Origin of the sequence: Vibrio sp. T11.5 (assembly GCF_027587155.1) — a bacterium.
Taxonomy (GTDB): Bacteria; Pseudomonadota; Gammaproteobacteria; order Enterobacterales; family Vibrionaceae; genus Vibrio; species Vibrio neptunius.
On the sequence record NZ_JAPPTP010000015.1, the window covers coordinates 1 to 57,671 of the forward strand.

The following is a 57,671-nucleotide window of genomic DNA, read 5'->3' on the forward strand; positions in this document are numbered from 1 at the left end:
CTATCAGCCACACATTTCTGAAGTTGAAGTGATTGAGGATATCCAAGAGCCAGTTGATCTTTATGCTGTATTGGGAGCACCGGTCATTGTTGGTGAAGAAGACTTAAGCAAGCCGTTCGAACCAATCACGTCAACCCAAAAAGTTGATGGCATTGCTTCTCAAGAAAAAGAAGCGCTTGATACGTTGATTGAGCAATCAAAGCAATCCTCGTTGGTCGATGGAGACTCTACCGAGTTAAATATCGACCTCAGCAAAGTACTTGAAGGCTTAAAAGGTTTAGGTATGCCGTTGGAGGATGAGTATCAACCATACATTTCAGAAGTTGAAGTGATTGAGGACATTCAAGAGCCAGTTGATCTATATGCTGTGTTGGGCGCACCAGTCCTTGTTGGTGAAGAAGACCTAAGCAAGCCGTTCGCACCAATCATCTCAACCCAAAAAGTTGATGGCCTTGCGTCTATAGAGTTATTAAACGAACCTCTAGAAGAACAACCGCATTCTGCTCTGTTAGACTCCCTATATTCGGTAAAAGCAAAGATTGCGAGAGATGCCGATGCTGAGCAAGGTATATTAGCGATGCAAATGGGTAATGAATTTGAGGTCATTCAAGATAAACATATGCCATGGCTATGGGCTGCAAATCGAGAGACAGGCGAAGCAGGTTGGATCAACTTTGCTGATACAGAGTATACACAAAGAAGCTTAGATCTCTTTAAACGAAGAGACTTAGCTCAGCTAAAAGCAAAACAAGCCCGCGAAGCTGCATCGTTCACAGTAAAAGCCATTGGCTATTTTGACGCTGCTGCTTTCGAGGGCACTGAAGAAATTGAACGTCTGACGAATACCAAGGTCTTCTCCTTGGAAGAAGGCGAACAGTTTTACATCACGGACTACAGCGAAGATTGGTGGGAAGCGATTGACGCTCAAGGTAACACCGGGCTCGTCCCATCCAACCTAGTGGAAATTGTTGAAAAAATGACAGGGCTTGAGCATTCTGCTCTAGAAAGACATGCCTCTATCGTATCCCCAAAACATGTTGATCAATCTATGGGCTTAACCCATGTAGAACCAGATCTGATCAAAGGTACTGAGCTAAAGGCATCTAAGTACAAACTCGCTGATGAAAAAGACTTTTACTTTAGAGCTCGACTACTCAGCGAACTTCATGCACAAAATGCACAAATATTTGGGCAGAGTGCTGGCAGTTTAGAGGGTATTTACGCAGGGGTTGATTGGCATGTAGGGGACAAAATACAGAGTGGTGCTTTTGGTGCTATCTATCCGATTACCTTTACGTTGCCAAGTGGTAGCGCAGTGCAAATGGCCCTGAAAGTGATCTCCAGCTACAAGGTAGACATCAACAGCATTAACAATGAACTTGGCATGCTCAAAAAATTCAATGGTCACCCACGTTTTGTTTCATACTACGGTTCATACCAAACCAAAGAGGGAGATTACATCATCGCAATGGAGTTGATGGAAGGGGATGTTTTCGATGAGGCTATTCCATATACCTCAACAATGTTTGCTCAAGTCGTTGATGCTTTAGCGGAACTAAGAAAAGAAGGTATCTTCCATGGTGACATAAAAGCCGAGAACGTTTTGCATAAAAATGGGCAATATTACATGGCAGACCTAGGTGGTTCAAAACAAGCCTATTTCGGTGTTGAGCACCCTAACGTGGCGTTCACGTTGTTAACTAGTGCTCCGGAAATAGAACATGTTCCACATTTCGCGCTTACTCGCCAGAACTTAGCTCAAGAGAATCCTTATTTACTTGACCCATTTGCTGCCGATGTATTTTCTGCGGGTATGACACTTATGCTTAAGAAGCACGAGAAATTTGCCGCCGAAGTATGGAAAACTATTACCGATGAACGCGATACTTACGCCAGCGAACACGAAATGGATCGTATGTACAAAATGACGTTAATTCGTGAATTTACCGCGTTAGTGCAAGCTAAAGATGGCCGTATGGATGCAGAAGATACGCTTTTAGCTCAGATGGTTAAACCTAACCCTGAAGAGCGAATTACCGTTGCGGAGCTTCAACGAGCTCTACTCAAGCAGCGCCTAATGTAATCGATATCCATTTGAAATTCCGGCTTTCTATCCGGACATAAATCTCTGAGGGAAAGGACTCCCCCATTTTCAACGTCATCGAATCAAAAAATAACGACGTTCCAGCAAATTCCTCAATTTAAACCCCTCCTCCCCCTGAGCTAAACCATAATTATTTTGACGTAAGAAACTAACACTACAGTTGTCAGCAATGTCACCTCATTTCTAAGCATAAAAAAGCCCCTTTCCGCTCAAGAAAGAGGCACACCAACATAGCGTTACACAAGGGTCTATAATTGGGTTTCTAACCTAAAAGACTAACAGGCTATTTCCAATTCGAACATCGAAACCAAACCAACTTGCTCAGATATTCATTGTACGTTGCATTTCAAGTCATTAACGGCATCATGGCCCCTCATTGCTTGGATAACATCGCATAGCGCAACTATGAATAATCCAATACTAAATCTTGAGGTTTTCGACAGAAAAAGTTTAATATATGAATCACTTTATTGTCAAAAGTGAAACTTTTTTCAACAAAAAATAATCTCATACTGTGTAACAGTTCATAAAACACTATTCGGAGAAGTATATTGAAAGATGTCAGCACTATCGGCGGGCGATTAAAGGAAATTCTTTTTGTTAAAGGCGTTTCTGCAGCTGAGCTATGTAGAAAAGTGGGTATAGAGAGAGGCTATATGAGTAAGCTTCTTAATAACAAAATTAAAAACCCGCATAAGAATATGACCCAAATAGCGAAAGCACTTAATGTATCCTACGAATGGCTGATGACAGGTGTTGAACGCAATGGTACCTATGAGCGAGATTACGATGTAGAAGGTATAGTTAATTCTAAGCTTCAAAAGATTGGTTTTTTTGAAACTGGTATGCCAATATCCAAGTTCCACAAGCTTATATATAATGATGAGTCCATCAATATAATTAGCACTAAGAAACTTGGTGCCGGAAACTATTTATTTCAAAGCGGTGAAGACATTATCGAGTTATTTAGAGTTGATAATTTTATAAATTTAACTTGGTATCCTCACGAACCTGAAAAAGATTACATCCCAATTGGCAAGGTTATCACTAAAATCAGTAAGGAACATATCAATGACAAGAAGCTTAAACTTGTTGAAGGTTGAGAATGGCTTAATATATTACACAAATGAAGATAACGACTACGTCTTGAGTTCGCCAGCTAGAGGGCTGATTAACAAAGGTCTTGTTGTATTTTTCAAAAAGGAACATCGAGACTTAATCCACGCCATGGACCCCATGACCAAGTTTGATATTAAATGGTACGGGTTCCTCACTGCGCTTTACCTTGCTTCACTATTAGTTGCAGTTCCTATGTCACCTCACAGCGTTGAAATATTCGGCACTTGGCAACCAGCGGGGATTTTAATTTTTCCGTTAACATTCTTGGTCCTCGATACTATTAATGCAACATTGAGATATGAGTATGCAAAATCTACCACCTATTTTGGTGCAGGCATGTGCGCATTGGCATCAGGATTAATAGCGCTAACTTTTTCTATTTTTGATATTCAATCTCCTTATAAAGAAGTCTTTGAACCACTTATTTATTTATACCTAATTAACAGTCTATGTATTCTATCAGCCGATCAAGCAAACAACTTTATTTTTAGAAAACTCAGTATAAAACTGCATAAAGCACCTATTTGGGCACGTTCTATTATTTCAAGCACAATTGGTCAGGCGCTGTATACGGTCATTTGGATCGGATTATTCTTTAATTCTTCCACATCGTTAAATTTACTACAGAAAATTGCTGATAATTATCTATTTAAGGTCGGTTACGCTGTCGCTCTTCTCCCTATTCTCTACGCTCTCGTGTTTACCTACAATACCCTAAAAGTAAAGAAACAGCATGACTTTGCTAAGTTAGATGAAGACTCAAAGTACGCATAATTAACACACCTCTATATAACAAAAGCTCGGCTGACCTCTCCGAGCTTTTGTTATGGTAGATAAAATCACTTACCTCTTTTCTGCCTTGCCAAAACTCGCGATCAGCCTAAAGATACAGACATCAAAAATCTCACGGCTCTGCGTGATTTCTTCTATAAAATCTTCGAGATCGACAGCGAAGGACGAAGGGAGCGGTAGTGTGTAACTTGAGGCTAAGGTATACACTTTGTATGCCCCTGACATGAAGAACTTTTTAAACTCTTCACCAGTGAAAACATACTCAAATTCTCTAGGTGTGATTGAATTTACGCTGAATCCTCTCGACTCAAACATTTCTCTGTATTCCTCTGGACTTTCCAAATGCATACAGGGCATACAAAAATTTTGGCCAAGTTGTGGATAGTAATCACGGAAAAACTCCGCCATCATATCAATGACCTGAGGACACCACTTCTGCTTATAAGGTGTTTGCAGAACAAAAATACCATTCACATTGAGCGCATCCTTAATGGTAGAAAGAGCGGAGTCATAATCTTGATACCACTGGAACGATGAATTTGATGTGATGACATCAAAGTTGAGTTCCGTAGTGAACTGACGAACATCTGCATGTTCGAACTGAACTGGACTATCGGGGTATAACTGATGTGCTTGCTCAAGCATTTCCTTCGAAGCATCTATAGCCACCATTGCCTGAGGATTCGAATGTGCCAGTATAAGGTGAGAGACTTTCCCGGAACCACAACCAATATCAAGCAAGCGCCCTACCTGTGTTGGTAAATGCTGAATTAACTCTTTCGCTGCATCAAACTGAACGATGCCATTGCTATGGTATTCTTTATTGTAATTCATAAGTGGTGGCTCTCGATTTCAAGCAGGTGATGATAATCTAAAAGTGCCTATACCGCAGCTCTAGACACCTCAAAAATTAAACAAGTTGTATATCATTTTCTTAACGAAGAACGGATTCTAGTTCTTGCGCCTATTTTAACAAGTATTTCTATTCAGCTACCAAAGTTCAGGTGAATGCAAAACTTCAACACATTTTGGTCTACCAGATGTAGACCCCTAACCTAGGCCTGTTAACGACGGTGCTAACCAGCCTTGAGGCGAGGCAACGGGTGCGGCGGCATCAAACCGGATGATGCTGCAAGATGAAATCCTACCCGTGAGTAAACTTTGAAACTAGAGACGCTTAGGCCTTCCGAGCTGACCTTCTATGTCAGCAATAGAATATGAGCCGATATCATAAACATATCATTGCGATATCAAGACCCGACCATAGTACTTCTTCAAATCGATTCTATGGCTGAAAATCAAGGCTTCAACAATTGAGGACATTCAACTAAAATAGTTATTAACAAAACTATTTATAAGAAGTTGATGAAGAAAAGTAACTTGACCACTAACACTGGTCATCGCTTTATATCTAAAGCTAAGACTGCGTTTAAAATTCATATTCATACACCTGATGATACGGTACTCCACCGCTCAGTCGGCTATGTGAGAATTGGTGATAAGAAGGGGTTAAAGAAAGCCATTAAACTTCGCAATGAACTGGGCAGTGCTATGTGGGGTAAGTTTTGGCGCAAGTTACTCAAAGACCCTTACTTAATGACCCGCCTTCCCCACTCGGTAGAACCCAAAATCATTTTCAAACCTCGTCCCACCAAAACTGATCCAAACGCCAAAGATGAGTGCTACATCGCCGCTTGGCGCAACTACGACGAAGAAGGAAAATTGATCTACAAAAGCGTGGTATGTTCAATAAAAAAACATGGACGACTTGCGGCTTACACTAAGACCAAAAAAGCACTGCTGGAGGCCAATAAAGACAATTTGGAAATCCTCGAGTTCATGGGCCGCCTCAACAGCATCGACCTGAAATAAAAAACACCCCTGACTCTCATCAGAGGTGTTCCAAAGTGCAATTCAAAAAGTCGTTATTGGGCCTGATACTCGAAGGCTGGCACCATAATTTCTACACGTCGGTTTTGCTCACGACCTTCTCTCGTTTCGTTAGAAGCAATCGGATTATTTTCTCCTTCACCACGCGCCGTAATTCTTGAGGAATCAATCCCTTGTTCTTGTAGCACTTCAGCCACCGATTGAGCACGTTTTTCAGAAAGTTTCTGGTTATATGATGCTGAACCGCTAGAGTCAGTATAACCGACAACTTCAACAGTAGACTGAGGGAATTTCGTCATAAAGGTGACCAAATCGGCCAGCATTGTTTTGCTTTGTGGTTTCAACTCTGCACTGTTTAGTGCAAAACTGCTGGAATCCACAACTTTGGTTTCAAACGTCTGGATAATTGGCTCAACGACAACGACTTCCTCAACCATCAATTCTTCTTCCACTGGTTGCTCTACTGCTTCATCACTACCACCAAATTTTGCTATAAAGCCAAGCGTCAATGCGTTGCCTTTAAAGCGATGAGTATCAACGTTAATATCTGTTAAACGTTGGTATTCAAGTTGAAAATCAATGGTTGGCATAAAGGAGTACGTGATACCCAAAGCACCAAGTAGCGAACTGTCATCTTTGTCGCCGTACTCAACATACGCACCACCTAGTTTCGCAAAAGCATCCAATCTTTCCGCTATAGGCATGGTCAATCGAGGGGCAAAAGAATAAGAGCTCAAACCCGCGTCAGTGTACCCATATCCCGTGGTTTCGCCCAAGGTATCTAGCCCTATTTCAAGGCTGATCATATCACTAAACTCATAACCAGCGAATGAACCTAAAGCCCAAGAGCTGTCATCACACGGGCCTGTAGAACAAGAGTCATTGAGCCAAGATGCCCCGGCTTTTGCACCTAAGTAGAACTGAGCGTTCGCCGATGCGGATGCAAGAAGAAGTGTAGTAGAAATGACCGCTGCTAATTTTTTCATTATGTTGTCCTTATTACTCTCAACGCGTAAACGCCGCAACTAACATTCCACACTATAACAATCAATAAGTTACAGTATGGCCACACTAACAGTACACCTTGGTACATAAAATGTACAAATAGGTTTGTAGACTGATTTCACTTTTTGGGGGTTAACGAGTAACATTCTCATAAATATGACAAAGCCCTGTTGATTCAGGGCTTTGAATAACTCTTTTTGTGCGCCGTGCAGTTAAGGCTGAACTTGATACTCAAACTCATTCATTGTGACTTCCGCCCGGCGATTCTTGATACGTCCTTCACGAGTTTGATTGGATGCGACTGGATTCGCTTCACCTGCACCTTCTACATGTATGCGTGAGTGGTTTACACCATAGTTTTCAATGATATCCGCGACAGACTGAGCACGCAGCTCAGACAGTTTTTGATTGTATGCAGCGGGGCCACTGGTGTCCGTGTAGCCAACCACATCAACGGTCGCTTGTGGATAATCACTCATGAATGAAGCAACTTCTTGCAATGCGATTTCACTTTCCGGTGTTAGTTCTGAGCTATCGAATTTAAAGCTAACCGAATATACCACTTCGGACTCATAGGTTTGGAGCAATGGCTTAACTATGACCGTTTCTTCTACCACTTCTTCTACCAGCATTTCTTCTTGTGCTGGCGTCTCCGCACGCTGACCGCTACTGCCAAATTTTGTAGTGAAACCCAATGTAAACGCATTACCAGCAATACTATGCGTGTCAATATCAATATCCGTTAAGCGCTGATACTCTAACTGAATATCAATGTTGGGCAGCAAACTGTAACTCAGACCGACACCCGCAACAAAAGAACTGTCGCTCTTGTCACCATATTCCACATATGCACCACCAGCTTTGGCAAATGCATCAATATTCTCAGTTAAAGGTAAGCTGAAACGAGGCGCCAAAGAATACGACACCAAGCCTGCGTCTTGATAGCCTGACCCCGTCGTTTCACCGAGCGTATCTAGGCCTGCTTCAAGCGCTAAGTAGTCGTTAAACTCATAGCCGAAAAATGAACCCAGAGCCCAAGAGTTATCATCACATTCACCTGTTGTGCACAAATCATCTACCCAGCTACCCCCTGCTTTGGCACCCAGATAAAACTGCGCATTAACCGACGCCGATGCGAGAAGAAGTGTGCCAGAAACTACCGCTGCTATTTTTTTCATTTTTGATACCTTATTGATAGATGCTAGATTCGCCACGCTATAGGCAATCCGCTGACAAACAAATAGATACACGTATTACCGTACAGATGGTCGGACACTACACCCCAAAAAGATAAATAACAAATAACTTTGTTAATTTTTATTTAAATTCATATATTTAGATAATCACCTCTCGTATCAGAGTATTGTAGACGGGTAAATGGAACGGCAGTCACAACCTGGTTAAGGAGTTATATCGACGTTTAAAGTTTTTAAACAATATGAAGACATAAAAAAACCGTAGCCTTAAGCTACGGTTTATATTCTTGATTGTGTTTTTTATTATGCGTTAGCTTCACGCTCTGCAATAAACGCAATCGCCATCTTGATACGAGCAATAACGCGCTCTTTACCTACAAGCTCCATGACAGCATCAACAGAAGGAGACTGGCCGCCACCTGTTACTGAAACACGCAGTGGCATACCAATTTTACCCATACCGATGTCTAGCTCTTCACAAACGGCTGCGATGACGCCATCTTTGATGTTCGCTGTTGTCCACTCTTCTAGCGCTTCAACTTTTGCTAAAGCCAACTCTAGCGGGCCTTTGGCGACACCACGCAGATGCTTCTTAGCGGCGCCAGCTTCAAACTCAGAGAAATCTTCGTAGAAATAGCGGATTTGCTCTGCAAGCTCTACAAGTGTGTTACAACGCTCACCCACAAGCTTGATCACTTCTGTGATTGCAGGGCCATTTTCAATGTTTAGATTCTGGTTATCTAGGTGCCATTGTAGGTGCTCAGCCACGTACTCAGGAGCCGAAGTCTTGATGTAGTGATTATTCAACCAAAGTAGCTTTTCAGTGTTAAACGCTGACGCTGACTTAGAGATAGCATCTAGAGTGAATAGGTTGATCATCTCTTCTTGAGAGAAGATCTCTTGATCACCATGAGACCAGCCAAGACGCACTAGGTAATTGTTTAGTGCATTTGGTAGATAACCTTCATCGCGGTATTGCATCACTGATACTGCGCCGTGACGCTTAGACAGTTTTGCGCCATCATCGCCTAGGATCATTGCACAGTGCGCGAATGTAGGGACAGGCGCACCTAACGCTTCATAAATGTTGATTTGACGAGGCGTATTGTTGATGTGGTCTTCACCGCGAACAACATGTGTAATACCCATATCCCAATCATCCACAACCACAACGAAGTTGTAAGTTGGAGCACCATCAGTACGGCGAATGATAAGATCATCTAGCTGGCTGTTTGCGATTTCAATGCGACCACGGATCTGATCATCGAATACCACACTACCTTCTTTCGGGTTACGGAAACGGATAACAAACGAATCGCCTTCTTTCGCTTCTGCATTGGCAGCCAAAACTTTCGGGTGTTCAGCATCGTAACGCGGCATCTCTTTTGCTGCTTCTTGTTCAGCACGGATTTCGTCTAGTAGCTCTTTTGAAGCATAACATTTGTAGGCTTTGTCTTCTTCGAGTAGTTTGTCAACCATCTCGTTGTAACGATCGAAACGCTTAGATTGGAAGTAAGGGCCTTCATTCCACTCAAGCCCCATCCACTGCATCCCTTCAAGAATCGCATCGACTGCCTCCTGAGAGTTACGTTCTAAGTCAGTATCTTCAATACGCAGAACGAATTCGCCGCCTTGGTTTTTAGCAAAAAGCCAAGAGTAAAGTGCAGTACGCGCACCACCAACGTGAAGGTAGCCAGTAGGGCTAGGAGCAAAACGAGTTTTAACCGTCATGTAAAATACCTTGATTTGTCTAGATGACTACACCAATCATTAGAATCTATGAATGGTGCCAAAATTGCGCGTATTTTAGCACCGATGTACAAATCTACAATCCGTCTTATACAGAATTCACGGTTGATTGAGATGTTTTCTGGCCGTGAAATAAACCTTTGCCTTGATTGCCACTTTATGGATAGAAACACGCGTTGCACAAACTGTACTCTACGTCGCATCTGCGACCAGTAGTCGTCGATAGCAGGAAGGATAACGTCCGTTAAGAGCAATATAATTATAGATAAACAATAGAAATACATCGTAAGCGAAACCATAGCGAACTCGGCTATCTCGTCAGTTTTGACATTTTGGTAGTTCTTCATTGACAGTGCTTGACCTTCCCCTTGAGGTAAGGTTTATTCTCAGCAACAGTTCATCGTTGAGGGTTATGTTATGCGTCAGTTCGATATTCCACTATCAGGTTTAAGTTGCATGGGTTGCGCGCGAAAAGTTGAGCGAGAGCTTACCTCTCAGCATCAAGTCAACATCCATGATTTAACGCCACAACGTGTCACACTGGATAGCGACAGCCGCTTTGCAGATTTAGAACTGTCGATTCAATCTCTGGGGTATCAGGCGGGTCATCAGTATCAGTTCGACCTATCAGGACTAAGCTGCGGTAAATGTGTGGTCAAACTTGAGTCCGCTTTAAAAGAAAGTAACGATATTGGCCAATTTGATGTATCGAAAATCAGGCTTTCTCTTTCGACGTTACTCACACAGCAACAAGTGAAAGATCTTGTCGCCTCTCTCGGTTATCAGGCCAGAGAGCCTGAGGCAGAAATAAAAGAGCCAACGGCTCAACCACAAAAAATCACTCAACCAAAATCGCACCTTCCCTCTTCCAATCACAAAGAAACACTTCATTTTTTGATTTCAGGGATGACTTGTGCCAGTTGTGTGGCGTCTGTTGAACGAGCACTGACCCAGGTAGAAGGCATAGCCAAAGCTCAAGTTAATCTCGCGGAACAAAGTGCCTTAGTTTTCAGTACCTATAAAGACAACAAAACCATTAGCGCTATAACCAATGCAGTAAAAGAAGCAGGCTATCAGGCTGAAATTGTTGACGATCCAGCAACACAACAAGAGAAGCAACAGGCCCATCAAATGGCCGTGCAAGCTCATCATCAGAAAAGTGCGTGGGCAGGTATTGCCATCGGCGTACCACTCATGCTTTGGGGTGTGTTGGGTGGCAATATGATGATCCGTACCAGTCAGGATCAGTTAATTTGGGGCGTCGTTGGGATTATTTGTTTCTGGCTTCTTGCTACCGCGGGAAAAAGCTTCTTCTCCAACGCTTGGCAAGCTCTTACTCACAAGCGTGCAACCATGGACACTCTCGTTGCGTTGGGTACGGGTGCAGCTTGGCTGTTCTCAATGTTAGTTGTGACGTTCCCAGATTGGTTTCCACCAGCATCACGTCATGTTTACTTTGAAGCCAGCGCGATGATTGTCGGTCTGATTTCTTTAGGCCACTACATTGAGGCAAGAGCGAAGGCCAAAACCACTCGTTCCTTGCAGGCTTTGATCAACCTTCAGCCCAATGAAGCTGTGTTGATTACCGAATCTGGCGACCAAGTGATTGCCATTGACCAAATAATAGAAGGCATGCAACTGCGAATCAAACCCGGTGAAAAAGCCCCTATCGATGGACACGTCGTTTCAGGTGAGTCTTACCTAGATGAATCTATGCTTACTGGCGAACCTGTCCCCGTCTATAAACAATGTGGCGATATGATTTCTGCAGGTACGTTAAATCAGGATGGCAGCTTAGTCATTAAAGCAACAGGAGTGGGTAGCAATACCATGCTGTCGCGCATTATTACCATGGTACGGGAAGCGCAAAGCAGCAAACCCGCCATCGCCAAACTGGCGGATCAAATTTCGGCTGTCTTTGTCCCTGTCGTTGTCGCCATTGCACTGTTCTCTGCCCTAATGTGGTTTATGGTTGGCCCTGACCCGAAAGCAAGCTACATGTTGGTCGTTACCACCACTGTACTGATCATTGCTTGTCCGTGTGCGCTAGGCTTAGCAACCCCACTGTCGGTGACTGTTGGTATTGGTAAAGCCGCTGAAATGGGGATCTTAATCAAAGATGCAGATGTGCTTCAATCTGCAAGCAATATCGATACGGTTGTATTTGATAAGACAGGCACATTAACCCAGGGAAAGCCTGACGTTCAGCATATCTTCGCTCTTAATCAGGACGATAAACGACTGCTAACCGCAGCGGCTAGCGTGGAGCAATATTCAGAGCATCCTCTAGCAAAAGCCATCGTCACGCATGCTCAAGAGCATCAGCTTAGTTTGGGCGAAGTTCGCGATTTCAATAACATGCGCGGCATGGGAGTGACTGGTGTTTTAGAAAATGAAAGTATCGCGGTGGTTTCTTTACCTTATGCTCAAAAACAAGAGCTCGAGCTTGAAGGACTTGAACAAGAACTGCAGCGCTGCGCAAATAATGCTTGGACCCCAGTGATTGTCGTTCAGCAAAATCAGGTATCAGGTTTAATCGCCATCGCCGACCCGATTAAACAAGATGCGAAGCAAGCGGTGGCTGCCCTACGCTCTATGCAAATTACTCCGGTCATGTTAACTGGTGACAACCAGCATGTTGCTAATGCGATAGCTCAACAACTTGGGATCGAACAAGTGATATCTCAAGTACTGCCAGATGAAAAAGCGGGTCATGTGGCTCAAATTCAGGCAAACGGCAAGCGGGTTGCAATGATTGGTGATGGAGTCAACGATGCTCCCGCTCTCGCGCTGGCAGATATTGGTATCGCTATGGGTAGTGGTAGCGACGTCGCAATTGAAAGCGCGCAAATGACCTTACTTAACTCATCACCGCTGGCCGTTGTTAAAGCCATCGAACTTTCCAAAGCAACGATTAAAAACATGAAGCAGAATTTATTCGGTGCGTTCATTTATAACTCTTTAGGTATTCCAATCGCAGCTGGCGTACTGTACCCAGCATTCGGATTTTTGCTCAGCCCAGTCGTCGCTGGCGCAGCAATGGCACTCTCATCAATCACAGTCGTGAGCAATGCCAACCGATTAAGACTTTTTAAATCTTCGATTCGTTCATAGAGGTGTGTATGAAAACTCAAGTTATTTCCTTTACGTCCCTTCTTTTACTGTCCGGTCACGCACTGGCGGCAGACGTGCTCAACCACAAATCACCCTACTGTGGATGCTGTACAGAATGGACTAAACACATGCAGGAAGCTGGATTCACGGTTGAAGAAAAATTGCACGATGATATGAATCCAATAAAACAAAAGCTGGGCATAAAGCCACAATTGGCCTCATGCCACACTGCTGAGATTAACGGCTTTGTCTTTGAGGGGCACGTTCCGGCACAGGATATCAAAGCATTTTTAGAGAACCGGCCTAAAAATGCTAAAGGTTTAGCCGTTCCTGGCATGCCGATGGGCTCACCTGGTATGGAATACGGCAATGAAAAAGACGCCTATTCTGTTTATGCGTTTAACGAACAAGGTCAGGTATTCGAATACCGCTCTTACCCTGGAAATTAGTAATAACCATTTCTGTTGATGCTTTTATATTTTTAAGCGCCTGACTTTTTCAGGCGCCTCCACTTTTCACACCCCAAAACAAACCTTAATTATCAAACAGTTAGATGAAAAATGTATTTCTATTCAACTATTTGTAAATTTATTTTTCGCCTCTTTCAACATCCTCAGTTAACTTCCCTCCGGCGAAAAAGCGAGCATACGTGACGCATTTCTAATATTGCGGCTAATTGATGGTAACCACTGTTCCTCATCAAATCGGCCCAAGCAATCACAACTCAATACAAACCATTATTTGAGCGTAAAACGATGAAAAAAACTCTACTTGTTGCAGCATCAGCTGCACTAATTTCAATGCCTTCACTTGCTAATGAAAACTATATTGCAGTTGAACTAGGCCTTGGCTCTTACACCACGTCTGGCCAAGATGCCAACTCAGATGTTATCAATGACGATACGGGTTTTTTAAGCCTTAAAGCTGGCCATTATTTTAGCGATAACATCCGTGCTTATGGGTACCTTCAAGCTGGTGCAGAATCTACCATCGAGTACCAAAACATCTTTGGCTATACCTATGCTAAGTCTAGTATTACCACTCATGAGTTTGGTGCAGGTGCTGATTATCTTCACAACCTAACAGACAAGTTCTACCTTCTAGCTGGTGGTAACCTAGGTATTTATAACAGTACCTATGAAGTCTCTGAGTTTGGTCTTTCAAAAGACAGTACCAACACGGGTTTAGCAGCTGGCGTAAACTTAGGTATGGGTTACAACTTTACGGATAACTTTAGTATGGAACTCGGCTACCGACACAGCCGTTTCTTCGGAAACGATCACGAGGTTGGTGTCATTAAGCTGAGTGTGGATGCTTCAAACACTGGTTACCTAAACGCTAGCTACTCTTTCTAAGCTAACGCTATCAGGTGTGGTTGTACTCTCCACACCTGAATTTCCTGCCTCTATCACTTAAAATTAAACAATCTCGGTTCAAGTTCTCACTTTTGAGACGCCCAACATCACGTTCAGCACTTATAAGCAACCTTGGTATTGCGGTAGAATTCGCGTCCTCTGTTCAATCACGACGTACTTCGATAGCACTGCATGAATCTACTTGAAAAAGCCAAATCAGAACAATGTAATATTGCTATTGCAGATCTTACCTATAATCCAGTGGATAAAACTCTCCATTCGAAACAAGGAGAAATATCACTTGAACCAAGAAACTTGGCGTTACTGGAAATTTTACTCACAAACGTTGGAAACCCAACGTCAATTGAAGAATTTATAGAGTCGGTCTGGGAAAGTCAGTACATTTCCAAAAATGTAGTCACCAACAGAATTAGCCTATTACGTAACCTCTTCCGTGAACACTCTGAAGAAGCCGATCCATCTAAGATCATCATCACTTACCCAAAACGGGGCTATTACATTCCAGAAAGCGGCGTTCAGCTTGTGGCAAAAACATCGGACTCGAACAAAGCACCTCAAACAGCCAACAAAATCGTTGAAAAAAAACAAACAGCGCTACGCTATTTTTCTTGGAGTTTAAACTTGATATTGAGTGTTATCGCAGTAGTGTTCGCGATCCACACTTGGTCTCACTTTGAAGAAGACAAGAAAAGTAATACTCTGCATATCCCTCAGGTTAGGCTGCTTCTCGATAGTATCAACCATGAAGAGCAGAGCTTGAACCGGATAGTACTCAAATTAAAAGCGCTAATCTTGCATTCTCAAAGTTGCTCTCCGTATATTCACCTATCGAATATGAGTTCGCCAACCTACTACCTGCACAGTCTAAGCGAACATGACAATTTCCCCGGTTCAGAAGCCTTCTATGACGCAGACTACACGCTGAACTTTAACTTGTGGGAAGAGGCCAACGGAGTATTGAACTTGGAGAGCCTTCTTCATCACTCTGCGTCAGGCCGTGTCGCATGGCGCAAAATATATCAACTGAATCCACCCTATTTGGCTGCCACGATTAACCAGCTTAATGTGGATTTGAGTGAGTACTTCAAGCTCCCGCAGCCAATAAAGCCGTTAGCCTCAAAGTTGTCTAGCCAAATTGAGCCTGTATCAGAACTGCCCCTTGAACAACTGCTCTCACGCCAGCTCTCTGGGGTTGAAGTCCTGTTTTATACTCGAGAATTACTTTTTACTCACCAATCTAGCGATGGATTAAAGCGTTGGATAAAAAAGGTGAGGAAGCAAACTCCCACTCCCCCACCCGATCTGCATATGCTATTAGCACTCCTAACTTATCGTTCGGGTGAAGTTGAACGCAGTTTACGAATGCTTCAAAGAGAGTATGTGACCGAGATACCAGAAAATGCACTGGTTTTGCTATTGCAAGCCAACATCAACAGAAAGATAGGCAACAAACAAATGTATGTCGCCCACTATCTCAAAGCTATTTCTGCACTCACCAGTACCATTGAAGCCGATCATATCCTTCAACATTACTCTAATTCCGACAGGCAACAGTCATGCCTTAACCTATGGGGTAAGGCGCTAAAGGGCGTCAAATATATTCAGGAACCACAATCTGTTTTATGGAAGGGGGTTGAACGATTCTGCCAACCCTACGATTGATCATTGAAAAAATCCACCTCATAAGGTAGATTTTTTATCAATCTCGTCAGCTTAACGACCTATCAACTCACGCATCATCTGAATGTGAAGGTCATCATCGTTTAAGCAAGGTATAAAATTAAAGTTCTCTCCACCATGATCAATAAAAATTTCCTGACATTGCTCAGAGATTTCTTCCAGAGTTTCAAGACAATCGGCCGAAAATGCTGGCGTGAGAATATCCAGATTCTTAATGCCTTTTGCAGGTAGCTGCTCCAGCGTTTTATCAGTATATGGCTTCAGCCACTCTTCACGACCAAAACGAGATTGATAAGTCATGCCCATCTGGTCTTCGCTCAAACCTAATTCCAGTCGTAACAATTCTGTGGTCGCTTCACAGTGCTTGGGATAGATATCCCCGCTATCTGCGTATCGCTGAGGAATGCCATGGTATGAACACAGCAAGTATTCACCACGTCCTTTTTCTGCCCAAGAGCGCCTTACACTCTCTGCCAAGGCTTTAATGTAAGTTGGATGGTCATGATAGTCGCGGAGTAGTTTATACCCAGGCATCACTGGAATATTTTTAAATGCTTTCGTTAAACCATCTGATACGGCTGCAGTGGTTGTGCCCGAGTATTGTGGGTACAGTGGCAGTACAATGACCTCTTCCACGCCTTTTGCTATTAAGGACTCAATCCCTAACTGGAGGCTTGGACTGCCATAAGTCATGCCGAGTTCGACTGGAATATCGATAGATTTGGCCAGTTTCTCCGCTTGGCGTTTAGAGTAAACCATGAGAGGCGAGCCCTCATCCATCCAAACACTTTCGTACAACTTGGCAACTTTTGGTGAGCGAATAGGCAAAATGACGCCATGTAGAATCGGACACCATAACCAACGTGTCATATCTACAACACGTTGGTCATGCAAGAACTGACTGAGAAAACGCTTTACTTCGGAAGCTGTCGGTGCTTTTGGTGTACCTAGGTTAACCAGTAGCACACCTTGTTTTTTATTGTTTTGCATAGGACCCTATCGACACTTTAAAAGAGGCTGTACGTTGAAAACTTCTAGATCGATCAATATGTAGCGATAAAAAAAGCGACCCTTCAGGGTCGCTTCTACTATATCAAACTTTTAATTTCTGCCGTTAGCAAAATTAAGCTAGTGCTTTCTCAATATCAGCGCTTACTTCTGCGACTTGTTTAGTACCATCGAACTTAAGGTACTTGGTGTTACCTGCTGCCGCTTCTTTGCCGTAATAATCGATAAGCGGTGCAGTTTGCTCATGGTAAACACCCAAGCGTGCACGAACAGTTTCTTCTTTGTCATCATCACGAACAACCAGATCTTCACCTGTCACGTCGTCTTTGCCTTCGACTTTCGGCGGGTTGTACACTACGTGGTAAGTACGGCCAGAAGGTAGGTGAGCACGACGACCAGCCATGCGTTCAACGATAACGTCATCAGCAACGTCAAATTCAATAACGTAATCGACATCAACGCCCATCTCTTTCAGACCATCAGCCTGAGGAATCGTGCGCGGGAAACCATCTAGTAGGAAACCTTTTTCACAGTCATCTTGAGCAATTCGCTCTTTGATTAGACCTAGGATAATTTCATCAGAAACTAGCTGACCAGCATCGATAACAGCTTTAGCTTGTTTACCAAGCTCTGTACCTGCTTTGATAGCAGCACGTAGCATGTCACCAGTAGAGATTTGCGGAACACCGTATTTTTCCATGATGAAATTTGCTTGTGTGCCTTTACCTGCACCTGGAGCACCTAGAAGAATGATGCGCATGTTGAGTCCTCTTAAGATAATAATGATTTATACCGAAGCTCACTATGGTGTTTATAACAAACAACAGCCTTAGCTCACGGTAAGTTTCGGTATAACTGTTCTTTCAATTGACAATAAAACAGGCGTGCACATTACACGCCTGCTCACTTTGTTTCAAGATTGCATTCTACCACACAATCTGTTCGCGTAGCGCAGCTTAAGACTAAAGAATGCTTAAACACTCACATTAAGCTGCAAACTTACGTTGTTTTATTCACGATAAGCGCAAATAAATAAAAAAGCCCGCATGATGCGAGCTTTTTATTACCGTTTGACTATTAGCCCTTAGTCAAAAGCGAGTTGATGGCGCCTACAAATTGAGACGGGTCTTCCATCGAACCACGCTCAGCTAGCATTGCCTGACCAAGAAGAACTTCGACCCAACGACCAAACGCTTCTTCATCGGCCTCATCTGCCATGCGTTTAACAAGCTGGTGTTCTGGGTTAATTTCGAAGATGTACTTCACTTCAGGTGCAGCCTGACCCGCAGCTTCAAGCAACTTCGCCATTTGTGTGCCCATTTCAAAATCATCGGTCACAACAACCGCTGGTGTTGAAGCTAGCTTGAACGTAGTACGGACTTCTTTTACACGTTCGCCTAAGTAGTCCTTGGTACGTTCAACAACAGACTTAAACTCTTCTTCAGTCTCTTTCTGCTTTTCTTTTTCTTCTTCGTTCTCAAACTTGCTCAGGTCAAGGCCTGCTTTAGTGATAGACTGGAACTGCTTACCATCAAACTCTGTTAGGTAGTTCATCAACCACTCATCGATACGATCAAACATCAAAATGACTTCGATGCCTTTTGCTTTGAACTGCTCTAAGTGGGGGCTGTTCTTCGCAGCAGCGTAGCTATCTGCTGTCAGGTAGTAAATCTTATCCTGACCTTCTTTCATACGCTCAACGTAAGAGGCTAAACCGACCGTTTGCTCCGAGGAAGCCACTTCTGTAGAAGCAAAGCGCAGCAAACCCGCAACTTTTTCTTTGTTGCTCATGTCCTCTGCTGGGCCTTCTTTTAGCACCAGACCAAACTCTTTCCAGAATGACTGATATTTCTCTTCGTCATTTTTCGCCATGCGCTCAAGCATCGTAAGAACACGCTTAGTACAAGCGTTCCGCAGAGATTGAGTCACTTTATTGTCTTGTAGAATCTCACGTGACACGTTCAATGGCAGATCGTTTGAATCAATTAAGCCACGAACGAAACGCAGGTAAGAAGGCATGAATTGCTCAGCATCATCCATGATAAATACACGCTGAACGTACAGTTTGAGACCCGATTTGTGGTCACGATTCATCATGTCCCAAGGCGCTTTCGCTGGAATATACAGTAGGCTGGTGTAATCGTTCTTACCTTCAACACGGTTGTGGCTCCACACTAGTGGATCAGCGAAGTCGTGCGAAACGTGTTTATAGAACTCTTGATACTCTTCTTCAGAGATATCAGACTTGTTGCGTGTCCAAAGTGCTTGAGCTTTGTTGATTTGCTCCCACTTCTTCTCACCTGTTTCTTTACCTTCTTCGTCGCGTTCAGCAGTCTGAATAGCAACCGGAATACCAATGTGATCCGAGTACTTGCTAATCACTTCACGCAAGCGCCACTCGTTGAGGAACTCTTTACCTTCATCACGCATATGAAGAACGATATCAGTACCACGAGACTCTTTTGAAATGGTCTCGATAGTGTATTCACCTTCACCAGCAGAGTGCCACTGAACCGCTTCATCAGCAGATAGGCCAGCAGCACGCGTGCGCACTGTCACTGCATCGGCAACAATAAATGCAGAGTAGAAACCTACACCAAACTGACCAATCAGTTGAGAATCTTTAGACTGGTCTTCTGACAGCTTTGAGAAAAATTCGGCTGTCCCAGACTTTGCAATCGTACCCAGATGTTCAATGACATCATCACGGCTCATGCCAATGCCGTTATCTGAAATAGTCAGCGTATTGGTCGCTTCATCAAATGACAGCTTCACACCTAATTCAGCATCACCTTGATATAAATCAGGGTTGGATAGCGCCTGAAAACGCAGCTTATCTGAAGCATCAGAGGCGTTCGAAATCAGTTCGCGTAAAAAAATCTCTTTATTGGAATAAAGAGAATGAATCATTAAGTGAAGTAGCTGTTTTACTTCAGATTGAAAGCCACGAGTTTCTTTGTTTTGTGTTGCTGTTTCGCTCATGCTAACTCCATAACATCTATATTTATCAGCTTTCCGCGTTGTCAGCGGAGCCAATACTGAGATAATCTGCAAGTTAACATGAGGGTGACAATTGTAAATTCAAGGTCAAAAATTATAAAAACAATGTTTTTTTGATCTTATATTGACTATTCTTACACCTCAAAAAAATCAAAAAAACTAAACGTTAGCTCCCTGAATCAGGGTTTTTTGCGCATCTGATGAAATCTATACAACTATAATGGTCATATCCAATGAGTAACATAGGCACTAAGTTTAATCTTGCTAACAGATTCTCTTTTGACCCCAATACGAACTCCCTAGTGGACAAGTTAAACGACAGTGAAGTCATTCGTCTGGGAAGTAATGAAAGTCGCATTCTGCTTTTACTGTCAGAAAAGCCCAACGAAATCGTATCTCGTAACGAGTTGCACGATTTTGTTTGGCGTGAGCAAGGCTTCGAAGTCGATGATTCAAGTCTGACTCAAGCTATTTCAACTCTGCGCAAGCAACTTCAGGATTCAACTAAATCTCCTCAATATGTCAAAACCGTGCCAAAACGCGGCTATCAGCTCATCTGTAATGTTGAGCGCACAACGCCATTGATGAGTGGTGAGACACCTTCAATAAAAGACATTCCAGAAGAATCGGAAGAACAGCTAACAGAATTGACCACCGAATCACAGTCCAGCGAATTAATGCCTGATGAGAAGGCAGCCCAGAGCGCAACCGCGCCTACCACAGGTAAATCAAAATGGGTGACGCGCATCATGCTGCTTCTCACTATATTGATGCCTTTGTGCGTCATTCTATTTACCAATCCAGCTGAATCAAAATTTCGTCAAGTTGCTGTGTATGATGGGACTCCAGTGATGACACCAGTTAATCATCCTGATCTGAGCAAATGGTACCCATCCATTGAACAATGTGTGAAGCGTTATAACGCTGCTCATTCAATGGTCGCTCCTGTAGAGGTGATTGCAACAGGAGGTCAAAACAACCAGCTCATTCTTAATTACATTCACTCTCTTGACAGTTCAGGCGAAAATATCACCGTTCGTATTTTTGCTGACCAAGAAGACCTCAGTAAAGTTTGTCAATAGGAATAAAGACATGAACCAAAAAATCGTAGCTGGATTACTTGTTCTGTCAGCGCTGTTCAGCAGTTGGCTTTACTGGGGTAGCGATCTAAAAGTGGAGCAAGTACTGACCGCGAAAGAATGGCAGTCAAAAATGGTAACTGTGATCACCGATAGCCTGCAAGAAGAGTCTGTTGGCCCGCTTCGCAAAGTGGAAGTCACTTCCAATGTAAAATACTTACCTAACGGTAGCTACATACGAGTTGCTACGGTTCGTTTGTACGCTAACAATGCGAAAAATGAGAACATCATCAGCATATCTGAAATAGGCGAATGGGATATTAGCGACAACTACTTGCTGGTTTCACCTAGCGAGTTCAAAGATGTATCTTCAGCACAAAGCAAAGACTTCACGGCTGATCAGCTTAAACTGATTACGCAGATCTTTAAGATGGACGCTCAGCAAAGTCGTCGCATTGACATTGTGAATGAAAAAACACTGCTTCTGACGAGTTTAAGCCACGGTTCTACAGTACTTTTCTCTAACTAGTTTTAAATCAAAGGGGGGCGTGATGTTCCCCTACTTTACTCTCACTAATCATGGATTGGATTTCCTCACTAGGGCTGCTGATTGGCTCGTTTTTCTCAAACACGCTTGCTTCTCTGTCCGGTGGTGGTGCCGGACTCTTACAATTCCCCTTGCTTATTTTCTTTGGCCTACCATTTTCCGTTGCCCTAGCAACTCATAAAATCGCTAGCGTTGCTCTCGGCCTAGGTGCAGCCTTCACTCACATCAAGCAAAAAACGATTCCTTTCAAAGTCGCTCTCTATCTTATTGCTGTAGGTAGTATAGGGGTCATCATTGGCGCCAATATCGTATTGAAGATTCCAGATCAACTCGCCGAAACACTGTTAGGTATGATGATTTTAGCGATAGGTGTCTACTCTCGACTAAAAAAACAATTGGGTCAAAAAGAACTTCCAACAAACCGTCATACGCTAGGTTGGACATTCGGCGGGCTGGGCCTCATTCTAATTGGGATAATTAATGGCTCTCTCACGGCAGGCTCTGGGCTATTAGTGACTATCTTCTTAGTTCGCTGGTTTGGTTATAGCTATAAGCAGGCTGTCGCGTTAACAATGATTTGCGTCGGGCTATTTTGGAACGGCATTGGCGGTGCTGCGGTGGCACAAGCAGGCGCTCCAATTTACTGGCCATGGCTACCTATCTTATTGCTCGGTTCCTTCCTTGGCGGAGGACTAGGCGCTTACTTGAGCACTCGTTATAGTAATCAGGTTATTAAGGTTTGTTTTGAATTGCTGACCTTTGCGGTCGGCATCAAGTTATTACTGTGAGTGTATATGGACAAAACAAAAATCGATATTTATTACTGTCGCCAATGCAATTGGATGTTGCGATCTACATGGCTATCTCAGGAGCTGTTACATACTTTCAGTGAAGAGATCGAAACCGTCTCCTTGCATCCCGATACAGGCGGTCGTTTTGAGATTTATTGCAATGGTCTTCTTATTTGGGAAAGAAAGCGTGATGGTGGCTTCCCAGAAGCGAAAGTACTGAAACAGAAAGTCCGAGATATCATAGATCCAGAAAGGGACCTTGGCCATTCTGATACTAAGTAAAAAATGCCCGTTTTGGCGGGCATTTTTTATAGTCGAATCGAGGCTAACACCTGATTATCGAAGGTCACCACTTTTAGCCCCCCTTCTTCATAGACACCGAAACTAGGTTCAAAACCATTTCTCGGAAACGTTACCGAACCGGGATTGAAGATGATTTGTTCTCCCTGCCACTGCGCTTCTGGAACATGAGTATGACCATGGGCAATAACGTCTCCGTGCTTTAACGGGGGACGCTTATCCTTGTTATAAAGGTGACCGTGAGTGACAAACAAGCGGTGTCCATGCGCAAGTAATACCCAAGCGTAATCCATCATCATTGGAAATGAGAGCAACATCTGATCCACTTCACTGTCACAATTACCTCTTACCGCAATAATCTGGTCGGCGTATTGATTGAGTCGTTGCGCGACTACCGGCGGGTTGTAACCTTCAGGAACAGAGTTGCGAGGCCCATGGTTCAAAATATCGCCCAGTAACACCAGATTATCGGTGCCAGAACGGTCAAACTGAGCAAGCATTTTCTCTGTCGCCGGCAAACTGCCGTGCAAGTCTGAGGCAAAAAACAATTTCATGACATTATATCCTCAATAATATTGAGGCTATTTTACGGACTCAGCAACGTTTAGTCATCTCTCGCCATGCCATTAATCACAATATTGTTATAGCTTACCATTCCAATAATACGTCCACTTTCAATGACGGGCGCTCGACTTATACCAAAACGTTCAAACAAACGCGCACAATATTTCACATTCATATCAGGATCCACCGACAGAGCAGGTTTGGTCATGATCTCATAAATATTGATCCGGTCAGGCGAACGATTCTTCGCCAATACTTTTTTCGCGATGTCATTCATCAACACTAAACCGTACTCATCGTCTTCATTGCGCTTATTCACGACCAAGGCTTTCACTTCATGACTACGTGCTAACTGAATGCCCTCCCTGACGGTCGTGAGCCCATCAATCATGACATAAGAACTAACCATCACATCACGTACTCGGATTTTTCCCTGACCACTCATAATTCATCCTCTACGACCTTTGTTAACTTCTCAACTTGGTGAGCTACACCAACCGCATCTTCGATATCAATCTGCACAGCAATACCTTGTCCAGACTCCTGATCAAATTCCCCTACCTCGCTGATCGTTTCGAGTATATGACGAGACAGGTGCTCTTCGACCACAAATAACACGACATCTTTTTGAGTTTCCAATGTCAATCCAAAAAAGGTTCGCTTTTTATTTAACCCTTCTCCCCTGGCGTGATTTATTACTGTCGCACCTGTTGCACCAGCATTGCGTGCTGCATCCACTACTTTTTCAGTTTGACTGTCTTCCACAAAAGCCAGTATCAATTTAAAGCGCATTTTAACTATCCTCCTGCGCTGTCTCTCTGTTGAGCCAGCGAGTGATCTGGGCATAACCCATAACAGAAATCATTGGAAACAAACTGGCAAAGGCAATCAGACCAAAGCCGTCGATCATAGGGTTTCTTCCAGGAACAGTAGACGCAAGCCCCAAGCCTAAAGCTGCGACCAAAGGTACGGTGACGGTAGATGTCGTAACACCTCCGGAATCGTAAGCTAGCGGAACAATTAACTTGGGGGCATAAAACGTTTGGATAACAACAATAATATAGCCCGCGATAATATAGTAATGGATAGGGTCACCAACAACGATCCTATAACTCCCCAATGAGATACCAATTGCTACTCCTAACGCGACTGCTATCCGCAAACCGTTGACACTGATTGAGCCACCCGACACTTGGTTGGCCTTAATGGCAACGGCAATCAAAGAGGGTTCAGCGATTGTTGTACTAAAGCCGATACAGAAGGCGAATAAATATACCCAGTAATAGTCCTGCCAACCAATGGTCCCTGATACGCTAGTTCTAAATTCTTCTAAAAAAGCTGGCGCCGTCAACTGAGTTGCCATAGTTTCCCCCAGAGGGAATAGCGCAAGCTCTAGACCAATCAGGAAAAGAGATAGACCAAGAATGACATACCCGAACCCAAGCAATACTTTGGGTAGATTCGTTACCGGGCGGCGTAATACTGCAAACTGAAAGCCGAAAATAATCGATGCGATAGGGATGACATCGCTAATAGTGCCAAGGAAAGTGTCAACAAAGTGCGACCATTCAATCATGCCACCACCATTCCATAAACCATCACAAACATCATAGGCAACAAGGAAGCAAAAGCGATTAATCCGAAACCATCTATCATCGGGTTACGACCTTTAATGGCCGATGCAAGCCCAACGCCGAGAGCTGTCACCAAAGGGACCGTGATGGTTGATGTGGTCACACCGCCAGAGTCGTATGCCACACCAATAATGGCGTCTGGTGCAAACATCGTCAGCACGACAACCCCAATGTACCCACCGATGATCATGTACTGGATTGACCATCCTTTTAGAATTCGAAGTACACCAAGCATAATGGCAATACCAACAGAGAGAGCTACCGTATAACGCAAGCCATTAGCGTAGTCATCCATGGCAACCTCCTCTGAGGCAATCATGCCCCCTTCTGCTGCTACTTCTGCGGCCTCATCCGCGACTGCAGTTAAAGCAGGCTCAGCAACCGTCGTTCCAAAACCCAAACAGAAGGCGAAGATCATTAGCCAAAATACGCTCCCCTTGCGAGCAAATGCCTGAGCCATGGACTCACCGATTGGAAAAAGCCCCATCTCTAAACCGAAGATAAAGAAGGTCAGCCCCATCACGACAAGCATCAATCCAAACAATATAGAGAGCATGTTAGGCAAAGGGTCTTGCAGTACCACCAATTGGAAAAAAGCAATTACAGCAACAATCGGCAGCAAATCTCGTAAGCTACCTAAAAACGCTGTGAGCAGCGCAGCAATTGCCTGCATACACACCTCTTAGTCAGTGAAGTACTTGTTTATGATGGCAAATAGAATGACCATTTGGTGTGACTCATATAGCGGGATGACCAACAAAAGTAACAAAATGTTAATTTTGTGATGGTCACTAGTTTTACATAATCAGTGATCCGAACGGTGGCTAACTCGCTATAATTACTAGAATTAGCCGAATTAGATTCGGAGTGATCTGATATTAATAGAGGAGCAAAGGAGAGCGGAATGAAAGTACTACTCACTGGTGGCACAGGTTTTATTGGCAGAGAATTGCTGAAACACTTCACAACCTATGAAGTGGTTTTGCTCACCCGTTCCCCTGAAAAAGCGAAAGCGATCGTCAATCACGCTGATTTAGGCAACATTACATACGTATCTGAGCTAGAGCAGTACCATGATCTCAATGAATTTGATGCCGTAGTCAACCTAGCCGGCGAACCTATCGCGGACAAGCGCTGGAACGAGAAACAGAAAAAAAACATCTGTAAAAGCCGTTGGAATATCACCGAAAAAATCGTTGATTTGATTCACGCTAGCACCTCTCCACCAGCAGTTTTTATCAGTGGGTCCGCTGTCGGCTATTATGGTGACCAACAAGATCACCCCTTCGATGAAGGTCTGCATGTTCACCACGAAGGCTTCCCTCATCATGTTTGTGCAAAATGGGAACAGATTGCGAATCGCGCTCGTTCGGAATCGACGCGAGTCTGTATACTCAGGACTGGGGTGGTTCTCGGTCAAGATGGCGGCGCACTGAATAAAATGTTGCTGCCTTATAAGCTAGGCTTAGGTGGACCAATCGGTAATGGTCAACAATACATGCCATGGATACATATGTTAGATATGGTCAGAGGTATCGTCTACTTGCTCGAAACGGAGCATGCGCACGGGGAATTCAATTTATGCGCGCCTCACCCCGTGACTAACGAGCAATTTAGCCAAACATTGGCGAGGTCACTCAAACGCCCTCATCTTTTGTCGACCCCAAAATGGGCGCTTCGTCTGGCAATGGGCGAAAGCTCGATTCTTTTGTTCGATAGTCTGCGAGCAAAACCCAAAAAGCTCACTGAACTAGGATTTCGTTTTAGTTACTCCCGCTTAGAGCCTGCACTAAAAAATCTGTTACAACATCGCGAGTAATCTTTTATTCTAGTTGATATCTGCCTCGCTAGAAGAAAGGAATTCATGTCTTACTCTATTCTTATCACAGGTTGTTCCACAGGGATCGGCTACGTCTGCGCGCATGCACTTCATCAAAAAGGTTATCATGTCATCGCCTCGTGTCGGCACTTTGCCGACGTAGAACGTTTACGCAGTGAAGGCCTGACATGCATTCAGCTTGATCTTTCCGACAGCGATAGTATTTCTAATGGGGTTAAGCAGGCATTGTCACTGACTAACGGGAAACTTGATGCCCTGTTTAACAATGGGGCTTACGGTCAACCAGGAGCCTTGGAAGATCTCCCTACTCAAGCCTTAAGAGAACAGTTCGAAACCAATTTTTTTGGTTGGCATCAACTCGTTCAAGAGGTTTTGCCTAGTATGCGCCAAAATGGAAAAGGGCGGATTATCCAGAATAGCTCAGTGTTAGGCTTTGCCGCCATGAAGTATCGAGGAGCATACAATGCCTCTAAATTTGCTCTGGAGGGCTGGACGGACACTTTGCGTTTGGAGTTGTTTGGGAGTGGTATACAAATCAGCTTGATCGAACCAGGCCCTATTGAGACCCAGTTCAGACAGAATGCATTGCGTGCCTTTCTGAAATGGATTGATATAAATTCAAGCGTGCATCACCAGCATTATAAAGAGCAGTTGGAAAGACTAGAAAAAGAGTCATCAAACAATGCATTTGTTTTACCAGCAGAGTCATGTATTGCTCCTTTGTTGCATGCTCTAGAGTCAGATACCCCCAAAGTTCGCTATCGTGTGACTACGCCAACCAAAGTATTTGCAGTACTAAAGCGATTACTCCCTAGCCGGCTACTAGATCGCATTCTACAAAAGGCTGCTTAAAAATAAATCACCGAGTGTCATTTTTTCGTCATAATAAGACGCTAATTTAGCCATTGAAGTTGTTCACTTCATGACCTCATCTAAGCGTTACATTCGGTAAAAACATGACATTGAACCAGCTAAACTGGCTAAGTGTAGGTGTTGCGCTAACGCTGTTTATCGTTTTATAAACACCTTCGCTTGCATTAGGCATCATTAACACCGCTATGGAGGGCGGTGTTTTTGTATCGGCTATTCCCTTGATATTGGCAGCCGCTGCCCATATGTTGGTTGTATCCAACTCTTTGCAAGGAATCACCAAATGCAATCTCCTTTTATTGTGGAATTGAACGAGCAAAACTTCCGTCAAGTACTCGAAGGCTCAATGCAAACACCGGTCCTGATTCACTTTTGGGCACCAATGAGCCAAGAAAGTACACAAGTTATCCCGGATCTGCAAAATCTCGCGCAACAATACAACGGGGCTTTTACACTCGCGCTCTTAAACTGCGAGCAAGAGCAAATGATTGCAAGCCAATTTGGTGTCCAGGCCCTGCCCACCATTGCGCTGTTTGTTAATGGTCAACCTGTCGATGGCTTAGGGGGGCCCCAGGATCTCACCGCGATTCAGGCGATGCTAGCCAACCACCTTCCAAGCCAAGATGATCTGAATCTGAAACAAGCTCTAGAACTCATTCAATCTGGTCAGCATTCTCAGGCTTTAACACTGCTACAAGCACTACCTGATGAAATCAAGCAGAAAGGTGATGTAAAGCTCGCTTTAGCAGACTGCTTGTTAGAGAATCAAAGCTATGACCAAGCCGAAGCCTTACTCGATACCATTCCTATGGAATATCAGGACAACTACTACAAAGGCTTAGTGGCAAAGATGGAGCTGCACGCCCAAGCAGCAAACAGCCCTGAAATCCAATCTCTTGAACAGGCGCTAAGCGATAGGCCTGAAGACGCTCAAACAGCCGCCGAACTCGCCCTGAGTTACCATCAGGTCAACCGGGATGAAGAGGCACTAGAAATACTATGGACGTTCTTAAGCAGTGATTTGAATGCTCTGGATGGCGAAATGAAAAAGCACTTTATGGATATTCTAGCAGCACTAGGACAAGGAAATCCAATTGCCGGAAAGTACCGTCGACAACTCTACTCTGTACTCTATTAGAGTTCCTAAAAACCTTCAAAGCCGGCATGTCCGGCTTTAATTTTATACGAATTTGGCACAAGTTCTCATTTATGTCATTGTACTGGCACATAAATTAAGCAACAATCGACATATTAATTTTTTCAAGGACTCAGATATGGCTATCGACTCTCTCATTACCATCGGCATTTTTCTCATTGTCGCTATTGCATTTATTATTGCCAGTGTCAAAACTGTACCTCAGGGTAACCACTGGACTGTAGAGCGTTTTGGTCGCTATACCCTCACTCTAAAGCCGGGACTGAACATCATCATTCCTTTTATTGACGGTATAGGTCATAAAATCAATATGATGGAGCGCGTGTTAGACATCCCCGCTCAGGAAGTCATTTCTAAAGACAATGCTAACGTCACTATTGATGCCGTCTGTTTTGTTCAAGTAGTGGATGCTGCAAAAGCTGCGTACGAAGTTAATGATTTAGAACACGCCATTCGTAACCTAACTCTTACTAACATTCGTACCGTGTTAGGTTCAATGGAGCTTGATGAGATGCTGAGTCAACGTGATATGATCAACAGTAAACTGCTGTCCATTGTTGATGAAGCGACTAACCCTTGGGGCGTAAAAGTCACACGGATTGAAATTAAGGATGTTCAACCACCAGCCGATCTTACTGCAGCAATGAACGCTCAAATGAAGGCAGAGCGAAACAAACGTGCTGAAGTCTTAGAAGCTGAAGGGGTTCGACAAGCTGAAATACTACGTGCCGAAGGCCACAAGCAGTCAGAGATCCTCAAAGCTGAAGGTGATAAACAAGCGGCTATACTTCAGGCAGAAGCGCGTGAACGTGCTGCTGAAGCAGAAGCTCGAGCGACGACTATGGTTTCAGAAGCGATTGCTCAAGGTGACATGCAGGCGGTTAACTATTTTATTGCCCAAGGGTATACCGACGCAATACGTGCGATTGGCCAAGCCGAAAATGGCAAAATTATCATGCTACCGCTTGAAGCATCGGGCCTGATGGGTTCAGTGGCTGGTATCGCAGAAATGTTCAAGCATCAATCCGACCAAAATAAATAGAGGCCCTCTTGTTCGAATTACTCGATTCTCTCAATTATTGGCACTGGTTAGCGTTCGGGCTGGCTTTGCTGGCTGTGGAGTTACTTGGGACTGCTGGCTATTTTCTATGGCTAGGTTTGTCGGCGCTAATCATCGGTTTGTTACTCACTATGCTTCCGATGAGTTGGCAACTGCAGTGGATTGCTTTTAGCGTCTTTTCTTTGATGACCACTTGGTTATGGTGGAGAAGACAATTTAAGAAAGACGTCTCTGACGATTTAAACCGAGATTTAAACCAGAAACAGAAGCAACTTATTGGTCAGACTGTACTGATTGAGGAAGATCTGGCGCCTGGAAAACATCGCATAAAAGTGGGAGACACCACTTGGTCAGCGCAAACCGAACATACGATACCCGCTGGTGCACTCGCAGAAATCACTCAAGTAGACGGTATTATTCTCACCATACAAGAAAAAAAATAATCTCTATCTCAAGCTCTTTGTCTCAGCAAAGAGCTTTTTCTTATCTAGCAACACTTTCTCTACAGTAAAAAGCTATAGTTTTAAATCACTTAATGCATTATCGTCTTGAATTAAGTGACGAGTTAAATCGGAAAATAACTTGAATCGAACTCAATCTTCTCATTGCCCATAAAATAACATTTCAAATATATCATTTAGTTATTAATTTGACTTAAGTAAAAAGTAACAGTTATTTATTAAAGCGAATTTTAAATAATAAAACTTTTTTTGATCTTTCATCGTTAAGCGACATACTGATAAATATCTCTTTAATGTTTTTTAGCGAGGTGTTTAAAATGAAATATTTAATTGCGTTAGCATGCAGTCTTACTTTTAGTTTTTCGGTAGCAGCACAATCACCCGTAGGAAGCACTGCTTCAGGTCCAATAGTGAAATGTGAATTAAGTCCAGGGGTAGTTGAACGTATGCCAATCGTTATATGCAAAAATAGCGATGGTACGGTAATGAGATGAAAAAAGGAGCCTTTCAGCTCCTTCTTTTTTTATAATTCTAGCAGTTGTTTAATGACTGTTTTTCTTTCTTCTTTTGTTGCTTTTCCATACCAATAACCAAACATTTCTTGTTGTTTGGAGTTTGTTGTGAGGATAACTTTGCTTGAGTTACGATTTTCAACAGCCCAGCTCAATAACTCATCACGTTGTTCTTTAGGCGTTTGCTCAAACCAATATTGTGTCATCTCTATCGCTTTTGAAAAATTACCATCAGTCTCAATTGTAACGGGAACAGCCACTGAAGCTGAAGCAACATTATAATTTGCACTATTCACAACCGCCTCAATGTAGCCAGCAGGGATTGAGAAGGTCATGTTATTCGCATTTGAAGCAGCGACATTAAATACAAGGTCTTGATACGGCTGCTGCTCGAGAAACTGGCTAGACACTGGGAACTTGACGAACTGAGTTTGGGTACACACGTCACTACAGGTTTCTGCCGATGCAGCGTAAGGTTTTAAAGCCTCCTTTCTATTGATGCCTTCAACCGTGACTGATTTAAATTCGCTATAGTTTTTAAAGTACTGCAATTCCATTTTAATAAATGAGTCTGGCACCTTTTTTTTCTGTACTGGAACCACATAGTTAAGCTCTAATGATGACTTCACCAACTGACTTCCGTTCACTTCAAGTGCATCTGGCTTGAGTGATTTACCAACAATAATTTGATAGTTCTGTTTTGACTCGACCCGCTTTACTGCATCTGTAAAGTCGCTAGTTGAATCTAATGTGGTACAACCTACCATCAATAAAGGAAGTGACGCTAAAATAATTTTCTTCATATAAACCACCCTGGATATGACTCCGTTATATACTATTCGAGTTACCCTTTATCTTCAGGCTCTACCTCTCAATACAATAAAAGCTGGCCAATAATGACCAGCATATCTTACTAAGAATGAATGTTGATACTCTTAGAAACCGTATTCTAGACCAACACGAACCACGAATGTTTCCGTATTTGTTGCACCATCAGCTGACAATATATCGCGCTGTGCAACACGCACGTAAGGTACAAAACCATTGTGAACATACATTAACTGACCGGAAACAACACTGTCTTCGTTGTTGATTTTTACTCCTGCTGTTTCTGAATCCATATTGGCTGCATAACCTAGCTTAAAGCCCCATGGTCCGGTCCAATACTGACCGATAACAGAATATGAAGCCTGCTCAGATTTTGAACCACCTTGTACATCAGATTCACCTGCTTTATATGCTGCAGATAAACCAAAGCCAGCAGGAAGAGACGCTTCAAAACCAACTAAGTAGCCGAAAGTATCAGCTTTAGTACCCGCATTTGCATCAGTCTGACGATCCGTTTCAGTTTCCAGTGCAGCATGGAAAGTTAGGCTATCATTCAGACGATAGTGCGCCGCTGCACCGTAGAAATAATTATTTTTTACGCTTGCCTCACCGCGCCCCGTAGCCAGATTGAAAGTAAAACCGTTGTAATCAACTGAATCGTAGCGCGCCATATCGCCATGACGGTCACGATTGTATGACACATCACCGCCCCAATCCCAAACAGCACCTAGGCCAGGGTTTGCGTAAGGCCAGTCAATAACTTCATACATGGGGGTAAGCATACGACCAAAGCGTACCTTGCCCCAGTCACCTTGTAGGCCAAGGAAAGTATCACGGTTACCTAATGATGCACCATCGCCATTTTCCCCAACGTAGCCAGACTCTATCTGCATGAAAACATTTAAATTCTCGTACATATCTTTACTAGCGCGAAAACCAATGCGTGATTCATTCTCGTAGTCATACCCCGTGCCAGTATCAGTAGTCACACCAGCTTTCGTCTCTTCAGAGTCATAATTTACGATTGAGATTGCTGCCACACCGTAAGCTTGTACATTGAAGTCAGAGATAATACCAACCTGAGATGATTCAGCTGCTATGGCACCTGTAGAGACCATCGCCACTGCTGCACCAAGAAGAGTGCGTTTGAACATTTTTTCCATGGAAGAACTCCTAAAAATGAATATAGCTGTTTTTGTTGTTCTCACCTCAAGTTGGCCGCCGAAGGGAGAATCATTTCCTATGATGAAAGTAAAAGATTGATCACTCATTCTTCTCTTTCCAATTTGCATACACTCGGTGTATCCATGGACTTAAGACTAACTTCGCGATAAAAAACATCAATCAGAACTTAATTTTCAAATAAAAAAATATGACCAGCTACAAACTTTTATAAACACAGTGATCAAGATCTAACTCCGTCATTATCAAGCACATCAAATAAAATAAAATAAATAAAAATCAACAACTTAAAAACAAATATCATGTGAGAATAGTTTGAAGTGACTCGCATAAAAATAGTGAAAAAGAGAAGTTTATCAGTTATAAGATCTTGATCACTGCATTAATAATGGCCTCGATAATCGTTAAAATCATCAGTATTTTTACCACAAAAAAAAACCACCCGTATGGGTGGTTTTTTCTAATTGAACTGGCTTTAGATTAGATTAACTAGATCCTGTTCAGTTTGGATTTCGATACCTAATTCTTGAGCTTTAGCAAGTTTAGAACCTGCATTTTCACCAGCAAATAGAATGTCGGTTTTCTTACTCACACTGCCTGTTACTTTAGCGCCTAGCCCCTGCAATGCGGCTTTGGCTTCATTTCTAGATAGTTGTGACAAAGACCCAGTAAGAACCACTATTTTTCCTGCTAGCGGTTGGGGAATGTCTCCGCTCGGCTCTTCAATCTCAGGCCATACTATCCCTTGTTCGAGAAGACATTGGATAACTTGTTGGTTTTTATCTTGAGCAAAGAAAGCGATGATATGATTGGCAACGATATCGCCAATATCAGAGACTTCAATGAGTTGTTCAAGATTGGCAGTTTGAACTGCATCTAGAGTTTTAAAATGCTGAGCTAAATTGGCCGCTGTAGCTTCACCAACTTCTCGAATGCCAAGGGAATAGAGGAATCGGGGTAATGTCGTCTGCTTAGCTTTGTTTAATGCATCAACAACATTTTGCGCTGATTTCGGCCCCATACGATCAAGGACGGTTATCACGCCAGCGGATAAACTGAATAAATCTGCTGGCGTTTCAACCATCTCTCGATCCACTAGCTGTTCAATGACCTTCTCTCCAAGCCCATCAACATCAAGAGCTTTACGAGACACAAAATGTCTCAATGCCTCTTTACGTTGCGCCTGACAAACTAAGCCACCAGAACATCGCGCAACCGCCTCACCTTCAATACGTTCCACCTCTGAACAGCATACCGGGCACTGTTTTGGAAACACGATATCGCGAGCATTATCTGGTCGACGCTCTTCAATCACAGACACTATTTGTGGAATCACATCTCCTGCACGGCGAATGATTACGCTATCACCTACTTTCACACCAAGGCGCTCAATCTCATCTGCATTGTGCAATGTTGCATTGCTGACCGTCACACCGCCGACAAACACCGGCTCCAGTTTAGCTACAGGTGTAATCGCTCCAGTCCGTCCGACTTGGAACTCAACATCATTAAGCAAGGTGATCTCTTCTTGCGCAGGAAACTTGTAAGCAATCGCCCATCGTGGTGCTCTAGCAACAAAGCCTAACTGTTCTTGTAATCCAATATCGTCGACTTTAATCACAACCCCATCGATTTCATAGGGTAAAGCTTCTCGGCGCTCTAAAATATCTTGATAATAAGCTTTTACTTCGGTCAAATTAGCAACTCGACGAGTTTCAGGGCACATTGGTAGCCCCCAGCCTTTCAGTTGCAGAAAGCGCTCATAATGGCTTTCAGACAATGCAGTTCCTTCAACAACACCAACGCTGTATGCATAGAAGCTAAGAGGACGTGTGGCTGTAATACGGGAATCCAATTGACGTAAACTGCCTGCTGCTGCGTTACGTGGATTCACAAAGACTTTCTCACCCTTTTTCTGGGCTTGCAGATTCAATTTGTCGAAGCCTTCTTTGGGCATAAAGACTTCACCACGTACCTCGATACGTTGCGGCCAACCCTGACCACTCAATTTGAGCGGAATGGATTTGATGGTGCGGACATTCTCAGTAATATTTTCTCCCGTAGCGCCATCACCTCGAGTCGCCGCCTGAACCAAAATACCATTCTCATACAGTAAACTTACAGCCAGACCATCAAGTTTAGGCTCGCAGCAGAAAACCTTGAAATCGGCAGAAGGTATGCGATCAGACATACGCTTGTGGAAGCTTTCTAGCTCGCCATCGTCGAATGCATTGTCCAGTGACAACATCGGGATCTCATGAGTTACAGATTGGAACCCATCAAGCGGCTGTCCACCTACACGCTGACTTGGAGAATCCAAAGTGACCAGCTCAGGGTTGTCGGTTTCGAGCGCTAATAGCTCACGCATTAATCGATCATATTCAGCATCAGGGATCTCAGGGTTGTCTTCAACGTAATACTTAACACCGTGGTAATGGAGGGTCTCACGCAACTGATTGAGCTTTTCTTGAATCTCTTGTGACATAAATAACTCTGTACTTAATCGTTTTAACGACCGATATCGTATTGATGTCGGGATATAATTTGCAGGAGTATGAACAGGCTTTGTCAGGTTAGCAACTATGCCATGTTCCAAAAGAAAGGCTCCGGATTCGGAGCCTTGATTGTATTAAGAGTAGCTTAAGCAGACTCTGCTGTTTTGAAACTCTGAATCTGCGCTCGGTATGCATCCAGACGGTTTGGCGTCATTAAATTGCGAGCATCATCGAGTACATTTGCGCCTAAATCATCGGCTATCTGCTGAGCTGTTTTTAGCATCAACTTAAAATTCTGTTCAGGGTCACCGTAACATGGGAGTGTCATAAAGAATGAGATACCTTTGGTTGTAAACGCCGCAGGGTCGGTATGTTCAAGCGTACCAGGTTGCATCATATTAGCGACGCTAAACAGCACCTTACCTGTCCCAGACAAGTCGGAATGACGATGGAAAATATCCATTTCACCGTAAAGTAAGCCGTTCTGTTCCATGCTATCAAATAGCTTTGTTCCAACAAATGGCTCAGTCCCCGCGCAATGCACATTGAGCACGATAACTTGCATTTCTGGCTCAGCCGAAGCGACTTCAGGCTCATGCGTGTCGTTGACGACTGATAAAGATTCCGTATTTTGTGGCTCTGAGGCCACAACTGACTCCACATTCGCTTCAATATCATCCAACACTTTGGTTGAGATAGACGGCACATCCAGTTCAGGCTCTTCGTTGACCTTTTTTTCAGCCGATTCGGAAGGCAAATCAAGTTGATTCACTGTCTTAACGTCGGCGTCAACATAACCATCAATCAACGGATCAGCGGCCAGCTTCTCTTCAGCGAAATCAGGCTCTTTGCGCTCTTTACGAATGATTTCAAAATCATCTTCGGGTGCAAATGCACGCTCTGGCACCGTATCAGGATCATCCTCTTTGTCAGCATCCAATTTACGAAGAGGCTTACTGCCAAACTTGGCTTTTCCTTCTTTTTTGCTTGTCCATAAACCGTGGAACAGTAGCGCTGCTATCGCTAAAGCCCCGACGATTATGAGTACAAATCGCAATTCCTGCATTTTTCGCTCTCAAATTACTCGATACATGTAGACCTTAAGCCAACGTATCGAATCTGGTTAAACCTTTCTATAACTAACTCTACCAAAACTCTCACCCGTTTTAGAACAACTTAATGTGAGAAGTTCATGCAATGTTGTGATTTTGAACACGCTTTTTTCTTGTTAAGATAAAAAGCGTTCGATTTCACACCACCAAAAGTCAGGGCTTATGAATTCAAAAATACATCAACGTTCCGGTTTCGGTTACTTCTTTTATGGCCTTAAACTTGCGGTCACACCAGGTATCCGTCAATTTGTTCTGCTGCCCTTGCTCGCAAATATTTTGCTTGTAGGAGGGGCACTATTTTATCTGTTTTCGCACTTAGACGTATGGATAGAGCAGTTAATGGGACAACTCCCTGGGTTTATTTCTTGGCTAAGCTATATTTTGTGGCCACTATTAGTATTGACAATTTTAGCGACTTTCTCCTATTTCTTCAGCACATTAGCAAATTTCGTCGCCGCCCCCTTTAACGGTTTATTGTCTGAAAAGGTAGAAGAGCACCTAACTGGGAAAAAGGTCAATGAGGATGGAATGTTTGCGGTTGTGAGAGATACTCCCAGAATTCTCGCCCGAGAATGGCGAAAGCTACTTTACGTTTTACCAAAAGCCATTGGCCTGTTTATTTTGTTGCTGATTCCCGCCTTGGGACAGACACTCGGTCCCGTTCTGTGGTTTGGATTTACGGCTTGGATGTTGGCCATCCAATATTGTGACTACCCTTTTGACAACCATAAGGTTCCTTTTAACGAAATGCGTAACAATTTGAAACAAAAACAAGGGAAAGCCTATAGTTTTGGGGCTTTAGTCGCCATATTTACAACGGTTCCGATTTTAAATCTGATTATCATGCCAGTCGCTGTGTGCGGTGCGACAGCAATTTGGGTATCCGAGTTCAAACGCTAGTCAACAATTAGTGCATGTTAGTTAAATAACATGCACTTCATCTCATTCTAATAAGTTATAACTTTTTAATCCTTCTCTAGAATTTTCAGCTAGCCTACTCTTCTAACCACGCACTCTATATTGGGCACAAGAAGTACTGGCTTCTTAACCTGATACACGGTTGATAAGCTTTTAACAGATGAAGGATCACGACATGAGTAAAATCTACGAAGATAACTCTCTTACTATCGGTAATACGCCACTAGTACGTCTAAACAAAGTCAGCAAAGGTAAAGTGCTGGCCAAAATTGAGGCTCGTAACCCCAGCTTCAGCGTGAAATGCCGTATTGGTGCCAACATGATCTGGGAAGCAGAAAAAACAGGCACTCTAAAACCAGGGATTGAGCTTGTAGAACCAACCAGTGGCAATACCGGTATAGCTTTAGCTTTCGTAGCAGCCGCTCGTGGTTACAAACTGACTCTGACCATGCCCGAATCCATGAGCCTTGAGCGCCGTAAACTGCTAAAAGCCCTGGGTGCAAACCTCGAGCTAACCGAAGCGGCAAAAGGTATGAAGGGAGCGATTGCTAAAGCAGAAGAAATTGTAGCAGCCAACCCCGAAAAATACTTGCTGCTACAACAGTTCAACAACCCAGCGAATCCACAGATTCACGAAAAAACCACGGGGCCCGAAATCTGGGAAGCGACTGATGGCGAAGTTGACGTATTCGTTGCTGGTGTAGGCACTGGTGGTACTATCACAGGAACAACTCGATACCTTAAGGGCGAGAAAGGCAAGAACATTGTATCTGTTGCCGTTGAACCAGCAGAATCGCCTGTTATTGCTCAGGCACTTGCAGGCGAAGAAATCCAACCTGCACCGCATAAAATTCAAGGTATCGGCGCTGGTTTCATTCCCGGCAACCTAGATTTAGAACTTCTCGACCGTGTTGAGTCAGTGACTTCTGAGGACGCTATCGAAATGGCACGCAGACTTATGGAAGAGGAAGGCATTCTCGCTGGTATCTCTTCTGGCGCAGCGGTTGTTGCCGCGAACAGGTTGGCAGAACTACCTGAATTTGAAGGAAAAACAATCGTAACCGTACTTCCTAGTTCAGGTGAACGTTACTTAAGTACTGCACTGTTTTCAGGCATCTTTACAGAGAAAGAGAACCAACAGTAATCCGTTGTCAAATCAATTTTTCGTCTGAAAAAGCCCCTTTATGGGGCTTTTTTGTTGATCCCTGCCTCACCTTTGGTAATATCGGGGCAGTTTTATTTTTAGCTTCAAAATAAAAGCTAAATGAGAATTTATCCCAGTGATGAGATCCAGCACAGATTGGAATCATGACTGGAAAATTTGCAATCAGTATCAACTATGACACTAAATGAATATTGTGTGTTTGGCACAAAGCGACGTTCGGGGTTAAGCTGAATCTGATTTAGAAACGATCAAAATATAAATCAATTGGGGTATATAACATGTACGAGAAGCAAGTAGAAATCACTGCAGAAAATGGTCTTCACACTCGTCCAGCTGCACAGTTTGTTAAAGAGGCAAAAGGCTTTGATGCAGACATCACTGTGACTTCTAACGGTAAAAGCGCTAGCGCGAAAAGCCTGTTCAAACTTCAAACTCTAGGCCTAGTAAAAGGTACGCAAGTTACTATCTCAGCTGAGGGCCCTCAAGCTCAACAAGCTGTTGACCACCTAGTTGCTCTAATGGATCAACTACACTAATCCGGTCTGCTATTTCTAAAGCCATTTTGTGAAAGCAAAATGGCTTTGTTGGAAATAGGCCCAGATATAAGCTACACATTATCGGTAGCGAATTCATATTTTCTCCCGTTTTAAAGTTGACCAATTTAAGGTAAGGCTATGATTTCAGGCATCCTAGCATCTCCAGGTATTGCTATTGGTAAAGCACTACTCCTTCAAGAAGATGAAATTGTCCTAAACACTCACTCAATTACCGATGCTCAAATAGAAGCAGAAGTAGCTCGCTTTTTTGACGCACGTAACAAATCAGCAGCTCAGCTTGAAACTATCAAGCAGAAAGCCCTTGAAACCTTCGGTGAAGAAAAAGAAGCGATCTTTGAAGGTCATATCATGCTTCTTGAAGATGAAGAGCTAGAAGAAGAAATCCTAGCACTGATCAAAAACGACAAGATGCACGCCGATAACGCCATTCATACGGTTATCGAAGAACAAGCGACCGCTCTTGAATCCCTAGACGACGAATACCTAAAAGAACGTGCAACTGATATCCGTGATATCGGCACCCGTTTTGTTAAAAATGCTCTTGGCATCAATATCGTTTCACTTAGCGATATCAACGAAGAAGTCATTCTGGTTGCTTACGACCTAACACCGTCAGAGACAGCACAAATCAACCTAGACTACGTTCTTGGTTTTGCTTGTGACATTGGTGGTCGTACTTCTCACACCTCAATCATGGCTCGCTCACTTGAGCTTCCTGCCATCGTTGGTACGAACGACATCACTAAACAAGTTAAGAACGGCGACATGCTGATTCTAGATGCGATGAACAACAAGATCGTTATCAACCCTTCTGATGCTGAGCTAGAAGAAGCAAAAGCTGTTAAAGCCGCTTTCATCGCTGAGAAAGAAGAACTTGCTAAACTGAAAGATCTCCACGCAGAGACTCTAGACGGTCACCGCGTAGAAGTTTGCGGTAACATCGGTACTGTTAAAGACTGTGACGGCATCATCCGTAACGGTGGCGAAGGTGTGGGTCTGTACCGTACTGAATTCCTATTCATGGACCGTGATGCGCTTCCTACTGAAGAAGAGCAGTACCAAGCGTACAAAGAAGTTGCTGAAGCAATGAACGGTGAGTCAGTAATCATCCGTACTATGGATATCGGTGGCGATAAAGACCTTCCTTACATGGATCTTCCTCAAGAGATGAACCCGTTCTTAGGCTGGCGCGCAGTACGTATCAGCTTAGATCGTCGTGAAATCCTACGTGACCAGCTACGCGGCATCCTGCGTGCATCTGCACACGGTAAGCTACGCATCATGTTCCCAATGATCATCTCGGTTGAAGAGATCCGTGAACTGAAGAAAGCAATCGAAGAGTACAAAGCAGAACTTCGCGCTGAAGGCCATGCATTCGACGAAAACATCGAAATTGGTGTAATGGTTGAGACTCCTGCAGCAGCTGCTATCGCACATCACCTAGCAAAAGAAGTCGAATTCTTCTCGATCGGTACCAACGATCTTACTCAGTACACGCTAGCAGTAGACCGTGGTAACGAGATGATCTCACACCTATACAACCCACTCTCTCCAGCTGTACTTACAGTGATCAAGCAAGTGATAGACGCTTCTCACGCTGAAGGTAAATGGACTGGTATGTGTGGTGAGCTTGCTGGTGATGAGAGAGCAACACTTCTGCTTCTGGGTATGGGGCTAGACGAGTTCTCTATGAGTGGTATCTCTATTCCAAAGGTGAAGAAAGTGATTCGTAACTCGAACTTTGCAGAAGTCAAAGCGATGGCAGAAGAAGCGCTTTCTCTACCAACAGCAGCAGAAATTGAATCCGCTGTAGAAAAATTCATCGCAGAGAAAACTCAATAATTGACTGATACCATTAAGATAGACGGCTAAAAACAGTCGTCTATCGTGTGAGATTGGTATACTATAATTCGACAGAATTGAATAAAACGTTAGGAGCATGACACAATGGGTCTGTTTGACAAACTTAAGAAGCTAGTATCTGACGACAGTGCTGACGCAGGTGCAATTGAAATCATCGCGCCTCTGTCTGGTGAAATCGTAAACATCGAAGATGTGCCAGATGTCGTTTTCGCTGAGAAAATCGTTGGTGACGGTATTGCTATCAAACCTGCTGGCAGCAAGATGGTAGCTCCTGTAAACGGTACAATCGGTAAGATCTTTGAAACTAACCACGCATTCTCAATCGAGTCTGACGACGGCGTAGAGCTATTCGTTCACTTCGGTATCGACACTGTTGAACTAAAAGGCGAAGGCTTCAAGCGTATTGCAGAAGAAGGTCAAACAGTTAAAGCTGGCGACACTATCATCGAGTTCGATCTAGCGCTTCTAGAAGAGAAAGCAAAATCAACTCTAACTCCTGTCGTTATCTCTAACATGGACGAAATTAAAGAGCTGAACAAGCTATCTGGTTCAGTATCTGTGGGTGAAACACCAGTCCTACGCGTAACTAAGTAATTTTTACTTAGCCAACTACAAAAAACGCAGCGACTCAGCTGCGTTTTTTATTTCCTTTCTTTCAGATTATTTTAGCCCCAATGCGTATTTCAACACCTGACTTTTTAACGGCCCAGCATTGTCAGCCACTTTTAGTGCGGCGTTGCGGACAAATTTAAGTGGAGCCAGATCGTTACTAAAACTCTTGTAGAAAAAGTCCATTCCCGATTGCATAAGCAGGTTATCAGGGCGACGTTTACGTTCGTAGAGCTTGAGCACTTCCTGCGAAAAATGTGCCTTTCCTTCCGTCACGTCAAGTAATGCTGCAACATCTTTAAAGCCAATATTTACCCCCTGCCCAGCCAGCGGGTTTATTGTATGCGCGGAATCACCAGCAAGCACACAACCAAGCGCTGAATAGGACTGTGCGTGTCGTCTGGTTAGAGGGAATGAGCCCGCTTGGAGTACTTTAATATCGCCTAGTTCGGCAGGAAAATGACTCAGAACCTCTTGCCTTAGCTGCTCATTGGTCATAGAACACAGCTGTTTGATGCGCTGAGGAGAATCATACCAGACCAATGAGCCCTGATTTCCGCATAACGGAAGAAATGAACGCGGCCCTGATGGCGTAAATTGCTGCCAAGTAATGTCTTGTTGGGGCTGTTCAGTTTCAACATTAATCAGCATACAGTGTTGGCGATAGTCCCATGCTGTCACACCAATCCCAGCGAGATCTCTAACCTGAGAATTAGCTCCGTCAGCCCCAACAACCAAGTCAGCCTGAATAGATTGCCCAGAAATCAAGCTAACCGTGCAAGGTTGACCAAACTCAATGTGATCTAATCGCTCTGGGCAGCGAAGCGTGATGTTAGAGTAACGTTCAAATTCCCTCCACAGTCCCAACTGAATCAGGCGGTTTTCAACAATATAGCCAAGTCGCTCCATATTCAGTGCATCAGCATGGAAACGGGTTCTGCATTCTGGGTGTTCCCAAGTTTCCAGTCGACGGTATGGACATACTCGCATCTGTAATATTGCCTGCCACGCACCCAGTTCTTCCAATATCGAGACAGAATGCTGTGAGATCGCCGAGACGCGAATATCCATCGGCTGATCTGCTGAAAACGGCTGAGGTGCCTTACCTTCAACGACAACAACGGCTCTGCCTTGCTTGGCGAAACCGATCGCAATCGCCGCACCAACCATACCGCCACCGATAACGGCAACATCATATTTGGTCATATTTTGCACTTTATTTGTTGATTATATCGCTGTTTTTCATTGTACTTTTTCATCGCCGAAATGTAACCAAAAACCTCAACACATATAAGGGCAAAGCCCTTGCATTGCAAAGGTTTTAACTGAAAAGGTGACAACACTAGTCAGTGGGTTTTTAAAGCAGTACAATACGCCGCTGACCGCCACCATAGCGGCTAAAGTATCGCCAATTGCAAAGAATAAAAGCGGCTGGCGCTGTTATATACTGGGCGATTTGCTCCCTTAATTTAAACTAACGATCGAGCGAACAACATGAGTAAAAAACTGCTAATTAAAACCTGGGGCTGTCAGATGAACGAATACGATTCATCGAAAATGGCCGATCTACTGAATGCAGCAAACGGCTATGAGCTAACAGAAGAACCAGAGGAAGCAGACGTACTACTATTGAATACCTGTTCTATCCGTGAAAAAGCACAAGAAAAGGTATTCCACCAGCTAGGTCGTTGGAAAACCCTTAAAGATAAAAAAGAAGGCGTTGTTATTGGTGTGGGCGGCTGTGTAGCGACTCAGGAAGGTGACCACATTCGCGAGCGTGCGCCGTTCGTTGACGTCATCTTTGGCCCTCAGACATTGCACCGCCTGCCTGAAATGATCAAACAGTCGCAGAGTAATGACGCGCCAGTGATGGACATCTCTTTCCCAGAGATTGAGAAGTTTGACCGCCTGCCAGAGCCACGTGCAGAAGGCGCTACCGCATTTGTTTCTATTATGGAAGGTTGTTCGAAGTACTGTACCTACTGTGTTGTACCGTACACCCGTGGTGAAGAAGTTAGCCGCCCGATGGATGATGTTCTATTCGAAATTGCTCAGCTAGCGGATCAAGGCGTACGTGAAGTGAACCTGCTAGGGCAAAACGTTAACGCTTACCGAGGTCCAACACACGAAGGTGATATCTGCAGCTTCGCAGAGTTGCTTCGCCTTGTCGCTTCAATTGATGGTATCGACCGAATTCGTTTCACCACCAGTCACCCGCTTGAATTCACCGATGACATTATTGCCGTTTACGAAGACACGCCAGAGCTAGTAAGCTTCTTGCACCTACCAGTGCAAAGTGGCAGCGACCGTATTCTAACTATGATGAAGCGCCCGCACACAGGTATCGAATACAAGTCAATTATCCGTAAACTGCGCAAAGCGCGTCCTGATATTCAAATCAGCTCTGACTTTATTGTTGGCTTCCCAGGTGAATCTGATATGGACCACCAAGCCACAATGAAGCTGATCAAAGATGTCGATTTCGACATGAGCTTCAGCTTTATCTTCTCGCCACGTCCGGGGACACCCGCTGCAGATTATCCATGTGACCTGTCAGAGCAGACCAAGAAAGAGCGCCTGTACGAACTTCAGCAAACAGTGAATGCGCAAGCGATGCGCTTCTCTCGCCTGATGCTGGGTACAGAACAACGCGTATTGGTTGAAGGTCCTTCGAAAAAGAATCTGATGGAACTTCGCGCACGGACTGAGAACAACCGCGTTGTTAACTTCGAAGGTAATGCTGAGCTTATCGGTCAATTTGTAGATGTGAAAATTACGGATGTCTTCGCTAACTCATTACGTGGTGAAATTGTGCGTACAGAGAAAGACATGGATCTGCGCACGGTAATCTCACCAACTCAGATGATGGCGAAAACAAAACGCGAAGATGAGCTAGGTGTAGCAACCTTTACACCTTAAGTTCGAATTTAGCTTGAATTTACCTGACTCTGATACCATCTTAGAGAAAGGTATATAAAGTCACTAAAAGCCCGGTCTAAATCGGGCTTTTTTAGAGTGACAAACAACGAGAGGCAACTTTGAGCAATAAAATTGTGACTCTAGAGATCGATCTAGAACCTTCTGATAACCGCCGCCTTGCAAGTCTGTGCGGTCCTTTCGATGACAACATCAAACACTTAGAACGCCGTTTGGGTGTCGAAATTAGCTACCGAGGCAACTTCTTTACCATCGTAGGTAAGCCACATACCAGTGCTGCAGCGCTTGAAATCATTAAAACACTTTACGTCAACACGGCACCTGTTCGCGGCAACATTCCTGATGTTGAACCAGACGAAATCCACCTTGCGATAAAAGAGACGGGTGTACTTGAGCAAGATCTAGAAGCAAGCTTCGAGCACGGCAAAGAAGTGTTCATTAAGACCAAGAAAGGCGTCATCAAACCGCGTACGCCAAACCAAGGTCAATACTTAATGAACATGGTTACCCATGACATCTCTTTCGGTATTGGTCCTGCCGGTACAGGTAAAACTTACCTCGCCGTTGCAGCCGCTGTTGATGCCCTTGAACGCCAAGAAATTCGCCGTATTCTCCTCACTCGCCCTGCGGTTGAAGCCGGCGAGAAGTTAGGTTTCCTACCAGGTGACCTGAGCCAAAAAGTCGACCCTTATCTTCGTCCACTTTACGACGCTCTTTTCGAAATGTTGGGCTTCGAGAAAGTAGAGAAACTGATTGAACGTAATGTTATTGAAGTGGCTCCACTGGCTTATATGCGGGGCCGTACATTAAACGATGCGTTCATCATCTTGGATGAAAGTCAGAATACAACCGTTGAACAAATGAAAATGTTCCTGACTCGAATCGGCTTCAACTCCCGCGCAGTCATCACTGGTGATGTTACTCAAATTGATTTACCGCGGGGAGCAAAGTCAGGTCTTCGCCATGCCATTGAAGTTCTCAATGAAGTAGATGAAATCAGCTTTAACTTTTTCCAATCTGACGACGTCGTTCGACACCCAGTGGTTGCTCGTATCGTCAATGCCTATGAGAAGTGGGAAGCGCAAGATCAAAAAGAGCGTAAAGAGTACGAAAAACGACGTCGTGAAGAACGCGAAGCAAAATTTCAGGATGCACCAGCGGCTCAACCTGGTGTGACTTCGGAGACGAAACCGTCATGAGCATCGAACTAGATCTTCAAGTAGCAGTCGAAGATGAGAAAGGCTTACCAAGCTTTGAAGATGTCTATCTCTGGTTAAACTCTGCAGTGACAAAATTTCAGCCTCAAGCCGAAATCACCGTTCGTATTGTCGATGAACAGGAAAGCCATCAGCTTAACCATGACTATCGCGGCAAAGACAAACCAACCAATGTGTTGTCTTTTCCTTTTGAAGCACCTCCGGGTATTGAGCTGGATTTGCTCGGTGATCTCATCATCTGCAAACAGGTAGTTGAGCAAGAAGCACAAGAGCAATCTAAACCTTTGATGGCACACTGGGCGCATATGGTTGTACATGGTAGCTTGCATCTGCTAGGTTATGATCATATCGAGGACGACGAAGCCGAAGAGATGGAGTCGTTCGAAACAGAAATTATGCTGAGTATGGGTTTTCAAGATCCATACCTAGCGGAAAAAGAGTCGTCGTAAGGCTGCTCGCTTGTGAAAGCCCAGAAGCTTTGTGTACCTCTTCTCGGCTTTCAATGTGAGCTATCACACATCTGATAGCGTTGCTTAATTGAGAAAAAATGAACGAAGATAATTCGCCCTCTTCTCTAGAAGGTAAAAAAGAAAAATCTGAAGGTCCGAGTAGAAAGTCCTTCTTCGGACGCCTAGGTCAACTGTTCCAAGGTGAACCTAAAGATCGCCAAGAGTTAGTGGAAGTGTTCCGTGACTCAGAAGAGAATGACCTGATCGACCACGACACCCGAGATATGCTTGAAGGTGTTATGGAAATCGCAGAAATGCGCGTGCGCGATATTATGATCCCACGCTCTCAAATGGTCACGGTTGATCGTAGCGATGATTTAGACGCTCTGGTTAACCTAATTACTGATGCACAACACTCACGCTACCCTGTTATCAGTGAAGACAAAGACCATGTTGAAGGCATCCTGTTAGCGAAGGACTTACTTAAATATTTAGGCTCAGGCAGTGCGCCATTTGATATTGAACAAGTGATCCGCCCTGCGGTCGTTGTTCCTGAAAGTAAACGGGTAGATCGTCTACTCAAAGAGTTCCGAGAGGAACGATATCACATGTCTATTGTCGTAGATGAGTTCGGTGGTGTTTCTGGTCTTGTGACTATTGAAGATATTCTCGAAGAGATCGTGGGTGACATCGAAGATGAATTCGACGACGAGGAAGAGCTAGATATCCGCAAACTCAGCAAGCACACCTACGCAGTGAAAGCCCTGACCACAATTGAAGAGTTCAACGAAACTTTCAATACCTCATTCAGTGATGAAGAGGTTGACACTGTTGGCGGTATGGTAATGACGGCATTCGGTCATCTCCCTTCACGCGGTGAAGTGGTTGAACTTGAAAACTATAGCTTCAAAGTTACCTCTGCGGACAACCGTCGTGTATTGCAGCTTCAAGTGACAATACCTGACGAAGAGCCTCTTCCGGAACCAGCCGAAGAGTAACGCTAATTTCCCCAAACGGGATACTCAGAAGTATTACGATGATAAAAACGCTTTTTCATCGCCTAAAACGGCCGCTTGCGGCCGTTTTTGTTGGCGCTTTAACAACTTTGGCTTTTGCTCCTTACCAGTTATGGCCAGTGGCCCTACTAAGCCCGATTATTTTGTTGGCTTTGATACACAATCAATCAACTAAAAATGCTCTTGGGATAGGCTACGCTTGGGGAGTCGGCCAATTCGCGACAGGTATCAGTTGGGTTCATATTAGTATCGATAACTTTGGTGGTATGCCCAAAATCGCCAGCGTATTCTTGATGGCACTCCTCGTCGGCTACTTGTCTCTATATTCGGGCTTATTTGCTTGGAGCTTGAATCGATTTTTTCCAACTTCAAACCGAACGCGGTTTCTCCTCGCCGCTCCTGCTATTTGGTTAATCTGTGACTGGCTACGTGGCTGGGTCATGACAGGTTTTCCATGGCTATGGCTTGGTTATAGTCAAATCGACAGCCCTTTAGCAAATTTTGCCCCAATTGGTGGCGTTGAAATACTGACCTTACTTCTGATAGCCAGTGCTGGCAGCATTGTCTATGCGGTCAATCATAAGCAATGGCTACACCTTCTGATCCCCGCGGTTATTTTTGCTACGGGATACGGACTACAATCTGCCAATTGGGTCACTCTCAACCCTAATAGCACCACTAAAATTGCGCTGATACAGGGTAATGTTAATCAAGCGAAGAAATGGTTACCACAAGAGCGCTGGCCAACCATCATGAAATACACTGATCTCACACGCGAGAACTGGGATGCCGACATTATTGTTTGGCCTGAGGCCGCCATCCCAGCGTTTGAATTTGAGATCTCAACGTATTTGAGCAATTTGGACTCCGCAGCTAAGATGAATCATAGTGCGATAATTACAGGTGTAGTCAATCAGGGAGAAGACCGCCAGTTCTACAACAGTATTCTTACTGTTGGTCAAACACCTTATGGCGATTACAGCTTTGATATGAGCGAACGTTATCACAAGCATCATCTATTGCCATTCGGTGAGTTTGTACCTTTTGAGAGTATCCTCAGGCCGTTAGCGCCGCTATTTAATCTACCTATGTCCTCATTTAGCCGAGGTGATTTCATACAGCCAAATATTGATGCTAACGGCAAACAACTGGCGCCTGCTCTGTGCTACGAGATTATTTTCAATGAGCAAGTACGTGAAAACGTCACTGAAGACACTGATTTTATATTAACTCTGTCAAACGATGCATGGTTTGGTAAATCAATCGGCCCATTGCAGCATATGGAAATCGCTCGTATGCGAGCGCTTGAGTTAGGTAAACCTGTCATTCGCTCAACCAACAATGGCGTTACCGCGGTGACCGATTACAAGGGCAACATCACCGCGCAGATCCCTCAGTTCGAAACAGAGGTCTTGCGCACAGAGGTCACCTCCACCCAAGGGCAAACTCCCTATCGGCAATTCGGAACTTGGCCACTCTACATCTGGGTACTACTGAGTTTGGTTGCTGGTTGGCGATTGAGGAAGTAAGAATAGGACCAGGGATGGGCGGACATGCCAATGCCCCCATCCTTTTTTGTCAGTAGCCAGACTATTTGCATTTAGGGCTTCAGCAGTTGGCGGCTAAAGCCTTTTCCACCACATTTCGTGCATGGAATGACCACAGTTGGATGGTTGTATTGCGTTTTATGACCACACTCGTCACACACTAAAAAACCTAATCCAATCACTTCACCTGCTTGATATAACCCTTGATGCTCTAAGTCAGCAAACAACTCAATCCATTCGACCTTTGTCCGGTCTGTAATATCCAATAGCCCCTGCCAGATTGAATCTGCTACCATAAGATAGAAAGGCCCCCCTTTCGATTCCTCATAGCTATCAGCAAACTCTTTCAAATCTGACTTCACATACGCTGACACCAAAGCCAGTTCATCTTTAGTCAAATCATTGGCCGCCTCAACGACCTTTTCTGAGGTTTCAAAAACGCGGTTGACTTCATCTGGGCTATGTTTGAGTGCTTCCACAACATCCTCAAACATCTCCTCATAACCTGCTTTACGTTTTGGCATAGTGACCTCCTTCTAGCGACTCGGGAGAATTGCGCCCGTAGGCTATTGTTGTGCTCCTCTCCTTTAGGTATTCTATGACGATCTATTTATGTCTGTTCTAACTGAACTCACAATTTCCAAGATAACCGGATATCATCGATGCAAGAGCAATACAACCCGCAAGATATTGAACAGAAAGTTCAAAAGCACTGGGATGACAACAAGACCTTTGTTGTAAGTGAAGACCCAAATAAAGAAAAATTCTACTGTCTCTCTATGTTCCCTTACCCAAGTGGTCGACTGCACATGGGCCACGTGCGTAACTACACCATCGGTGATGTGGTATCTCGTTTCCAACGTCTGCAAGGTAAAAATGTAATGCAGCCAATTGGTTGGGATGCATTTGGTCTACCAGCGGAAAACGCAGCGGTTAAAAACAATACAGCACCCGCGCCATGGACTTATGAAAACATTGAGTACATGAAAAAACAACTCAAGATGCTTGGTTTGGGTTACGACTGGAACCGTGAGTTCGCAACTTGTACGCCAGAGTACTACCGTTGGGAGCAAGAGTTCTTCACTAAGCTTTACGAAAAAGGCCTAGTTTACAAGAAGATGTCGACAGTTAACTGGGATCCAGTTGACCAAACAGTTCTTGCCAACGAGCAGGTTGTTGACGGCCGCGGCTGGCGTTCAGGCGCAATCGTTGAGCAAAAAGAAATCCCTCAATGGTTCATCAAAATTACTGAATACGCTCAAGAACTGATCGATGACCTAGACAAGCTAGATGGCTGGCCGGAAATGGTTAAAACCATGCAGCGTAACTGGATTGGTCGCTCTGAAGGTGTTGAACTCAAGTTCGAAGTAAAAGGTCAAGCTGACCTAGAAGTTTATACAACACGCCCAGACACACTAATGGGTGTGACTTACGTAGGTATCGCAGCAGGTCACCCTTTAGCAGCAGAAGCAGCTAAGACAAACCCAGAGTTAGCAGCCTTCGTTGAAGAGTGTAAGAACAATAAAGTAGCAGAAGCTGAAATGGCGACAATGGAGAAGAAAGGTATGGCGACTGGCCTTACTGCTATTCACCCATTGAACGGCCGCGAGGTTCCTGTTTACGTGGCTAACTTCGTACTAATGGACTACGGTACAGGCGCTGTAATGGCAGTACCTGCACACGACCAACGTGACTACGAGTTCGCGACTAAGTACGGTCTAGACATCATCCCTGTGATCAAGCCTACTGACGGCAGTGAACTGAACATCTCTGAAGAAGCGTACACAGAGAAAGGTGTACTGTTCGATTCAGGTGAGTTCGACGGTCTTGAATTCCAAGCAGCATTCGATGCAATCGCAGCGAAGCTTGAAGCTGAAGGCAAAGGTACTAAGACAGTTAACTTCCGTCTACGTGACTGGGGTGTGTCTCGTCAACGTTACTGGGGTGCGCCAATCCCAATGGTAACGACTGAAGATGGTGAAGTTCACCCAGTACCCGCAGATCAGCTACCTGTCATTCTTCCAGAAGACGTGGTAATGGACGGCGTAACTAGCCCTATCAAATCTGATAAAGAGTGGGCGAAGACAACATTTAACGGCGAACCAGCTCTACGTGAGACTGACACGTTCGATACCTTCATGGAATCTTCTTGGTACTACGCACGTTACTGTTCGCCACAAGCTGACGACATCCTAGACCCAGAAAAGGCAAATTACTGGCTACCAGTAGACCAGTACATCGGTGGTATCGAGCACGCTTGTATGCACCTACTGTACTCTCGCTTCTTCCACAAACTGCTGCGTGATGCAGGTTACGTTACCTCTGACGAGCCGTTCAAGCGCCTACTATGTCAAGGCATGGTCCTAGCTGATGCGTTCTCTTATGAGAACGAAAAAGGTGGTACGGAATGGGTTGCGCCTACTGACGTGACTGTTGAGCGTGACGGTAAAGGCCGCATAACTTCAGCGAAAGACAACACTGGCCGTGACGTTGAGCACTCGGGCATGATTAAGATGTCTAAGTCGAAGAACAACGGTATCGACCCGCAAGAGATGGTAGACAAGTATGGCGCTGATACTGTACGTCTATTCATGATGTTTGCCTCGCCTGCAGACATGACACTCGAGTGGCAAGAGTCTGGCGTTGAAGGGGCTAACCGCTTCCTGAAACGTGTTTGGAAACTAGTCAACGAGCACGCATCGAAAGGCGCGGCAGAAGCAGTGGATACTTCAGCACTGTCTAGCGACCAAAAAGCACTTCGTCGTGATGTTCACAAAACTATCGCGAAAGTGACAGACGATGTTGCTCGTCGCCAAACGTTCAACACAGCAATCGCAGCGATCATGGAACTAATGAACAAGCTAGCGAAAGCACCTCAAGCGTCTGCACAAGACCGTGCAATCCTTGATGAAGCACTAAAAGCTGTTGTTGCGATGCTTTACCCAATCACTCCACATATCTCTAGCGAAATGTGGGTTGGGCTTGGTGAAACTGACATCGATAACGCAACATGGCCAGTTCATGATGAGAAAGCTCTGGTTGAAGACGAGAAACTCATTATCGTTCAGGTTAACGGTAAACTACGTGCGAAACTGACTGTACCTGCCGACATTTCTAAAGAAGATATTGAAGCACTAGGTCTAAACGATGAGAACGTCACTAAGTTCACAGAGGGCAAGACTGTTCGTAAAGTGATTTACGTACCCGGTAAGCTTCTGAATATCGTTGCGAACTAATTCGCCGAGCTAAAGTCTTAAGCAGGGTGTATTGACCCTGCTTTACTTATCTCAGCCTATTCTGACGAGTAGCCTGAGATAAGTATTCCAATAATCGAGAAAAATTCACCAATGCGCCTATTGTCAATCTCTCCTATAAAGCTCGCCAGTGTTGTACTTACAGCGAGCCTGCTGTCTGCCTGTGGTTTCCATCTCCGTGGTGATTATTCTATCCCAGATGAGTTGGACACGATGTCTCTTACCAGTTATGACCAGTACAGTACGTTTACCCGAATGATGAAAGCCCAGCTGCGTATGAGTGAGATTGAAGTTGTTCCGCCATCGGATAACATCCCCAGCCTTCACTTACTCAGTGAAGGTGTGGGTGAACGTACACTCTCACTTTACCAAAATACTCGTGCAGCAGAGAAAGAACTCACTTTCCGAGCCTCTTACCGTGTAACTATCCCTGAACTAGGTTCGAAGACCTTTTCAACCAGCGTGACTCGAAGCTACTTGGATAACCCGCTAACAGCTCTAGCGAAGTCAGTGGAGCGCGATATGATCGAAGATGAAATGCGTAAGCTAGCTGCAACTCAGATCATTCGTCAAATGGCCCGTTTAAAGGCCGATATCGAGGCAAATGAGCTCGAAATAGAGTCAAAAGAAGCTCAATTGAAAACCGAGAAGGAGCAATACCGTATTAAAACCTACGTATCAGATGAACCTCAAGCCTCCTCTGATGAACACGCTAGCGTGCAGTAGAGTCTCAAATGCGGATATTTGCGGATCGATTGGTGGAACAGCTAAATAAGCAGCTCCACCCCACTTATCTACTTTTTGGCAATGAACCGTTACTACTACAAGAATCTCGACAGTCGATTCACAAAGCCGCTCAAGCTCAAGGTTTTGAAGAGCGGCACCGTTTTGCAGTAGACAATAACTTTGATTGGAATTCAGTGTATGACTGCTGCCAAGCCTTGAGTCTTTTCTCATCGCGCCAGTTAATTGAGTTAGAGCTCCCTGAATCAGGGGTAAACGCGGCGATGGCACAAGAACTAGTAGGCATTTCAAAGGCGTTGCATGACGACATTATTTTAGTGGTAATTGGCTCTAAACTCACCAAAGCTCAGGAAAATGCCAAATGGTTTAAAGCCTTAGCCTCCCGTGGCTGTTGGGTCAATTGCCTTACCCCCGATCTCAGCCGCCTACCTCAGTTTGTTCAATCTCGCTGCAGGGCTCTAAAACTGAGCCCAGATACAGAAGCGATTCAAATGTTGGCTCAGTGGCATGAAGGCAATTTGTTCGCACTGACACAAAGCCTAGAAAAACTGGCGCTTTTGTATCCTGATGGGCAACTTAACCTCATCAGGCTCGAAGAGTCGCTGAGCCGACATAATCATTTCACCGTATTTCACTGGTCAGACGCACTGCTAGCGGGAAAAGCTAACCGAGCTCAACGAGTATTAAGACAACTAGAAGCGGAAGGCGTTGAAGTAGTGATTTTGCTTCGAACCATTCAAAAGGAACTGACTCAGCTACTCTCTATGCAACAACAAATGCAATCACAATCCATTGGTCAAGTGTTTGAGCACCACCGGATATGGCAATCCAAGCGGCCGCTATACTCTGCGGCGTTGAACCGTCTTTCTCACAACAAGATCATTCAGTTAATTCATTTAATTGCCAAAGCTGAAATTGTTTCCAAAACTCAATATAGCCTGTCTAACTGGCCACTATTAAACCAGTTAAGTGCTGAGATGTGCTTGCCGCAAGTGAAGCTATAAAAAGCGTGGTATACTGCGCCGCTTTGATTTGACCCAAAATGAATAAAGAGGACATTACCTTGCAACTTGAAGAACTTAATGATTTTCTAGTAGATAAAGCCGACGACATGAAAGCACAGGACATTAAAACGTTAGATGTTCAGGGCAAATCTAATATCACTGACTACATGATAATCTGCACAGGCACTTCAAAACGTCACGTGGCTTCTATTGCCGAACATGTGGCAAAAGAATCCAAAATGGCTGGACTTGAACCACTAGGCATCGACGGCGAAAGTGAAGGTGAGTGGGTTGTCCTTGATATGGGCACGACCATTGTCCATGTCATGCAGGAAGAACAACGCGAGCTGTATCAACTGGAAAAACTCTGGGGCTAATTCATGAAGCTGCAGTTGATCGCCGTTGGTACAAAAATGCCAAAATGGGTTGAAGAAGGTTTTCAAGAATACAAACGCCGATTCCCTCACGACATGCCACTTGAACTTGTTGAAATTTCAGCCGGAAAACGGGGGAAAAATGCCGATATTGCAAGAATTTTGCAAAAAGAAGGCGAAGCCATGCTGGCGGCAGTGCCAAAAGGGAATCGAATTGTTACCCTAGATATTCCAGGAAAAAAATGGGATACGGCTCAATTAGCCCAACAGTTGGATAGTTGGAAACTTGATGGTCGTGATGTTTCGATTTTAATCGGTGGTCCTGAGGGGCTTGCTCCAGCTTGTAAAGCAGCTGCAGACCAAAGCTGGTCACTATCTGCATTGACGTTACCGCACCCTCTAGTTCGCATAGTGATGGCAGAAAGCCTGTATCGAGCTTGGAGTATCACTGCAAACCACCCATATCACCGGGAATAATCATTAATGTTACGGAAGCGCACCCGGATAAGGGATTATCAAGAAGAAGCACGGTTGTTTAAAAGCCGGGCCATTGTCGCTTTCATCGGGATAGTTGCCATGGTTGGCCTATTGATAACCAACTTGTATAACATCCAGATCAATCAATATCAGGACTATAAAACCCGCTCCAATGACAACCGTATCAAAGTTGTCCCAATTGCACCGAACCGTGGACTAATCTACGACAGGAACGGTATTCTACTGGCTGAAAATCGCCCGGTTTTCAACTTGGAGATCACACCTGAAAAGATCACAGACATGGAAGCGACCATTGCTCAACTTCAACAATATGTTGAGATAACGTCTGAGCAGATTGAGCGGTTTGAACGTGAACGACGTCAGACCCGCCGATTTAAATCGGTTCCGATCCTCACCCAATTGACTCAAGAACAAGTCGCCAAGTTTTCCGTCAATCAACACAAATTCCCCGGCGTTTCGGTCAACGCCAGCTTAAAACGTCATTACCCTTATGGCGAAGTGCTGACTCACGTAATTGGTTACGTCTCACGTATAAATGACCGAGATATACAGCGATTAATAAGAGAAGAAAAAGAAGCGAACTATCAGGCAACACGGGACATCGGAAAACTTGGTATTGAGCGCTATTACGAAGATCTTCTCCATGGTACTGCTGGCTATCAAGAAGTCGAAGTAAACAGCCGCGGACGTATTATCCGTACACTGAAGTATATTCCTCCGGTGCCAGGAAAAGACATCGTTCTCAACCTCGATATCGACTTACAAATCTATATTCACGAATTATTAGCGGGACGTCGTGGCAGCGCCGTTATTCTCGATCCCAAAGATAATGGTGTATTGGCAATGGTGTCCAGCCCAAGTTATGATCCTAACGCTTTCGTTCACGGTATTTCCGGCAAAGCTTATAGTGCTCTGCTCAATGATAAAAACCGCCCGTTGGTAAACCGCGCAACACTAGGCATTTATCCTCCAGCCTCAACAATTAAACCATTTATGGCGGTTGCGGCCCTGCAAGAAGGCGTCATTACACCCTATACAACACGCAACGACCCCGGATATTGGAAAATACCAAATTCAAAAACGAGGCCGTTCCGAGATTGGCTTCGCTGGGGGCATGGCCGAGTGAACATCGTTAAATCTATCGAAGAATCAGTGGATACCTTCTTTTACCAAATTGCTTACGATATGGGGATTGACCGAATATCTAATTGGATGATGATGTTTGGATTCGGTGAGAAAACGGGGATCGATATATACGAAGAGAGTAAAGCAAACATGCCAACTCGTGAGTGGAAGATGGCTCGTCACCGTGTACCTTGGTATCAGGGCGATACTATTCCTGTCGGTATCGGCCAAGGTTACTGGACCGCTACGCCAATGCAGATTGCCAAAGCCACTTCCGTATTGGTCAACCGAGGTAAACGCGTAGCACCACACCTCCTCCGGGCAACCATAGTGAATGGGGAAAAGTTTGACAAATACCAGCTTTCAACGCTGGAGTCTTACACCTACCCTCCAATTGAGGGAGTGAACGAGAAGTTTTGGGACTTATCCATAGAAGGTATGCGTTTGGCAAATCATGGAAAGAAAGGGACAGCGAGACGTTCGTTTTACAAAACGCCTTATATGAGTGGCGGGAAATCAGGTACGGCGCAAGTCTTTGGGTTAGCAGAAGACGAGGAGTACAATGCCGATGAGATTGCCGAGCATTTACGCGACCATGCCTTATTTACAGGATTTGCACCTATCGAAGAACCAAAACTTATTGTGACCATAGTATTAGAAAATGCTGGGGGGGGCTCCTCCCAAGGTGCTCCTGTTGTTAGACAGGTCTTCGACCACGTGTTAGTTAAAGATAAAGAGGCACAACAATAATGGATTTTGATCCAGCCACAGGCCAAAACCGAGCGCTGTTTGAACGCTTTCATATCGATTTGCCTCTACTCCTCGGTATTCTTGTGCTGATGGGCTTTGGCCTTGTTATTATGTACAGCGCAAGCGGTCAAAGCCTAGCAATGATGGATCGCCAGGCGATGCGCATGGGCTTATCTCTCGGTGTGATGGTGATTCTTGCCCAGATCCCACCACGAACTTACGAGACACTAGCGCCACTGATGTTTGTTGTCGGAGTTTTATTATTGTTTGGCGTATTGTTCTTTGGTGAAGCCTCCAAAGGAGCCCAGCGTTGGCTCAACCTTGGTTTTGTTCGCTTTCAACCCTCAGAATTGCTAAAACTTGCAGTACCTCTTATGGTCGCCCGCTATATTGGTAAGCGCTCACTGCCGCCGACTTTCCAAACCTTAGTGATGTCCTTAGTGATGGTTTTTGTACCGACCATACTGATTGCCAAACAACCCGATTTGGGTACTTCAATTTTGATTGCCGCTTCAGGGGTTTTCGTTATCTTCCTAGCTGGCATCAGTTGGAAAATCATCTTCGCTGCGGCCTGTGGCCTTGGTGCATTTTTGCCCATCTTATGGTTCTTCCTGATGAGGGAATACCAGAAAGTCCGAGTCCGCACTCTATTTAATCCGGAATCGGACCCTCTTGGTGCAGGCTATCACATTATCCAAAGTAAAATCGCGATTGGCTCTGGGGGAATATCTGGCAAAGGCTGGCTGCAAGGCACACAATCTCAGCTCGAATTTCTACCAGAACGTCACACTGACTTTATTTTTGCTGTTATTGCAGAAGAATGGGGCCTAATTGGTATCCTAATTTTACTTAGCTTATATCTGTTTATTATTGGCCGAGGGCTGGTATTGGCGAGCAAAGCACAAACTGCTTTTGGCAGAATGATGGCGGGCAGTATTGTTCTTAGTTTCTTTGTCTATGTATTTGTTAACATCGGCATGGTCAGTGGCATCTTACCTGTGGTCGGGGTTCCGCTTCCTCTAATTAGCTATGGCGGTACTTCCATGGTTACCTTAATGGCGGGCTTTGGCATCCTGATGTCCATTCACACTCATCGAAAAGCATTCTCAAAGGCAACCTAAATGTCTGTTTATAAACCTCTGCTAGGCATGCTTTGTGCCGTTACTACCTTAGTCGGCTG

The 57,671-nt window shown here is 44.3% G+C and carries 53 protein-coding genes (1 of these 53 running past the window's edge); 35 read left to right on the forward strand and 18 right to left on the reverse strand.

Translation table 11 applies throughout. From position 1 onward, the window contains the following. The 3 genes from OH455_RS15085 to OH455_RS15095 form a co-directional block, all read left to right on the forward strand. On the forward strand, positions 1–2,083 hold a 2,083-nt coding region (locus OH455_RS15085), incomplete at its 5' end, for a protein kinase domain-containing protein (protein WP_269981969.1). Between the two features lie 572 nt (positions 2,084–2,655). Then, positions 2,656–3,207, forward strand: coding sequence for a helix-turn-helix domain-containing protein (locus OH455_RS15090; protein ID WP_045974625.1), 552 nt, complete (start codon positions 2,656–2,658; stop codon positions 3,205–3,207). Further along, positions 3,176–3,997 (forward strand): VUT family protein, encoded by an 822-nt coding sequence (locus OH455_RS15095; protein WP_269981970.1) that lies wholly within the window; start codon positions 3,176–3,178, stop codon positions 3,995–3,997. Before OH455_RS15090 ends, OH455_RS15095 begins: the two co-directional genes overlap by 32 nt. A 69-nt stretch (positions 3,998–4,066) precedes the next feature. Here the strand turns inward: OH455_RS15095 and OH455_RS15100 are convergent, their stop codons facing one another. Further along, positions 4,067–4,849 (reverse strand): class I SAM-dependent methyltransferase, encoded by a 783-nt coding sequence (locus OH455_RS15100; RefSeq protein ID WP_269981971.1) that lies wholly within the window; start codon positions 4,847–4,849, stop codon positions 4,067–4,069. A gap of 531 nt (positions 4,850–5,380) precedes the next feature. On the opposite strand from OH455_RS15100, the gene OH455_RS15105 reads away from it, so the two are divergent. Further along, entirely contained in the window at positions 5,381–5,887 is a 507-nt protein-coding gene (locus OH455_RS15105; protein WP_045974628.1) for a hypothetical protein, read from the forward strand. A gap of 53 nt (positions 5,888–5,940) precedes the next feature. Here OH455_RS15105 and OH455_RS15110 read toward each other — a convergent pair whose 3' ends face one another. The 3 genes from OH455_RS15110 to gltX all read right to left on the reverse strand — a co-directional run bounded on the left by OH455_RS15110 (position 5,941) and on the right by gltX (position 9,837). Next, positions 5,941–6,891: an OmpA family protein gene (locus tag OH455_RS15110; RefSeq protein ID WP_269981972.1), complete on the reverse strand. Its 951-nt coding sequence runs from the start codon at positions 6,889–6,891 to the stop codon at positions 5,941–5,943. Positions 6,892–7,122: 231 nt separating this feature from the next. Further along, positions 7,123–8,088 carry an OmpA family protein gene (locus OH455_RS15115; protein ID WP_269981973.1) on the reverse strand — a complete coding sequence of 322 codons (966 nt, stop codon included), beginning with the start codon at positions 8,086–8,088 and terminating at the stop codon, positions 7,123–7,125. A 321-nt stretch (positions 8,089–8,409) separates the two neighbouring features. Further along, positions 8,410–9,837, reverse strand: a complete 1,428-nt coding sequence (gltX, locus tag OH455_RS15120) for a glutamate--tRNA ligase (protein ID WP_269981974.1) — start codon at positions 9,835–9,837, stop codon at positions 8,410–8,412. A gap of 435 nt (positions 9,838–10,272) precedes the next feature. On the opposite strand from gltX, the gene OH455_RS15125 reads away from it, so the two are divergent. From OH455_RS15125 to OH455_RS15140, 4 genes are all read left to right on the forward strand, one after another. Next, positions 10,273–12,969, forward strand: coding sequence for a heavy metal translocating P-type ATPase (locus OH455_RS15125; RefSeq protein WP_269981975.1), 2,697 nt, complete (start codon positions 10,273–10,275; stop codon positions 12,967–12,969). A gap of 8 nt (positions 12,970–12,977) precedes the next feature. Further along, complete coding sequence (locus OH455_RS15130; protein ID WP_269981976.1) at positions 12,978–13,418, forward strand: DUF411 domain-containing protein; 441 nt, start codon at positions 12,978–12,980, stop codon at positions 13,416–13,418. A gap of 306 nt (positions 13,419–13,724) precedes the next feature. After that, complete coding sequence (locus OH455_RS15135) at positions 13,725–14,324, forward strand: outer membrane beta-barrel protein (RefSeq protein ID WP_269981977.1); 600 nt, start codon at positions 13,725–13,727, stop codon at positions 14,322–14,324. Between the two features lie 192 nt (positions 14,325–14,516). Continuing rightward, a complete protein-coding gene (locus OH455_RS15140) occupies positions 14,517–16,007 on the forward strand; it encodes a winged helix-turn-helix domain-containing protein (RefSeq protein ID WP_269981978.1) in 1,491 nt (496 codons plus the stop codon). Positions 16,008–16,058: 51 nt separating this feature from the next. On the opposite strand, the gene hemH is transcribed toward OH455_RS15140, so the two are convergent. The 3 genes from hemH to htpG all read right to left on the reverse strand — a co-directional run bounded on the left by hemH (position 16,059) and on the right by htpG (position 20,015). Further along, positions 16,059–17,015, reverse strand: a complete 957-nt coding sequence (gene hemH / locus OH455_RS15145) for a ferrochelatase (protein WP_269981979.1) — start codon at positions 17,013–17,015, stop codon at positions 16,059–16,061. 133 nt (positions 17,016–17,148) lie between these two features. Then, positions 17,149–17,793, reverse strand: coding sequence for an adenylate kinase (gene adk / locus OH455_RS15150; RefSeq protein WP_006957391.1), 645 nt, complete (start codon positions 17,791–17,793; stop codon positions 17,149–17,151). Between the two features lie 317 nt (positions 17,794–18,110). Continuing rightward, the gene (gene htpG, locus OH455_RS15155) at positions 18,111–20,015 is read right to left on the reverse strand and encodes a molecular chaperone HtpG (RefSeq protein ID WP_269981980.1); all 1,905 of its coding nucleotides are present in this window, start codon (positions 20,013–20,015) and stop codon (positions 18,111–18,113) included. 251 nt (positions 20,016–20,266) lie between these two features. On the opposite strand from htpG, the gene OH455_RS15160 reads away from it, so the two are divergent. From OH455_RS15160 to OH455_RS15175, 4 genes are read left to right on the forward strand one after another with little or no spacing between them, the layout of a single operon-like run. Then, positions 20,267–21,115 carry a transcriptional regulator gene (locus OH455_RS15160; protein ID WP_269981981.1) on the forward strand — a complete coding sequence of 283 codons (849 nt, stop codon included), beginning with the start codon at positions 20,267–20,269 and terminating at the stop codon, positions 21,113–21,115. A gap of 10 nt (positions 21,116–21,125) precedes the next feature. Beyond that, a complete protein-coding gene (locus OH455_RS15165; protein ID WP_045974640.1) occupies positions 21,126–21,641 on the forward strand; it encodes a regulatory protein ToxS in 516 nt (171 codons plus the stop codon). A gap of 50 nt (positions 21,642–21,691) precedes the next feature. Beyond that, complete coding sequence (locus tag OH455_RS15170) at positions 21,692–22,447, forward strand: sulfite exporter TauE/SafE family protein (protein ID WP_269981982.1); 756 nt, start codon at positions 21,692–21,694, stop codon at positions 22,445–22,447. A 6-nt stretch (positions 22,448–22,453) separates the two neighbouring features. Next, the gene (locus OH455_RS15175; protein WP_269981983.1) at positions 22,454–22,732 is read left to right on the forward strand and encodes a SelT/SelW/SelH family protein; all 279 of its coding nucleotides are present in this window, start codon (positions 22,454–22,456) and stop codon (positions 22,730–22,732) included. Between the two features lie 26 nt (positions 22,733–22,758). On the opposite strand, the gene yfcE is transcribed toward OH455_RS15175, so the two are convergent. Genes yfcE through OH455_RS15200 form a run of 5 tightly spaced genes read right to left on the reverse strand, consistent with a single transcriptional unit; the run spans position 22,759 to position 25,621 of the window. Beyond that, positions 22,759–23,304, reverse strand: a complete 546-nt coding sequence (gene yfcE, locus OH455_RS15180; protein ID WP_269981984.1) for a phosphodiesterase — start codon at positions 23,302–23,304, stop codon at positions 22,759–22,761. Between the two features lie 50 nt (positions 23,305–23,354). After that, a complete protein-coding gene (locus OH455_RS15185) occupies positions 23,355–23,759 on the reverse strand; it encodes a CBS domain-containing protein (protein ID WP_045974644.1) in 405 nt (134 codons plus the stop codon). Further along, positions 23,756–24,106 (reverse strand): P-II family nitrogen regulator, encoded by a 351-nt coding sequence (locus tag OH455_RS15190; RefSeq protein ID WP_045974645.1) that lies wholly within the window; start codon positions 24,104–24,106, stop codon positions 23,756–23,758. The genes OH455_RS15185 and OH455_RS15190 overlap by 4 nt, the downstream gene beginning before the upstream one ends. A 1-nt stretch (position 24,107) precedes the next feature. Next, positions 24,108–24,890: a DUF1538 domain-containing protein gene (locus OH455_RS15195; protein ID WP_269981985.1), complete on the reverse strand. Its 783-nt coding sequence runs from the start codon at positions 24,888–24,890 to the stop codon at positions 24,108–24,110. After that, a complete protein-coding gene (locus OH455_RS15200) occupies positions 24,887–25,621 on the reverse strand; it encodes a DUF1538 domain-containing protein (protein WP_045974647.1) in 735 nt (244 codons plus the stop codon). The genes OH455_RS15195 and OH455_RS15200 overlap by 4 nt, the downstream gene beginning before the upstream one ends. Before the next feature lie 231 nt (positions 25,622–25,852). On the opposite strand from OH455_RS15200, the gene OH455_RS15205 reads away from it, so the two are divergent. The 5 genes from OH455_RS15205 (at position 25,853) to OH455_RS15225 (ending at position 30,317) form a co-directional block, all read left to right on the forward strand. Next, entirely contained in the window at positions 25,853–26,767 is a 915-nt protein-coding gene (locus OH455_RS15205; RefSeq protein WP_206371343.1) for a TIGR01777 family oxidoreductase, read from the forward strand. Positions 26,768–26,812: 45 nt separating this feature from the next. Continuing rightward, complete coding sequence (locus OH455_RS15210; RefSeq protein ID WP_269981986.1) at positions 26,813–27,640, forward strand: SDR family oxidoreductase; 828 nt, start codon at positions 26,813–26,815, stop codon at positions 27,638–27,640. A 301-nt stretch (positions 27,641–27,941) separates the two neighbouring features. Further along, positions 27,942–28,796 carry a co-chaperone YbbN gene (locus OH455_RS15215; protein WP_045974651.1) on the forward strand — a complete coding sequence of 285 codons (855 nt, stop codon included), beginning with the start codon at positions 27,942–27,944 and terminating at the stop codon, positions 28,794–28,796. A 136-nt stretch (positions 28,797–28,932) separates the two neighbouring features. Further along, a complete protein-coding gene (locus OH455_RS15220; protein ID WP_269981987.1) occupies positions 28,933–29,856 on the forward strand; it encodes an SPFH domain-containing protein in 924 nt (307 codons plus the stop codon). An 8-nt stretch (positions 29,857–29,864) separates the two neighbouring features. Next, positions 29,865–30,317, forward strand: coding sequence for an NfeD family protein (locus tag OH455_RS15225; RefSeq protein ID WP_045974653.1), 453 nt, complete (start codon positions 29,865–29,867; stop codon positions 30,315–30,317). Between the two features lie 541 nt (positions 30,318–30,858). Here OH455_RS15225 and OH455_RS15230 read toward each other — a convergent pair. The 4 genes from OH455_RS15230 to zipA form a co-directional block, all read right to left on the reverse strand. Next, positions 30,859–31,650 carry a DUF2057 domain-containing protein gene (locus OH455_RS15230; protein WP_269982028.1) on the reverse strand — a complete coding sequence of 264 codons (792 nt, stop codon included), beginning with the start codon at positions 31,648–31,650 and terminating at the stop codon, positions 30,859–30,861. 132 nt (positions 31,651–31,782) lie between these two features. Then, entirely contained in the window at positions 31,783–32,838 is a 1,056-nt protein-coding gene (locus OH455_RS15235; RefSeq protein ID WP_269981988.1) for a porin, read from the reverse strand. Positions 32,839–33,332: 494 nt separating this feature from the next. Next, positions 33,333–35,342: an NAD-dependent DNA ligase LigA gene (gene ligA, locus OH455_RS15240; RefSeq protein WP_269981989.1), complete on the reverse strand. Its 2,010-nt coding sequence runs from the start codon at positions 35,340–35,342 to the stop codon at positions 33,333–33,335. Positions 35,343–35,497: 155 nt separating this feature from the next. Continuing rightward, on the reverse strand, positions 35,498–36,418 hold the full coding sequence (zipA, locus tag OH455_RS15245; protein ID WP_269981990.1) for a cell division protein ZipA: 921 nt from the start codon (positions 36,416–36,418) through the stop codon (positions 35,498–35,500). A 208-nt stretch (positions 36,419–36,626) separates the two neighbouring features. On the opposite strand from zipA, the gene cysZ reads away from it, so the two are divergent. The 5 genes from cysZ (at position 36,627) to crr (ending at position 41,561) form a co-directional block, all read left to right on the forward strand. Next, positions 36,627–37,364 (forward strand): sulfate transporter CysZ, encoded by a 738-nt coding sequence (gene cysZ, locus OH455_RS15250; protein ID WP_269981991.1) that lies wholly within the window; start codon positions 36,627–36,629, stop codon positions 37,362–37,364. 193 nt (positions 37,365–37,557) lie between these two features. Next, entirely contained in the window at positions 37,558–38,526 is a 969-nt protein-coding gene (gene cysK / locus OH455_RS15255) for a cysteine synthase A (RefSeq protein ID WP_045974659.1), read from the forward strand. 299 nt (positions 38,527–38,825) lie between these two features. Continuing rightward, positions 38,826–39,083, forward strand: a complete 258-nt coding sequence (locus OH455_RS15260) for an HPr family phosphocarrier protein (RefSeq protein WP_006957371.1) — start codon at positions 38,826–38,828, stop codon at positions 39,081–39,083. 138 nt (positions 39,084–39,221) lie between these two features. After that, positions 39,222–40,946, forward strand: coding sequence for a phosphoenolpyruvate-protein phosphotransferase PtsI (gene ptsI, locus OH455_RS15265; RefSeq protein ID WP_045974660.1), 1,725 nt, complete (start codon positions 39,222–39,224; stop codon positions 40,944–40,946). A gap of 105 nt (positions 40,947–41,051) precedes the next feature. Continuing rightward, the gene (gene crr, locus OH455_RS15270) at positions 41,052–41,561 is read left to right on the forward strand and encodes a PTS glucose transporter subunit IIA (RefSeq protein ID WP_006957369.1); all 510 of its coding nucleotides are present in this window, start codon (positions 41,052–41,054) and stop codon (positions 41,559–41,561) included. Between the two features lie 66 nt (positions 41,562–41,627). On the opposite strand, the gene OH455_RS15275 is transcribed toward crr, so the two are convergent. Then, entirely contained in the window at positions 41,628–42,782 is a 1,155-nt protein-coding gene (locus OH455_RS15275; RefSeq protein WP_269981992.1) for a 2-octaprenyl-3-methyl-6-methoxy-1,4-benzoquinol hydroxylase, read from the reverse strand. 288 nt (positions 42,783–43,070) lie between these two features. Here OH455_RS15275 and miaB point away from each other — a divergent pair, with 288 nt between their 5' ends. The 5 genes from miaB to lnt all read left to right on the forward strand — a co-directional run bounded on the left by miaB (position 43,071) and on the right by lnt (position 48,724). Continuing rightward, the gene (miaB, locus tag OH455_RS15280; RefSeq protein ID WP_045974662.1) at positions 43,071–44,495 is read left to right on the forward strand and encodes a tRNA (N6-isopentenyl adenosine(37)-C2)-methylthiotransferase MiaB; all 1,425 of its coding nucleotides are present in this window, start codon (positions 43,071–43,073) and stop codon (positions 44,493–44,495) included. A 119-nt stretch (positions 44,496–44,614) separates the two neighbouring features. Next, the gene (locus OH455_RS15285; protein ID WP_045974663.1) at positions 44,615–45,712 is read left to right on the forward strand and encodes a PhoH family protein; all 1,098 of its coding nucleotides are present in this window, start codon (positions 44,615–44,617) and stop codon (positions 45,710–45,712) included. Beyond that, positions 45,709–46,179 (forward strand): rRNA maturation RNase YbeY, encoded by a 471-nt coding sequence (ybeY, locus tag OH455_RS15290; protein WP_045974664.1) that lies wholly within the window; start codon positions 45,709–45,711, stop codon positions 46,177–46,179. The genes OH455_RS15285 and ybeY overlap by 4 nt, the downstream gene beginning before the upstream one ends. 98 nt (positions 46,180–46,277) lie before the next feature. Further along, positions 46,278–47,177, forward strand: coding sequence for a CNNM family magnesium/cobalt transport protein CorC (gene corC, locus OH455_RS15295; protein ID WP_045974665.1), 900 nt, complete (start codon positions 46,278–46,280; stop codon positions 47,175–47,177). Positions 47,178–47,215: 38 nt separating this feature from the next. After that, entirely contained in the window at positions 47,216–48,724 is a 1,509-nt protein-coding gene (gene lnt / locus OH455_RS15300; protein WP_269981993.1) for an apolipoprotein N-acyltransferase, read from the forward strand. 71 nt (positions 48,725–48,795) lie between these two features. Here the strand turns inward: lnt and OH455_RS15305 are convergent, their stop codons facing one another. Further along, a complete protein-coding gene (locus tag OH455_RS15305) occupies positions 48,796–49,266 on the reverse strand; it encodes a zinc ribbon-containing protein (RefSeq protein WP_045974667.1) in 471 nt (156 codons plus the stop codon). A 138-nt stretch (positions 49,267–49,404) separates the two neighbouring features. On the opposite strand from OH455_RS15305, the gene leuS reads away from it, so the two are divergent. The 8 genes from leuS to OH455_RS15345 all read left to right on the forward strand — a co-directional run. Continuing rightward, entirely contained in the window at positions 49,405–51,978 is a 2,574-nt protein-coding gene (leuS, locus tag OH455_RS15310; RefSeq protein WP_206375881.1) for a leucine--tRNA ligase, read from the forward strand. 111 nt (positions 51,979–52,089) lie between these two features. Next, positions 52,090–52,722 (forward strand): LPS-assembly lipoprotein LptE, encoded by a 633-nt coding sequence (locus OH455_RS15315; protein ID WP_269981994.1) that lies wholly within the window; start codon positions 52,090–52,092, stop codon positions 52,720–52,722. An 8-nt stretch (positions 52,723–52,730) separates the two neighbouring features. Further along, entirely contained in the window at positions 52,731–53,744 is a 1,014-nt protein-coding gene (gene holA / locus OH455_RS15320) for a DNA polymerase III subunit delta (protein WP_269981995.1), read from the forward strand. A 59-nt stretch (positions 53,745–53,803) separates the two neighbouring features. Beyond that, the gene (gene rsfS / locus OH455_RS15325) at positions 53,804–54,121 is read left to right on the forward strand and encodes a ribosome silencing factor (protein ID WP_045974683.1); all 318 of its coding nucleotides are present in this window, start codon (positions 53,804–53,806) and stop codon (positions 54,119–54,121) included. A 3-nt stretch (positions 54,122–54,124) separates the two neighbouring features. Further along, on the forward strand, positions 54,125–54,595 hold the full coding sequence (gene rlmH / locus OH455_RS15330) for a 23S rRNA (pseudouridine(1915)-N(3))-methyltransferase RlmH (RefSeq protein WP_045974671.1): 471 nt from the start codon (positions 54,125–54,127) through the stop codon (positions 54,593–54,595). 6 nt (positions 54,596–54,601) lie between these two features. Further along, a complete protein-coding gene (gene mrdA, locus OH455_RS15335; protein ID WP_269981996.1) occupies positions 54,602–56,491 on the forward strand; it encodes a penicillin-binding protein 2 in 1,890 nt (629 codons plus the stop codon). Then, on the forward strand, positions 56,491–57,612 hold the full coding sequence (rodA, locus tag OH455_RS15340; protein ID WP_206371326.1) for a rod shape-determining protein RodA: 1,122 nt from the start codon (positions 56,491–56,493) through the stop codon (positions 57,610–57,612). Before mrdA ends, rodA begins: the two co-directional genes overlap by 1 nt. Beyond that, on the forward strand, positions 57,613–57,671 hold the start of the coding sequence (locus OH455_RS15345) for a septal ring lytic transglycosylase RlpA family protein (protein ID WP_269981997.1). The gene runs 724 nt beyond the window's last position; 59 of the gene's 783 nt are visible here — the first part of the coding sequence; its start codon is at positions 57,613–57,615; the stop codon falls past the right edge of the window. It begins immediately after the preceding gene.

Bases quoted from the DNA above. Each gene is read 5' to 3' on its own strand.
- OH455_RS15095 (WP_269981970.1), top strand. From the start codon at position 3,176: ATGACAAGAAGCTTAAACTTGTTGAAGGTTGAGAATGGCTTAATATAT.
- OH455_RS15100 (WP_269981971.1), bottom strand. From the start codon at position 4,849: ATGAATTACAATAAAGAATACCATAGCAATGGCATCGTTCAGTTTGAT.
- OH455_RS15105 (WP_045974628.1), top strand. From the start codon at position 5,381: ATGAAGAAAAGTAACTTGACCACTAACACTGGTCATCGCTTTATATCT.
- OH455_RS15110 (WP_269981972.1), bottom strand. From the start codon at position 6,891: ATGAAAAAATTAGCAGCGGTCATTTCTACTACACTTCTTCTTGCATCC.
- OH455_RS15115 (WP_269981973.1), bottom strand. From the start codon at position 8,088: ATGAAAAAAATAGCAGCGGTAGTTTCTGGCACACTTCTTCTCGCATCG.
- gltX (WP_269981974.1), bottom strand. From the start codon at position 9,837: ATGACGGTTAAAACTCGTTTTGCTCCTAGCCCTACTGGCTACCTTCAC.
- OH455_RS15125 (WP_269981975.1), top strand. From the start codon at position 10,273: ATGCGTCAGTTCGATATTCCACTATCAGGTTTAAGTTGCATGGGTTGC.
- OH455_RS15130 (WP_269981976.1), top strand. From the start codon at position 12,978: ATGAAAACTCAAGTTATTTCCTTTACGTCCCTTCTTTTACTGTCCGGT.
- OH455_RS15135 (WP_269981977.1), top strand. From the start codon at position 13,725: ATGAAAAAAACTCTACTTGTTGCAGCATCAGCTGCACTAATTTCAATG.
- OH455_RS15140 (WP_269981978.1), top strand. From the start codon at position 14,517: ATGAATCTACTTGAAAAAGCCAAATCAGAACAATGTAATATTGCTATT.
- hemH (WP_269981979.1), bottom strand. From the start codon at position 17,015: ATGCAAAACAATAAAAAACAAGGTGTGCTACTGGTTAACCTAGGTACA.
- adk (WP_006957391.1), bottom strand. From the start codon at position 17,793: ATGCGCATCATTCTTCTAGGTGCTCCAGGTGCAGGTAAAGGCACACAA.
- htpG (WP_269981980.1), bottom strand. From the start codon at position 20,015: ATGAGCGAAACAGCAACACAAAACAAAGAAACTCGTGGCTTTCAATCT.
- OH455_RS15160 (WP_269981981.1), top strand. From the start codon at position 20,267: ATGAGTAACATAGGCACTAAGTTTAATCTTGCTAACAGATTCTCTTTT.
- OH455_RS15165 (WP_045974640.1), top strand. From the start codon at position 21,126: ATGAACCAAAAAATCGTAGCTGGATTACTTGTTCTGTCAGCGCTGTTC.
- OH455_RS15170 (WP_269981982.1), top strand. From the start codon at position 21,692: ATGGATTGGATTTCCTCACTAGGGCTGCTGATTGGCTCGTTTTTCTCA.
- OH455_RS15175 (WP_269981983.1), top strand. From the start codon at position 22,454: ATGGACAAAACAAAAATCGATATTTATTACTGTCGCCAATGCAATTGG.
- yfcE (WP_269981984.1), bottom strand. From the start codon at position 23,304: ATGAAATTGTTTTTTGCCTCAGACTTGCACGGCAGTTTGCCGGCGACA.
- OH455_RS15185 (WP_045974644.1), bottom strand. From the start codon at position 23,759: ATGAGTGGTCAGGGAAAAATCCGAGTACGTGATGTGATGGTTAGTTCT.
- OH455_RS15190 (WP_045974645.1), bottom strand. From the start codon at position 24,106: ATGCGCTTTAAATTGATACTGGCTTTTGTGGAAGACAGTCAAACTGAA.
- OH455_RS15195 (WP_269981985.1), bottom strand. From the start codon at position 24,890: ATGATTGAATGGTCGCACTTTGTTGACACTTTCCTTGGCACTATTAGC.
- OH455_RS15200 (WP_045974647.1), bottom strand. From the start codon at position 25,621: ATGCAGGCAATTGCTGCGCTGCTCACAGCGTTTTTAGGTAGCTTACGA.
- OH455_RS15205 (WP_206371343.1), top strand. From the start codon at position 25,853: ATGAAAGTACTACTCACTGGTGGCACAGGTTTTATTGGCAGAGAATTG.
- OH455_RS15210 (WP_269981986.1), top strand. From the start codon at position 26,813: ATGTCTTACTCTATTCTTATCACAGGTTGTTCCACAGGGATCGGCTAC.
- OH455_RS15215 (WP_045974651.1), top strand. From the start codon at position 27,942: ATGCAATCTCCTTTTATTGTGGAATTGAACGAGCAAAACTTCCGTCAA.
- OH455_RS15220 (WP_269981987.1), top strand. From the start codon at position 28,933: ATGGCTATCGACTCTCTCATTACCATCGGCATTTTTCTCATTGTCGCT.
- OH455_RS15230 (WP_269982028.1), bottom strand. From the start codon at position 31,650: ATGAAGAAAATTATTTTAGCGTCACTTCCTTTATTGATGGTAGGTTGT.
- OH455_RS15235 (WP_269981988.1), bottom strand. From the start codon at position 32,838: ATGGAAAAAATGTTCAAACGCACTCTTCTTGGTGCAGCAGTGGCGATG.
- ligA (WP_269981989.1), bottom strand. From the start codon at position 35,342: ATGTCACAAGAGATTCAAGAAAAGCTCAATCAGTTGCGTGAGACCCTC.
- zipA (WP_269981990.1), bottom strand. From the start codon at position 36,418: ATGCAGGAATTGCGATTTGTACTCATAATCGTCGGGGCTTTAGCGATA.
- cysZ (WP_269981991.1), top strand. From the start codon at position 36,627: ATGAATTCAAAAATACATCAACGTTCCGGTTTCGGTTACTTCTTTTAT.
- cysK (WP_045974659.1), top strand. From the start codon at position 37,558: ATGAGTAAAATCTACGAAGATAACTCTCTTACTATCGGTAATACGCCA.
- OH455_RS15260 (WP_006957371.1), top strand. From the start codon at position 38,826: ATGTACGAGAAGCAAGTAGAAATCACTGCAGAAAATGGTCTTCACACT.
- ptsI (WP_045974660.1), top strand. From the start codon at position 39,222: ATGATTTCAGGCATCCTAGCATCTCCAGGTATTGCTATTGGTAAAGCA.
- crr (WP_006957369.1), top strand. From the start codon at position 41,052: ATGGGTCTGTTTGACAAACTTAAGAAGCTAGTATCTGACGACAGTGCT.
- OH455_RS15275 (WP_269981992.1), bottom strand. From the start codon at position 42,782: ATGACCAAATATGATGTTGCCGTTATCGGTGGCGGTATGGTTGGTGCG.
- miaB (WP_045974662.1), top strand. From the start codon at position 43,071: ATGAGTAAAAAACTGCTAATTAAAACCTGGGGCTGTCAGATGAACGAA.
- ybeY (WP_045974664.1), top strand. From the start codon at position 45,709: ATGAGCATCGAACTAGATCTTCAAGTAGCAGTCGAAGATGAGAAAGGC.
- corC (WP_045974665.1), top strand. From the start codon at position 46,278: ATGAACGAAGATAATTCGCCCTCTTCTCTAGAAGGTAAAAAAGAAAAA.
- lnt (WP_269981993.1), top strand. From the start codon at position 47,216: ATGATAAAAACGCTTTTTCATCGCCTAAAACGGCCGCTTGCGGCCGTT.
- OH455_RS15305 (WP_045974667.1), bottom strand. From the start codon at position 49,266: ATGCCAAAACGTAAAGCAGGTTATGAGGAGATGTTTGAGGATGTTGTG.
- leuS (WP_206375881.1), top strand. From the start codon at position 49,405: ATGCAAGAGCAATACAACCCGCAAGATATTGAACAGAAAGTTCAAAAG.
- OH455_RS15315 (WP_269981994.1), top strand. From the start codon at position 52,090: ATGCGCCTATTGTCAATCTCTCCTATAAAGCTCGCCAGTGTTGTACTT.
- holA (WP_269981995.1), top strand. From the start codon at position 52,731: ATGCGGATATTTGCGGATCGATTGGTGGAACAGCTAAATAAGCAGCTC.
- rlmH (WP_045974671.1), top strand. From the start codon at position 54,125: ATGAAGCTGCAGTTGATCGCCGTTGGTACAAAAATGCCAAAATGGGTT.
- mrdA (WP_269981996.1), top strand. From the start codon at position 54,602: ATGTTACGGAAGCGCACCCGGATAAGGGATTATCAAGAAGAAGCACGG.
- rodA (WP_206371326.1), top strand. From the start codon at position 56,491: ATGGATTTTGATCCAGCCACAGGCCAAAACCGAGCGCTGTTTGAACGC.